This window comes from Variovorax sp. 22077 (assembly GCF_052044195.1).
Taxonomy (GTDB): Bacteria; Pseudomonadota; Gammaproteobacteria; order Burkholderiales; family Burkholderiaceae_C; genus Variovorax; species Variovorax atrisoli.
In genome coordinates, this window is sequence record NZ_JBQEQC010000002.1 from 262,912 (window position 1) to 318,672 (window position 55,761).

Below are 55,761 nucleotides of genomic sequence, written 5' to 3' on the forward strand. Positions count from 1 at the left end.
GACAGCACCGCCGGCCCCGACGCCATCGAGGTGGTGCTGCACCGGCTGCGCCGCAAGCTCGCGGACAGCGACGTTCGCATCGTCACCGTGCGCGGCCTGGGCTACATGCTGGAGAGCATCGCCGATGGAACCTCAGCCCCAGTCCGCAGCGAATTCCCCGGCGCACACGACTGAGCAGCAGCATCGGCAGCAACAGCCGCAGCGCTTCGGCATCCGCGCGCGCCTGCTGGCGCTGCTGCTGCCGGGCCTGGTCGTGCTGCTTGCGCTGGACAGCTGGAACGACTACCGCGCGCTGACCGACTCGCTCGTGGTCGCCTACGACCAGAGCCTGCTGGAGCCGGTGCAGGCCCTGGCCAACGGCATCGTGGTGGCCAGCGACGGCAGCGTGCGCGTGCAGGAACCCTTCTCGATCCAGGCGATGTTCGAGTCCACCCGGCTGCGCTACAAGTACCTGCACGTCGGCGTGCAGCGCATTCCCACGGGCGAGACGCTGGACGTGAACTCGCCCGAGACCACCCTCATGGGCGTGCCCGGCCTGCCGCGCCCGGCGCATCGCCCGCCCGACGGCACTCCCGTGTTCTACGACGCGGTCTACCAGCAGCACCCGGTGCGCGTGGCCGCGCTGCGCCAGACGGTGTACGACAACGTCCATCCCGGCGCCGCCTACAGCGTGCTCATCCAGGCGGCAGAGGGCACCGGCCCGCGCACCGAGGCGCAGGCCGAGACGCTGCGCCAGGAGTTCCTGCGCGACACGCGCATGGTGGTGGTGATGGCGCTGCTGGTGTGGCTGGGCGTGGCCTGGACGCTGCGCCCGCTGGAGCGCCTGCGCCGCTCGCTGCGCGAGCGCCCGCGCGACGACCTTACGCCGCTGGACGCCGGCGGCGTCCCCCACGAGGTGGCGCCGCTGGTCGACGCGGTCAACCACCACATCGCCGGCCACCGGCGCCTGGTGGCGGAGCAGTCGCAGTTCCTCGCCGATGCCTCGCACCAGCTGCGCACGCCGCTGAGCATCCTGTCGATCCAGGCCGGCTACGCGGTGCGCGAGACCGACCCGGCGCGCATGCGCGAATCGCTGCACGCGATCGTCGCGCAGCTCGCACGCACGCGCCGCCTGAGCGAACAGCTGCTGGCGCTGGCCCATGCCACCGCGGGCGACGAAGCCGCGCCAGCCGGCGCCGCGGTAGCCGACCTCAACGCCATCGCGCGCGGCGTGGTGCTGCAGTACCTGCCGCTCGCGCGAGAGAACGACCAGGACCTCGGCTGGGTCGACGCGCGCGGCGACATCGGCACGGAAGAAGCAGACGGCACGGACCGATCAAGCGACGACGACGACGGCGAAGGAGAGGCTCCCGTGCTGCCCGTGGCCGCCAACGCGGCCGAACTGCACGAGGTGCTTTCCAACCTCGTGCACAACGCCATCAAGTACACGCCGCGCGGCGGCAACATCACCGTGACCGTGCGGCGCGATGCCACGCATGCGCTGGCCGAGGTCTGCGACAGCGGACCCGGCATCGCGCCCGAGCGGCGCGAGAGCGTGTTCGAGCGCTTCCATCGCGACAGCTCCACCACCACGGGTCCGGCGCAAGGCGCGGGGCTGGGCCTCGCCATCGCGCGCGGCTACGCGCGGCGCAACGGCGGCGAGATCGAACTATCGAACGCCGACACACCAGAGCGCCCCAACGGCGGCGGACTGCGCGCGACGCTCAGGCTGCCGGTGCTCGCTCCGCGAGACCGCTGAAGGTCTTGCAGAGGCCGTTTCCGCAAGGGTTTCACCCGATACACCGGTACGTGATTACACGTATTTTGAGGCCCGCAAGGCCGTGAAGGCCTCCTCCGAAAGGGGACTGAAAGCCCCGCTTCCTAGACTGCGCTCCTTCCAGATGAAGGAGACATATGCAGCACCAGCTCGGTGAAGAAACGGCCTCGCACGCGCCCCGGCCCGCTTCGAAATTCAAGAAGGACTACTACGGCGGCGCCCTGCTGATCGTCGTCGGGCTGGCAGCCGTCTATGCCGGCGTCGGCTACCGCGTGGGCGAGCTCGCGCACATGGGGCCGGGCTTCTTTCCTGTCGCCCTCGGCGCGCTGCTGGCACTGACCGGCCTGCTGATCGCGGTGTCCGCACGCGGCGACAAGTCCGGCGGCGACGCGAGCGAGGAAGCGGCCTCGCACGGCCACCCGGGCGGCATGCCCGACCTGCGCGGCGGCATCTGCATCATCCTCGGCATCCTCGCCTTCCTGCTCTTCGGCGAATACGGCGGACTGCTGCCTGCGACCTTCGCGATCGTGTTCATCTCGGCGCTCGGCGACCGCGACAACACGCTGACCGAGGCACTGCTGCTTTCGCTTGCGATGTGCTTCATCGCGGTGGTCGTGTTCTGGTGGGCGCTGAAGCTGCAGCTGCCCCTCTTCCAGTGGGGAGGCTGAAGCCATGATCGGTCAATCGCTCCACGACCTCTGGTACGGCTTCGGCGTGGCCTTCCAGGGCTCGAACCTGATGTGGTCCTTCTTCGGCGTGCTGGTGGGCAACCTCATCGGCGTGCTGCCGGGCATGGGCGCGCTGCAGGCCATCTCGATCCTGCTGCCGCTCACCTACGTGATGCATCCGGTGCCGGCCATCCTGATGCTGGCCGGCATCTTCTACGGCTCGCAGTACGGCGGCGCCATCGGCGCCATCCTGATGAACATGCCCTCGCATCCGCCGCACGCGGTGACCTGTCTCGACGGGTATCCGATGACCAAGCAGGGCAAGGGAGGCGTCGCGCTGGGCGTGACGATGATCGCCTCCTTCTTCGCGGCCTCCGTCGGCATCATCGTGATGATCTTCGCCTCGCCGCTGCTGGTGCAGATCGCGTTCAAGTTCGGCCCGACCGAGATCTTCTCGATCATGCTGCTGGGCCTGCTGGCCGGCTCCACCATGTCGCGCGGCTCGCCGCTCAAGGGCGTGGCGATGACGCTCTTCGGCCTGCTGTGCGGCGTGGTCGGCACCGACGTGAACAGCGGCAGCTTCCGCTTCGCCTTCGGCCTGCCGGAGCTGAGCGACGGCCTCGAACTGGTGGCGATCTCAATGGGCCTGTTCGGCGTGGCCGACTTCCTGCTGAACGTGAACCGCATGAAGGCCATCGGCGACACCGGCACGCTCAAGCTCAGCGACATGCGCCCGAGCAAGGAAGAGCTCAAGCGCGCCTTCCCCGCGATGATCCGCGGCACGCTGGTGGGCACTGTGTTCGGCGCGATGCCCGGCACGGGCCCGACCATCACCACCTTCATCGCCTACGCGCTGGAGCGCAAGGTGTCGAAGACGCCCAACAAGTTCGGCACCGGCATGATCGAAGGCGTGGCCGGCCCCGAGGCCTCGGCCCACTCGAAGACGCAGGTCGACTTCATACCGACGATGAGCCTGGGCATTCCCGGCGACGCGGTGATGGCGCTGATCCTCGGTGCGCTGCTGATCCAGGGCATCCAGCCCGGTCCGCAGCTCATCACCGAGCACCCGGATATCTTCTGGGGCCTGATCGCCTCGTTCTGGATCGGCAACGTGATCCTCGTGATCCTGAACGTCCCGATGATCGGCGTGTGGGTGAAGCTCCTGAAGGTGCCCTACAAGTACCTGTTCCCGGCCGCGATGTTCTTCATTGCGACCGGCGTGTACAGCACGCAGAACAGCCTCTTCCAGATCTGGGAGGTGCTGGTGTTCGGCATCGTCGGCGCGGTGCTGATGACGCTGGAGTTCTCGGTCGCGCCGATCCTGCTGGGCTTCGTGCTCGGGCCGATGGTGGAGGAGAACTTCCGCCGCGCGCTGCTGCTGTCGCGCGGCGACATGTCGGTGTTCGTGACGCGGCCGATCAGCGCCACCTTCATCGGCCTGTGCGCGCTGCTGCTGCTGGGCGTGAGCTACTCCGCATGGCGCGGCCGCGGCAGCCGCAAGGCCGTGCTCGAGCTGCCGAAGGCGCCCGAGGGCGCACCGCCTGCAGAGAGCCTGACGATCGGGGGCAAGTAGGCAGCCCGGCAGGAAAGCGAAAGGCCCGCATCGCGGGCCTTTCTTCTTTGGCGGTCAGCTCCGCACGCCAGCCGAGGCTCAGACCGGCGTGGTGCCCGTATCGGGCTCGCGCACGCCGAAGGGCTTGCCGGGCAGCGGGATGAACTCGGTCTCGCCCGGCACATGGCCCATGCGTTGCGCTGCCCAGTCAGCGCCGGCTTCGAGGATGCGCTCGCGGCTGCTGGAGACGAAGTTCCAGGTGATGTAGCGCGGGCCGTCCAGCGGCTCGCCGCCGATCACCACGAGGCGCACGGCGGCGTCGGCAGTGATGGTGCCACCCTGCCCGTGCGGCAGCACGGCCATGGTGTGGACCTCGACCGGCTCGCCGTTCACCGCGAGGTCGGCATCGACCGCGTAGACGGCCAGCTCGGGCGCCAGCGCTGGCAGCTCGAAGCGCCCGCCTGCCGGCAGCGCGATGTCGAGGTACACGGTCTGCGAAAGCGTCTTCACCGGAGAGCGGGCGCCGAAGGCCTCGCCCACCAGAACGCGCACCGCCGCGCCCTGCTGCGTCAGTTCGGGAATCGCGTCGGCCGGGGTGTGCTCGAAGCTGGGCTCGATTTCTTCGTGCGCCTGCGGCAGCGCGGCCCACAGCTGCAGGCCGTGGTTCACGTAGGTGTCGGCCTTCAGGCGCTCTGGCTTGCGCTCGGAGTGCACGATGCCGCGGCCGGCGGTCATCCAGTTGATGGCGCCGGGCAGGATCTCCTGCACGCTGCCGAGGCTGTCGCGATGCATCATCGCGCCCTTGAAGAGATAGGTGACCGTCGAGAGGCCGATGTGCGGGTGCGGACGCACGTCGTGCTCGCTGCCCGGCTGCTCGGTGGCCGGGCCGAAGTGATCGAAGAACACAAAGGGACCGACCGAGCGCTGCTGCGCCGCGGGCAGCAGCCTTCTCACCTTGAAGCCGCCTCCGAGGTCCTTGTCGTGCGGCTTGAGCAGTCGGGTTTCGGGGGTGGCGTCGGTCATCGTGTTTCTCCGTGAGTGATTGATCGGCTTCGTTCGTCGCATTCAGTTCGCGGAACACCGCGCAACCGGCGTTGCCGGGCCGCCGGTGCTGCCCCCTGCGAGGGGGTTGGCGCAGCGGCACGAAGTGCGCGAAGCCCGGGGGCGAGTTCTAGCCCCGCGATCTTGCCACCGTGGCGATGCGCTCGCCGAAGGCGCGGGCGGTGTCGAAGTCGCCCTTGGACATCTCGGCCGGGCTGGCGTCCGAAGGTGCCTGCGTCAGCAGGCCGCCGTAGCCGCCCACGTAGTTCAACGAGTCGCGCGTGGCCGCCTTGTTGTTGCTCGGCAGGATGCCCATGCTGACCCAGATGCCGCTGTGCTGCATCGCCAGCGTCCACAGGTAGTTCAGGGTCGTGACCTTGTCCCCGTTCATGGTGGCGCTGTTGGTGAAGCCGGCGAAGAGCTTGTCCTTCCAGCCCTGCGTGAACCAGACCTTCGACGAGGCATCGGCGAACTTCTTGAACTGCCAGCTCACGCCGCCCATGTAGGTCGGCGAGCCGAAGACGATCGCGTCGGCCGCGGCCAGCAGCTCCCAGCCGCCTTCGGGCAGGTTGCCGTCCGCGTCGATGGCGAGCAGCTGCGCGCCCGCGCCGTCGGCGACGGCCTGCGCCACGCGTTGGGTGTGGCCGTAGCCGGAATGGAAGACGACGACGATGTTTGCCATTTTTGGAACTCCTGAATGAAAAAGGAAGGGAGTCGGTCTCTTCGCGGAACACCGAGGAACCGGCTCTGCCGGGCCTCAGGTGTTGCCCCCGGCGAGGGGGCGGCGAAGCGACACGAGGTGCGCGAAGCCTGGGGGAAAGCTTACTTTTTGTCGATGCTGAAGCGGCCGGGACCGAAGGCGGCAAGCGCGAGCAGGCCGCCGGCGATGGCGATGTTCTTGTTGAAGTTGATCTGCTGCATCATCTTCATCGCATCGGGGGCCGACCAGTACTTGTGGAAGAACAGCGCGGTCGCGATGCTGAAGATCGCCATCACGATCGCGGTCCAGCGGGTCTTGAAGCCCAGCAGCAGCGCGATGCCCAGGCCCAGCTCCACGATGATCGCGATGACCGCGCCCACCTCGGGCAGCGGCAGGCCGACGGACGTGATGTAGCCGACGGTGCCGCTGAAGCCCATGAGCTTGCCGATGCCGGCCGGAATGAACAGGTAGGCGATCAGGATGCGGCCGATGAGGGCCAGCGTGTCCTGCGCGGGGTTGGGTGCTGTGTTTGCGGTTGCCATGGTTGAGAACTCCTCGGTTGTTGACTGGACTGAAAAGACACGGGTGAAAAAAAGCCGGGCGGCCAGCGCCCGGCAAGGGGGAGATCAGGCGGCCAGGTCGAACACCAGCACTTCGGCGTCCTTGCCGCCGGCCAGCGTCACCTGCGATTCACCTTCGAGCATCGCGGCGTCGCCGCCGGAGAGCTTCTGGCCGTTCACTTCGAGCTCGCCGCGCACCAGGTGCACGTAGCTCTTGCGCTTCGGGTCTAGCGAGAGGCTGGCCTTCTCGTCGCCGTCGAAGAGACCGGCGTACAGGCTCGCATCGGCATTCACCTTCACCGAGCCTTCGCTGCCTTCGGGCGATGCCACCAGGCGCAGCTTGCCGCGCTTCTCGTCGTCGCTGAACTTCTTCTGCTCGTAGCCGGGCTCGATGCCGCGCTCCTTCGGCAGGATCCAGATCTGCAGGAAGTGCGTGGTCTGGTCGGCCTTGTGGTTGAACTCGCTGTGCATCACGCCGCGGCCCGCGCTCATGCGCTGGACGTCGCCCGGGGGAATGCTCTCCACGTTGCCAATGCTGTCCTTGTGCGCCAGTTCGCCCGAGAGCACGTAGCTGATGATCTCCATGTCCTTGTGGCCATGGGTGCCGAATCCGGCGCCTGCCGCCACGCGGTCCTCGTTGATCACGCGCAGGTTGCCGAAGCCCATGTGGGCCGGGTCGTAGTAGTTGGCGAACGAAAAGCTGTGGAAGGAGCGCAGCCAGCCATGGTCGGCATAACCGCGTTCCTGTGATTTACGGACTTGCAACATCGTCTGACTCCTTCTGCCCTGCCCCTGTGGGGGTGTGCGGGCCTTCTTCGTATGCCGCGCCGGATGCGCAGCGGATGTGAAGAATTTTGGGTCTCGGCACCCGCTCGAAAGACGCCGCGGTTTGATGGCACCATTCAAATATTTTGATCAATGGAACCACCATGCCCAGCCCCAGAGACGTGCTGACCCCCGACGCCCTTGCCATGCTCCAGGCGGTGGCCGCCACCGGCAGCTTCGCCGCCGCCGCCCGTGCCCTGAACCTCGTGCCCAGCGCACTGAGCTACCGGGTGCGCCAGATCGAGGACGCCCTCGACGTGCTGCTGTTCGACCGCAGCACCCGCCAGGCACGGATGACCGAGGCCGGCGCCGAGCTGCTGCGCGAGGCCGAGCGGCTGCTCGGCGAGATCGACGCGGTGGCCAACCGGGTGAAGCGCGTGGCCACCGGCTGGGAGGCGATGCTGACCATCTCGGTCGACAGCGTGATCGCCCGCGACCCGCTGCTCGACCTGGCCACCGCCTTCTTCGCGCTGGAGCCGCCTACCCGGCTGAAACTGCGCGACGAGACCCTGCTGGGCACCATCGAGGCACTGACCACGGGCGAAGCCGACCTCGCCATCGGCGCGGTGCTCGATGCCGCGAGCCTGGCCTTCAGCGCCACCGGCATCCGCAGCCGACTCATCGGCGAGCTGTGCTTCGTCTATGCGGTGGCGCCGCACCACCCGCTCGCACGCGAAACCCAGCCGCTGACCGATGCCGTGATGCGCCGGCATCGCGCAGTGGCGGCGGCCGATTCGGCGCGCCACGGGCCCAGCATGACGGTGAACCTGGTCGGCGGGCAGGACGTGCTCACCGTGCCGAGCATGCAGGCCAAGATCGCGGCGCAGCTTCACGGGCTGGGCGGTGGATTCCTGCCTGAGCCGATGGCGCGGCCGTACATCGAGGCCGGGCATCTTGTCGAACTGAAGACAGAGCGCAAGCCGCCACTGGGATCGCTGCACTGCGCATGGCGGGTGCCGAGCGCCGGCAAGCCGGGGCGCGCGCTCGAATGGTGGCTCGCGCAGTTCGAGCACGAAGGCACGCGGCGCGCGCTGCTGGAGCGCCATCGGGGCCGATGACGCAGCCGCGCTCCATCGACGGGGCCGACGAGTATTGCCGAGGATCGTGCGGCGCCGCTAAGGGTGTGCCCTCAGGCGGAGCGGCTGCCGGACCGATGTAGAGTGCAGACACATCCATCCGCATTCCATCCAGAAGAAAAGAGCCGTTCATGAGCACTCGCGCAACTGCAAGGAAACCGGCCAAGGCCGCCGCCGACCGTCACCGAACCCCGCCAGCCCCTAAACAGCCCAAACAGCCCGCCCAGCCCCGCCACTTCGCCGTCATAGGCGCCGGCATCGCCGGGGTGGCCTGCGCGCGGACGCTGGTGCAGGCCGGCCACAAGGTCACGCTGTTCGAGCGCAACGACGCCCCCGGGGGGCGCATGGCGAGCGTGGACACCGCCTTCGGCCGCTTCGACAGCGGCGCCCAGTACTTCACCGTGCGCGATCCGCGCTTTGCCCTGGCGCTGGAGAACACCCCCGGCGTGTGCAAGCGCTGGAGCGCCAACCTCGTGCGCGTGCTCGACGCACACGGCCGCGTGGCCGAGGCTGCGCTGCCTTCTCTCGAGCCGCACTGGGTGGCCCAGCCCGGCATGGATTCGCTGGTCGCCCGCTGGGCGGAGCCGCTGGGCGACAGCCTCGTCACCGGCGCGCGCGTCACGCAGATCGAGCCCGATGCGCTCGACGCGAAGCGCTGGCAACTGCGCACCGCCGGTGCCGACGATTCGCAGCACGTCTATTCGGGCTTCGACGCCGTGCTGCTCGCGGTGCCGCCCTCCGCTGCCCGTGCCCTGCTGGGCGACGGCGGCAAGCTCTCGGCCACGCTGGCCCGCAAGATCGCCCCCGTGCGCATCGCGCCCTGCTGGACGCTGATGATCGCCTACCCCCAGGCCAACCAGCCCAACATGTCCCACCTGGGCCCGCAGTGGAACGCGGCCCGCAGCACGCACCACCGCGTCGCCTGGCTGGCGCGCGAATCGTCCAAGCCCGGGCGCGAGCCGGTCGAGCGCTGGACGCTGCAGGCCAGCGCCGCCTGGTCGGAGGAACACCTGCGCGACGCACCCTCGCGCGTGGAAGCCAAGCTGCTGCGCGCCTTCGCCGAGATCACCGGCATCTACGCCACGCCCGCGCATGCGCAGGCCACCCGCTGGGACGAAGCCCAGACCCAGGTGCCCGTGGGCACCACCCACCTGTGGGACGCCAAGGCCCGCATCGGCGTCGCGGGCGACTGGTGCACCGGCCACCGTGTGGAGGAAGCCTTCCTCTCGGGACTGTCGCTCGCGCTCGACGTGATCTGACCGGGCCGCGATGAGGGAGACCGGCCGCTTCGCGCCATCGCCCACCGGGGCGCTGCACGCGGGCTCGCTGGTGGCCGCGCTCGCGAGCTGGCTCGACGTTCGCGCGCGCGGCCCGCAGGCACGCTGGCTGGTGCGCATCGAAGACGCCGACACCGAGCGCTGCCTGCCCGGCATGGGCGAGCACATCCTCCGGCAGCTGGCCGCCTGCGCCCTGCTGCCCGACGAGCCGCCCGTGTGGCAGACCCGGCGCACCGACCGTTACGAGGCCGCCCTGGAGCGGCTGAAGGCGCGCGGCCTCGCCTACCCCTGCGGCTGCTCGCGCAAGGACATCAGCGAAGCGCTCGCCAGGCTGGGCCAGCGGCACGAACGCCACGGCGAACGCGTGTACCCCGGCACCTGCCGCGACGGGCTGCACGGCAAGCCCGCGCGCGCCTGGCGCTTCGCCACCGAGAAATTCGAGGCCGACCTTCCGCCCACGCCCGGCGTACCCTGGGAGGAAGACGCCGGCGATGCGACCGCTGGCGGCGAACTCTGCTTCACCGACCGCCGCCTCGGCCGCCAGTGCCAGAACGTGAGCCGCGAGGTCGGCGACTTCGTGCTGCGCCGCGCCGACGGCCCGTGGGCCTACCAGCTCGCGGTGGTGGTCGACGACGCCGAACAGGGCGTGACCGACGTGGTGCGCGGCGAGGACCTCGTGGACAACACCGCGCGCCAGATCCTTCTGCAGCGCGCGCTAGGCTTTCCCACGCCAAGCTACCTTCATACGCCGCTGGTGCGCGGCGCCGACGGCGACAAGCTCTCCAAGCAGAACGGCGCGATCTCCATCGACACCCGCTCCCCGGCCGCCGCGCTGGCCGCGCTCGACGCCGCGGCGCGCGTGCTGGGCCTGAGCCCTTCCACGGCCACCGACTGCCCTGCGGCGCTGGCCGGCTGGGTGCCCGAATGGCGTGCTCTCTACAATTCGCGCCCGTGATGAATCTTTCCGATACCGTGTCCAACGACCTTCCGCCGGGCCATGACGAGGGTGCCGACGAAGGCGCCGACAAGCCCCATCCGCTGCACCGCCGCCTCAAGAGCTTCGTCAAGCGCGGCGGCCGCACCACCGAGGGCCAGGCGCGCGCCTTCTCCGAGCTGGGGCCGCTGTTCCTCGTGCCCTACAAGCCCGAGCCGATCGACCTGACCGCCACCTTCGGCGGCCGCGCCGGCCCGACGGTGCTGGAGATCGGCTTCGGCATGGGCGAGGCCACCGCGCACATCGCGACAGTGCTGCCCGACACCAATTTCTTCTGCTGCGAAGTGCACGAGCCCGGCGTTGGCGCGCTGCTCAAGCGCATCGGCGAGCAGCAGCTGTCGAACATCCGCATCTGCGCGCACGACGCGGTCGACGTGCTCGACCACATGCTGCAGCCCGGCACCCTGGCCGGCGTGCACGTGTTCTTTCCCGACCCGTGGCACAAGAAGCGCCACAACAAGCGCCGGCTGATCCAGCCCGGGTTCGTGACCAAGCTCGCGCAGCACCTGCGCCCCGGCGGCTACATCCACTGCGCGACCGACTGGCAGCCCTACGCCGAGCAGATGCTCGAGGTGCTCTCGGCCGAGCCGCTGCTGCGCAACACCGCAGAGGGTTACGCGCCCAAGCCCGACTACCGGCCGCTGACCAAGTTCGAGAACCGCGGCATCAAGCTGGGCCACGGCGTGTGGGACCTGGTGTTCGAGCGCAAGGCCTGACGCCCTCGCATCGGCCCGAGCGGGCCTTGCCGGATTGAGCCTGCCGCCGCGGCATGGCACGATCCCGCGGATGACCAGCAACAAGACTGACGCAGAGCAGCTCCATCTGCGCGACCTCGCCCGGCTGCGCCGGGTTCGCGACCGCATCGACCGCGAGTACGCGCAGCCGCTGGACGTCGAGGCCCTCGCCTTCGGCGTGCACATGTCGGCAGGCCACCTCAGCCGCCAGTTCAAGCTCGCGTATGGCGAGGCGCCCTATTCCTACCTGATGACGCGGCGCATCGAGCGCGCGATGGCGCTGCTGCGCCGGGGCGACCTGAGCGTCACCGAGGTCTGCTTCGAGGTCGGGTGCTCGTCGCTGGGCACCTTCAGCACGCGCTTCACCGAGCTGGTGGGCATGTCGCCCAGCGCCTACCGCCGCGAGGCCGCCATGCAGACCGAGGGCATGCCGCCGTGCGTGGCGAAGCAGGTCACGCGACCGATCAGGAATCGAGAAGCGCCGGCCCCGCGGTCGAACCTAGACTGAGCGCTCCTCGACAACAACACACCGGAGCGACCACGATGAACATCAGCATCCACGCGAGTTTTCTGCCGCACAACGACCCCGAGGCCTCGCTCGCCTTCTACCGCGACCTGCTCGGCTTCGAGGTCCGCAATGACGTGGGATACGGCGGCATGCGCTGGATCACCGTCGGCCCCGCGGGCCAACCCGGGGTTTCCATCGTGCTCTCGCCGCCGGCCGCCTACCCCGGCATCACCGACGACGAGCGCCGCACCATCGCCGAGATGATGGCCAAGGGCACCTACGCCGCCATCCTGCTGGCCACGCCCGACCTCGAAGGCACCTTCGCGAAGCTGCAGGCCAGCGACACAGAGATCGTCCAGGAGCCGACCGACCAGCCCTACGGCGTTCGCGACTGCGCGGTGCGCGACCCCGCGGGCAGCCTGATCCGCATCCAGCAGCAGGGCTGAGGCGGAGAGACGGACCGATGAGCACCAAGGCGACGAAGAAGACGACCACGGCCGCAAAGACAGCAACAAAGACGACAGCGAGGGCGGCGGCACCTGCGAAGGCGCAAGACGCCGCCGACAGCCACGACATGATCCGCGTGCACGGCGCGCGCGAGAACAACCTCAAGGACATCAGCATCGAGATCCCGAAGCGCAGGCTGACGGTGTTCACCGGCGTCTCGGGCTCGGGCAAGAGCTCGCTGGTGTTCGGCACCATCGCGGCCGAGTCGCAGCGGCTGATCAACGAGACCTACAGCGCCTTCGTGCAGGGCTTCATGCCCACGCTGGCGCGGCCGGACGTCGACGTGCTCGACGGCCTGACCACCGCGATCATCGTCGACCAGCAGCGCCTGGGCGCCGACCCGCGCTCGACCGTGGGCACGGTCACCGACGCCAACGCGATGCTGCGCATCCTGTTCAGCCGCCTGGGCAAGCCGCACATCGGGCCGCCCGGCGCCTTCGCCTTCAACGTGCCTTCGGTCAGCGCGGCGGGTGCGATCACCGTGGAACGCGGTGCGAAGACGAAGACGGTGAAGGAAAGCTTCAACCGCATCGGCGGCATGTGCCCGCGCTGCGAGGGGCGCGGCGCGGTCACCGACTTCGACCTCGCCGAGCTCTACGACGACGGCAAGTCGCTCAACGAAGGCGCGCTCAAGATCCCCGGCTACAGCATGGAAGGCTGGTACGGGCGCATCTTCCGCGGCTGCGGCTTCTTCGACGCGGACAAGCCGATCCGCAAGTTCACCAGGAACGAGCTGCACGACCTGCTCTACAAGGAGCCGACGAAGATCAAGGTGGACGGCATCAACCTCACCTTCGCGGGGCTGATCCCGACGATCCAGAAATCATTCCTGTCGAAGGACGTGGAAGCGATGCAGCCGCACGTGCGCGCCTTCGTGGAGCGCGTGGTGACGTTCTCCACCTGCCCCGAATGCGAGGGCACGCGGCTCGCGGCGCCGGCGCGCTCGTCGAAGATCAAGGGCGTCAACATCGCCGACGCCTGCGCGATGCAGATCAGCGACCTCGCCGAGTGGGTGCGCGGCCTGAAGGAACCCTCGGTGGCGCCACTGCTGCAGGCGCTGGCTGCGAGCCTCGATTCCTTCGTGGAGATCGGCCTGGGCTACCTCTCGCTGGACCGGCCCTCGGGCACGCTGTCGGGCGGCGAGGCGCAGCGCACGAAGATGATCCGCCATCTCGGCTCCTCGCTCACCGACGTGACCTACGTGTTCGACGAACCCACCACCGGCCTGCATCCGCACGACATCCAGCGCATGAACGAGCTGCTGCTGCGGCTGCGCGACAAGGGCAACACGGTGCTGGTGGTCGAGCACAAGCCGGAGGTCATCGCCATCGCGGACCACGTCGTCGACCTCGGCCCGGGCGCGGGCTCGGCCGGCGGCAGCGTTTGCTTCGAGGGCAGCGTCGAGGGGCTGCGCGGCAGCGGCACGGTCACGGGGCGGCACCTGGACGACCGGGCGACGCTGAAGAAGAAGGTTCGCAAGCCGACCGGCAAGCTCGAGATACGCGGCGCGACGACACACAACCTGCGCAAGGTGAACGTCGACATTCCGCTCGGCGTGCTCGCCGTGGTCACCGGCGTGGCTGGCTCGGGCAAGAGCTCGCTGGTGCACGGCTCCATTCCGGCCGGCGCGGGCGTGGTGAGCATCGACCAGAGCGCCATCCGCGGCTCGCGGCGCAGCAACCCGGCCACCTACACCGGGCTGCTCGACCCGATCCGGAACGCCTTCGCGAAGGCCAACGGCGTGAAGCCGGCTCTCTTCAGCGCCAACTCCGAAGGCGCCTGCCCCACCTGCAACGGCGCGGGCGTGATCTACACCGACCTCGCGATGATGGCCGGCGTGGCAACCCCCTGCGAGGAATGCGGCGGCAAGCGCTTCCAGGCTTCGGTGCTGGAGTACCGCTTCGGCGGGCGCGACATCGCCGAGGTGCTGGCGATGCCGGTGGACGAGGCCCTTGCCTTCTTCGGCGAAGGCGAGGCGCGCACGCCGGCCGCGCACGCCATCCTGCAGCGGCTGGCCGACGTGGGACTGGGCTACCTGCGGCTCGGGCAGCCGCTCACCACGCTGTCGGGCGGCGAGCGCCAGCGGCTCAAGCTGGCCACCCAGATGGCCGAGAAAGGCGACATCTACGTGCTCGACGAGCCCACCGCCGGCCTGCACCTGGCCGACGTGGCGCAGCTGCTGGGCCTGCTCGACCGGCTGGTGGATTCGGGCAAGTCGGTCATCGTGGTCGAGCACCATCAGGCCGTGATGGCGCATGCCGACTGGATCATCGACCTCGGCCCCGGCGCGGGGCACGAGGGCGGGCGCGTCGTCTTCGAGGGAACGCCGGCGGACCTCGTCGCCAAGCGCTCGACGCTCACAGGCAGGCATCTCGCAGGCTACGTGAAGGGAGACTGATCGAAGCCCCTTCAGCGGGCATGCCTGCCTTCCACCCTGGCCCTGAAATTGCTACACTTTTTTACTAATGTGAAAGAAGGTGTCCAATGAACACGTCACGCAGGGAATGGTTGGGCAAGGCAGGCGCGCTGGTGCTCGGAAGCGGCATCGGCATGGCCCACCCCGTCATGGCGCAGACCGCGCGAACGGCGGCGGCGGCGGCCGGCGCAGCACGCGTCGTGCTGCTGGGGCAATCGGTGCCGCTCACTGGCAGCGCCTCCGAGATCGGCAACGCCTTCGCGGCCGGCAGCCGCCTCGCGGTGACTGCGTTCAACGAGCGCAATGCGGCCGGCGGCCTGCAGCTCAAGCTGCTGCAGCTCGACGACGGCTACGACGCGGCCCGCGCCGCCGCCAATGCGCGCACCCTGCTCACCACCGACAAGGCCGACATGCTCTTCGGCTTCGTCGGCACGGCCAGCAGCGAGGCCGGCGCGAACGTCGCCACGCAGCAGGGCAGCCTGCTGTTCGCGCCCTTCGCGGCTTCCGACACGCTGCGCGGGGCCGATCATCCGAACGTGTTCCATGTGCGCCCCGGCATGATCGACGAGGCCCTGAAGATCGTGAGGCAGTGCGCCACCGTGGGGCAGACGCGCGTGGCGCTGGTGGGCGACGACGACGCCATGGGCCGCGCCGGCCTCGCGGCCGTGGAGCAGGCCATCAGCGAGCTCAAGCTCACGCCGCTGGTCGCCAGCGCGCTGGTGCCGGCCAATGGCGACAAGCTGGATGCGGCCCTGAAGGAAGTGCAGAAGCAGTCGCCGCAGGCTATCGTGCTGGTGTCGCTCTCGGGCACCACGGCCAACGCGATCCGCAAGCTGCGCAAGAGCGGCTACTCGGGCAGCTTCATGGCCTTCTCCATCGTCGGCATCGACCCGCTCTACGCCACGCTCGGCAAGGACATCGGCGGCATCGTGATCTCGCAGGTGGTGCCTTCGCCGCGCCCCTCGGCCATTCCGATCGTCAAGGAGTACCTCGCGGCCGTCGACAACTCCGACCAGAACCCCTCGTACGAAGGCCTGGAGGGCTTCATCGCGGCCAAGGCCGCGGGCGAGGCGGTGAAGCGCGCCGGCCGGGGGTTGAACGCCGCGGGCCTCATGCGGGTGATGTCGGGCATGACCGACTACGACGTGGGGGGCTTCCGCATCAACCTGCGTCCGGGCCTGCGCGACAGCGTGCGCAACATCGACCTGATCAGCATCTCGGCCGACGGGCGGGTGCTGAGGTAGGCGGCACCCGCCCTTCTAGCCGGTGCTCACGAGCGCACGCAGCGCGTCGAGCGAGCGCAGCTCGATGCGCCCGTAGCCCAGCGAAAGCACGCCCTCGGCCGCCAGCGCATTGAGCTCCTTCGACAGCGTCTGGCGCGTCACGCCGAGCATCATGGCCAGCGCCTCCTGCGGCAGCTGCAGTTCGTGGCGCAGCTGCACCGACTGCGTGGCGTCGCCGCGCGCCAGCACCAGCAGCCGGTGCGCCACCCGCGCGCGCAGGCTGCGCAGGGTGGCGTCCTCCGCGAGGCCGTAGAGCATGCGCACGCGCGAAGCGAGCATCGCCGCGATGGCGTTGGAGAAAACCACATCGCGCATCAGCTGCACGAAGGCCGCGGGCGGCACCACCAGCAGGTCGAGCGCCTCCAGCGCGGTGGCGTCGTGCGTGCGCGGCGAGCCGTCGATCAGCGTGATCTCGCCGAACCAGTTGCCCGGCTCCAGCACGGCGAGGATGGCCTCGCGGCCGTCCTGGCGCAGCGACGAGACCTTGATGGTGCCCGCCACCAGCCCGTAGAAGCCGCCGTCGGTGGCATGGATGGGGTCGCCCTGGCGGAACACCATCGCGCCGCGGCGTACGTGGTGCAGCTCGGCCGCACCCACCAGTGCCTCGCGCTGAGCGCGCGGCATGCTCATGAACCACGGGTTGCCTTCCAGCGCGGCACGGTGCGCGGCGGAAAGACGCGGCTTCGGAGAGGCGGCCATGAAGTTGGGAATGACGAAGGAATGACGCGGGAACGGGGGTTTACCAGAACCCCGCATTGTCAAATTCTTGACAGTTGATGGTCAAGCGCAGGCATACAGTGGCCAGCTCCCCCACAGGACTCAAAAGAACGGAGACTCCGGCGATGAATGCACGCGCAAGTTTCAAGAGCATGCAGGAAAGCACGCGCGAAGACTGGCAGCTGATCGGTGGCGAATTCATGCAGTTCGCGGGCGGCCTGCCCGCTCGCGTGATCAAGCACCTGCAGATCCTCGAAGGCGACTACGGCGGCTTCCCGGTCGACCGCTACACCCACTCCCTGCAGACCGCCACCCGCGCGCTGCGCGACGGCCGCGACGAGGAATACGTGGTGTGCGCCCTGCTGCACGACATCGGCGACACGCTCGGCAGCTTCAACCACCCCGACATCGCCGCAGCCATCCTCAAGCCCTTCGTGAGCGAGGCCAACCACTGGATGGTGCAGAACCACGGCATCTTCCAGGGCCACTACTTCTTCCACCACATCGGCCTGGACCGCGACATGCGCGACAACTTCAAGGGGCACCCGCACTACGAGCGCACCGCCGAGTTCTGCGCGCTCTACGACAACCCCGCCTTCGACCCCAAGGCCGAGACCCTGCCCATCAGCGAGTTCGAACCCATGCTGCGCCGCGTGATGGCGCAGCCGAAGCAGAGCATCTACAAATCGGCGCTGCAGCCTGCTGTACAGGCCGCCTGAAGTCCGACAGCCGAACGCACAAGGAAGACAAGAGCCACGCAGGAGTCGCAGAGAAGACCGGAAACCATTTCTTGGTCTTCCTCCTGCGACTTCCGCGCAACCTTCGCACCCTCCGCGTCCGGCCGCCCGATTTCGACAACTTCCAAAGGACACCCCACCATGAACGCCTTCGCACAACCCGAAATCCAGAAGCTGGTCTCCGCCGAGGAGTGGCAGCTGCGCGTCGACCTTGCCGCCTGCTATCGCCTCGTGGCGCTGCACGGATGGAGCGACCTGGTCTTCACGCACATCAGCGCGCGCATTCCGGGCCCCGAGCACCACTTCCTGATCAACCCCTACGGCCTGATGTTCGACGAGATCACCGCGTCGAGCCTGGTGAAGGTCGACCAGCAGTGCAACAAGGTCATTGATTCGCCCTACCCGGTGAACCCGGCGGGCTTCGTGATCCACAGCGCGGTGCATGCGGCGCGGGAAGACATCCAGTGCGTGCTGCACACTCACACCCGCGCCGGCATCGCCGTGAGCGCGCAGAAGAACGGCGTGCTGCCCATCAGCCAGCAGTCGACCTTCGTGCTGGCCTCGCTGGCCTATCACGACTACGAGGGCGTGGCCTTCCGCGACGACGAGAAGCCGCGCCTGCAGGCCGACATGGGCAACGCCAACTTCCTCATGCTGCGCAACCACGGCCTGCTGACCTGCGGCAAGACCATCGCGGACGCCTTCCTCTCGATGTACACCTTCGAGGCCACCTGCCAGATCCAGATCGCGGCGCAGTCGGGCGGAAGTGAACTCACGCACGTGGACCCGCGCATCGTGGAAGGCGTGGGCCAGGCCATGAAGGTGCAGACCGGCGGCCTGGGCGGGCAGTTCGTCTGGCCCGCGCTCATCCGCAAGCTCGACCGCATCGACGACAGCTACAAGCAGTAGGCCCTTCGCCGGTCCCGGTTTCCACGGCTGCCAGCGCCTGCGCGACGGGTGCCGGCGGCCATTTTTTTGCCTTCCCGCCGGGGCAGCTGACGGGTACCGGCACCCGTTGCCGGTGCGATGATCGCCCGATGGAACTGAGGCAACTGCGCTACTTCGTCAAGGTCTGCGAGCTTCGCAGCATGGGCCGCGCCGCGGTCGAACTGGGCGTCGTCACCTCGGCGCTGAGCCAGCAGATCAGCCGGCTCGAGGGCGAGCTTTCCACCCGGCTGCTCAAGCGCAGCGCCAGCGGCGTGGTGCCCACCGATGCCGGCGTGGCCTTCCTTCACCAGGCCCAGCTCGTTCTGCGCCATGCCGACGACGCGGTGCTCGCGGCGCAGCAGGCGCGGCTCTCGGGCCACGTGAGCGTGGGCCTGGCGCCCACCACCGCCACGGTGCTCGGCGTGCCGCTCATGCGGGCCATGCGCGAGCGCTACCCCGAGGTGCGGCTGTACCTGGTCGAGTCGCTCTCGGGCCATCTCACGACCATGCTGCAGTCACGGCAGCTCGACCTGGCCGTGCTGTTCCAGACCGACACGCCGCGGCGCTGGAGCGTGACGCCGCTCCTGGCCGAGAAGCTCTTCGTGATCGCCTCTCCCATGCTGGCGCATCGCCCCGCCGGTGCACGCGTGCGGCTCGCGCAGCTGGCGGAGCTGCCCCTCATCCTGCCCAGCGGCAGCCACGGCCTGCGCGCCACGCTGACGGCCGCCTTCACGCGGGCCCGCATCTCGCCGCGCATCGTGGCCGAGGTCGACGGCCTCGCGCTGCTGATGGATGCGGTGCGCGCCGGCCACGGCGCGACCATCCAGCCCGGCGCCGCCACCGCGCGGCATGGCCGCGACGACCTGCAGCTCACCCAGATCGCCGACGCGCACGTGGGCCGGCGCAACCTGCTAGTGAGCCTGTCGGACGACGAACTCTCCCCCGCCGCGCTGGCCACCCGCGTGGTGGTGGCCGACACGGCGCGCGCCCTGGTGCGCGACGGACTCTGGGCCGGCGCCAGCCTTCTCGAAACGTGAACACCCGTTGCCCGAACCGGCCTTTCGCCTGAAGGCCGGCCTGCCTACAGTCTCCCAATCCCAAGGAGACCCACGAGTGAGAGTGATCGACGTACTGGTTGTCGGAGGCGGCAACGCCGCCCTCTGCGCCGCCCTGATGGCGCGCGAGGCTGGCGCCTCGGTGCTGCTGCTCGAAGCCTCGCCCAAGGCATGGCGCGGCGGCAATTCGCAGCACACGCGCAACCTGCGCTGCATGCACGACGCGCCACAGGATGTGCTGGTCGATGCCTATCCCGAAGAGGAGTACTGGCAGGACCTCCTGAAGGTGACCGGCGGCCTCACCGACGAGCGCCTCGCGCGCCTGGTGATCCGCGCCTCGTCCAACTGCCGCGACTGGATGCGCAGCCACGGCGTGCACTTCCAGCCGCCGCTGTCGGGTGCGCTGCACGTCGCGCGCACCAACGCCTTCTTCATGGGCGGCGGCAAGGCGCTGGTGAACGCCTATTTCCGCAGCGCCGAAAGGCTCGGCGTGCAGATCCGGTACGACACGCCCGTGGCCTCGGTCGAGCTCGACGGCGACCGCTTCGTGGCCGTGCGCACCGAGGCCGGCGAACGCATCGAAGCGAGGAGCTGCGTGCTGGCCGCCGGCGGCTTCGAGTCGAACCGCGAATGGCTGCGCGAGGCATGGGGACGGAACGAGCGCGGCGAATGGCCGGCCGACAACTTCCTGATCCGCGGCACGCGCTTCAACCAGGGCGTGCTCTTGAAGCACATGATCGAGGCGGGCGCCGACAGCATCGGCGACCCGTCGCAGGGCCACATGGTGGCCATCGACGCACGCGCACCGCTGTACGACGGCGGCATCTGCACGCGCATCGACTGCGTGTCTCTGGGCGTGGTGGTCAACCGCGAGGCGAAGCGCTTCTACGACGAGGGCGAGGACTTCTGGCCCAAGCGCTATGCGATCTGGGGCCGGCTGGTGGCGCAGCAGCCGGGGCAGATCGCGTGGTCGGTCATCGACCAGAAGGCGGTCGGGCGCTTCATGCCGCCGGTGTTTCCCGGCACGCAGGCCGGCACGCTCGGCGAACTCGCACGCAGGATCGGGCTGGACGAAGCCACCTTCGTGCGCACCGTGGAGGACTACAACGCCGCATGCCGCGTTGGCCGCTTCGATCACACCACGCTGGACGACTGCCGCACAGAGGGCCTCGCACCCGCCAAGACGCACTGGGCACGCCCCATCGACACCGCGCCCTTCCATGCCTATCCGCTGCGGCCCGGCATCACCTTCACCTACCTGGGCCTGAAGGTCGACGAAACGGCGGCCGTGCGATTCGGCGGACGGCCCAGCCCGAACCTCTTCGTGGCCGGCGAGATGATGGCCGGCAACGTGCTGGGCAAGGGCTACACCGCGGGCGTCGGCATGAGCATCGGCACGGCCTTCGGCCGCATCGCAGGCACGCAGGCAGCGAAAGCCGCGCGGGCCTCCACGAAGAACGACAAGGAGGCCGCGCTTGCAGCAGCTCACTGATCTCGTCACGCGCGCACAAGCGGATGCCCATGGCACGCCATCACGGCGCGTGATTCCCATCGCCCCCGCGCTGCCGCTGACTGCCGGCGAAGAGGAAGTCGCGCGCATCCTGCAGATCTGCAACGCCTGCCGCTACTGCGAAGGCTTCTGCGCCGTGTTCCCGGCCATGACGCGCCGGCTGGACTTCGGCAACAAGGCCGACACCCACTACCTCGCCAACCTCTGCCACAACTGCGGCGCCTGCCTGCACGCCTGCCAGTACGCGCCGCCGCACGAGTTCGCGGTGAACGTGCCGCAGGCCATGGCGCGGGTGCGCATGCAGACGTACCACGACTACGCCTGGCCGCCCGCGATGGGGGCGCTGTACCGCAGGGCCGGCCTCACGGTCGCACTGGCACTGGCGGGCGGGCTCGCCCTCTTCCTGGTGTTGGCCGTGGCGATGTCGGGCTCGCTGATGCACGAGCCGATGGCGGGCAACTTCTATGCGATCTTTCCCCACAACCTGCTCGCGCTGGTGTTCGGCGCGGTGTTCCTCTTCGTGATGCTCGCGCTGGCGATGGGCGTGCGCCGCTTCTGGCGCGAGGTGTCTCCGGCGAACGATCCGCAGAACGCGCCAGACCTGCCGGGCGTGCGCGGCGGCGCCAGCGTCGAGGCCGCGCACGACGCGCTGCGCCTGAAGTACCTCGACGGCGGCCACGGCGAAGGCTGCAACAACGAGGACGACCGCTTCACCCTGTGGCGCAGGCGCTTCCACCACTTCACCTTCTACGGCTTCATGCTGTGCTTCGCATCGACCTGCGTGGCGACGCTCTACCACTACCTGCTCGACCTGCATGCTCCCTATGCCTTGACCAGCCTGCCGGTGCTGCTGGGCACTGCCGGCGGCCTCGGGCTGCTGATCGGCCCCGCGGGCCTGCTGTGGCTGAACCTGCGGCGCGACCCGGCGCATGGCGACACGGCACAGCGCCCGATGGACCGCGGCTTCATCGCCCTGCTGCTGCTCACCAGCCTCACCGGCCTCGCGCTGCTGGCGTGGCGCGACACGCGCTTCATGGCGCTGCTGCTGGCGGTGCACCTGGGCGTGGTGATGGCGCTCTTTCTCACGCTGCCCTACGGCAAGTTCGCGCACGGCATCTTCCGCTCGGCGGCACTGCTGAAGTTCGCGATCGAGAAAAGGCTGCCGAGCCGATTGCAGCTGGGCGCGGATTGATCGCTGGACCTCCGGTGGCGCGGAGGCGTCCTGAAATTATTCCCGTCAGAATTTAACTGGCCTGCCAACGCACTTTCTCTGCGAATTTATTCACGCACCGGCTGGCTTTCAGCGACTGGCCACCCTCCTCGAATCGCGCGCTCGAATAATCCGAAAAAACTAATTTCGGTCGAGCGATCGATTATTCAGGGAGGATCCCGTGACCAAGCCCATCCTGGCTGGCCGTCGCGTCACCATTGCCACGCCCGTCGGCGAGGCGCTGCAATTCCATCGGCTGGTCGGCCGTGAGGCGCTGAGCCAGGCCTACGCCTTCGATGTCCACCTGCTCGGCCGCAGCAACGCCATCGAGCCCAAGGCGCTCCTGGGCAAGACGGCAACGGTGTCGCTGCAGACCGAGCACGGCGGTACGCGTCATCTCGCCGGCATCGTCACCCGCTTCGGCCTCGCTCGGGAGGATGCGCGGCAGAGCTTCTACGCGATGAGGCTGCGCCCCTGGCTGTGGCTCGCGACCAGGCGCCACGACTACAGGATCTTCCAGGACCGCAGCGTTCCCGAGATCGTCGCCGAAGTACTCGGCCGCTACGGGCATCCCTTCGAGCAGAAGCTCACGCGCAGCTACCGGGTGTGGAACTACTGCGTGCAGTACGGCGAGAGCGACTTCGACTTCGTCTCGCGTCTGTGCGAGCACGAGGGCATCCATTACTGGTTCCGCCACGAGACCTCGCAGCATGTGCTGGTGTTCGCGGACGACATCGCCATTTCGCACGGCCCGCTGCCCGGCGGCGAGACAGTGCGCTACCACCCGCACGAGCAGTCCGGCATGACCGGCGGCGAAGAACCGGCCGAACGCATCTACGCATGGGAGATGGCCGAAGACCTGCGCTCCGGCCACCACTGCACCGACGACTACGACTTCGAGAGGCCCAAGGCCGACCTGCGGAGCCAGCGCCAGATGCCGCCGGGCCACGATCACGACGACCATGAGGTGTTCGAATGGCCCGGCCACTATCTGCTCAACGGCGACGGCGACACTTACGCGCGCATCCGCAATGAAGAGCAGCTGAGCGCACGTAGTCTTGTCAGCGGCCGCTCCAACCTGCGTTCGCTGGCACCAGGCCACACGCTGCGGCTGGCCGGCCATCCTCGCGACGACCAGAACCGCCAGTACCTCGTGCTGGGCGTGGCCTATCACCTGCAGGAGAACCTGCGCGCCACCGAAGGCACGGCCGCCACGTCGGGCGGCTCCATCCAGCGCTTCGCCTTCGATGCGCAGCCCACCAGCTTCGCCTGGCGACCTCCGCGCACGACGCGCAGGCCCCGCACCGGCGGCCCGCAGACTGCTGTGGTGGTCGGCCCCGCCAGCGAGGAGATCTGGACCGACCAGTACGGCCGTGTCAAGGTGCAATTCCAATGGGACCGCCTGGGCGGCAGAGACGAGAACTCCTCCTGCTGGCTGCGCGTATCTCACGGGTGGGCCGGGGCCCGGTTCGGCACTGCCGCCCTGCCCCGCATCGGCCAGGAAGTGGTCGTCGATTTCCTCAACGGAAACCCCGACCATCCCATCGTCGTCGGGCGCCTCCACAACGCCGACGAGATGCCGGCGTGGAAGCTGCCCGCCCAGACGCACCTGACAGGCATCCGAAGCCGCGAATTCGGAGCCAGCCTGCGCGGAAACCACCTGGCACTCGACGACAGCCCGGGCAAGGTGCAGGCCCAGCTCAAGAGCGACCACCAGTGCAGCAGCCTCAGCCTCGGACACATAGGCCGCATCGAGGACACCACGGGCCGCAAGGACGACCGCGGCCAGGGCTTCGAGCTGCGCACCGATGGGCACGGGGCACTGCGCGCCGCCAGCGGCCTGCTGGTGAGCACCGAACCGCGGCCGAACGCACGGGCGCACATCACCGACATGGGAGAGACCGTTGCGCGGCTCACGCAGGCACGCGAGGTGCACGAAGGCATGTCGCAGCTCGCGCTGAATGCCAAGGCGCACGAAAGCGGTGACCAGAACGAGGTCGCCGCCGAACTCAAGCTGCAGAACGACGCGATCCAGGGCAAGGGCAATCACGCCGCGCAGGGCGAATTCCCCGAGTTCAGCAAGCCGCACCTCACGCTCGCGAGCCCCTGCGGCATCCAGGCCACGGCGCAGGGCTCCAGCCACTTCGCGAGCACGGGACACAACGCACTGACCAGCGGCGGGCACACCAGCGTGGCCACTGCGAAGAGCTTTCTGGTCTCGGCAAAGAACGCCGTGCGCATGTTCGCCTACAAGGCCGGCATGAAGCTGGTGGCGGGCAACGCCGACATCGACATCGCGGCGCTGAAGAACAGCATCAGCGTGCTCGCGAAGATGAACATCCGCCAGGAGGCCAACCGGATCACGATCGCTGCGGCGGAAGAAGTCGTCATCAACGGCGGGGCGAGCTACACCTGCTGGAACGCCTCGGGGATCGTGCATGGCACGCGCGGAGCATGGCGGGCGCACGCGGCGAAGCACAGCTTCATCGGGCCCGACAGCCGCACGCCTGACAAGATGAACCGGGATGTGCAGACGCGGTTCGACCAGGAGGTGCTTTTTCATCACATCGACGAGGAGGACACGCCTGCGGCAAGGCAGCTGTTCGAGCTGATGCGTGACAGCGAAGGCGCGGCAACGCCCGCCCCTTCGGGCAGGACACTTGCGCAGGAAGCACCCGTTGGCGACATCACCAGCAACGACGGCACCACGCGGCAGCAGCGCTCGGACGGCCCTGAGTCGTACAAGATCGCATGGCTCGGGAGGGCCTCCTGATGGCAGCGCAGGGAGAAGAAGAGGACATCTGGCTGGACTTCAGCCTGGGCCTGGACGGCTTCGCGGAGGTCACCGCCGTGACGACGCCGCTCGACGACAGGAGAAAGGTCCGCGTGCGCGTGCCCCCGGGCAAGCTGATCCCGATCGTGTTCCTGCCCGGCATCATGGGCAGCAACCTCCGCCTGTCCCGCGAGCGGCAGGAGCTGCTCAAACGAAGCGACAACCTCGCGTGGTGGCCCGACAAGAAAGGCGATGCGTTCTCGCGGCGCAACGCAAGCGCCGCGGCCCGCCAGATGCGGCTGGACCCCGACGAGGTGGAGGTCGACCGCTACAACGTCACCGACGAGAAGATCGAGGGCAAGAAGCGCCGCCGCTTCGATGCCACGGGCGATACGACCATCAGCTCCGACAAGCGCCACGACAACGTGCCCGATGACCTTGGCGACATCAGCAAGCTGCTCATCACCGATCCCAAGGCCGATCCGACGCACCCGCTGGCGAGCAATCGGCAATGCTTCACCGCTGCCCAGAAGGCCCGTGCACGCGGATGGAGCGAAGTGATGTTCGACGCCTACGGCAGCATCCTGCAGTCGATGGAACGCCTGCTCAACGACATGCTGCGCCGCGAGGAAAACAAGCTCGTCGTGTCGCCGGCATGGGTTGACAAGAGCAATCCCGAAGCGCTCATCGGACGGTCACCATCGAGCTTCGGCGTTCACGACGCGCAGCCGCTGAGCGAGGACGACATCCGCAGGATCGGCAACTGCTGGTATCCGGTGCACGCCTTCGGCTACAACTGGCTCAGGAGCAACGGCGAGGAAGGAAAACAGCTCGCGAAGAAGATCGAGCTGCTGATCGACACCTACAACCACAACGGCTTCGACTGCCCCGGCGTCATCGTCGTCACGCACAGCATGGGCGGCATCCTGGCGCGCGCGATGATGCATGCGGACTACGGCGGCATCAGGCATCGCATTCTGGGCGTGGTGCACGGGGTGATGCCCACCACCGGCGCGGCCGCCGCATACAAGCGCATGCGCGCGGGTTTCGAGGGCAGCAACAAGCCCTGGTGGCATCTGAAGTCCCGGTTGATAGGTGGCATCACGCAGGGCGTCCTGGGCGACAACGGCGAGGAAGTGACGGCCGTGCTGGCCAATGCGCAAGGCGGCCTGGAACTGCTGCCGGCAGCCGCCTACGGCACGCAGTGGCTGCAGGTGCAGGACGACAACGGCAAGTTCCTGGCGAAATGGCCCAGTAGTGACGCAGTGAGCGAGATCTACACGCTCGATCGGGACAAGTGGTGGAGGTTGATCAATCCGGATTGGATTGATCCGGCGGGGCAGGGACAGTTGCCTCCTGATAAAGGGGGAAAGACCGAAGAGCAGATCGGTCCGAAGGCAACGACAGAGCGCATCAAGGAGGCCATGCGCTTTGCCAACACGATCCAGGACACCTTCCATCAGCGCACGTACGCACACTACGGCAGCGATCCGAGCCAACCCGCTTGGAACGACCTGGTGTGGCGCGTGGTAGATGGTGACCCCGCCATCGCCGGAGATCCGCTGGCCTGGACATTGCTGCCCGGAGACCAAGGTGACGACGGCCAGGGCACCTTGCGGGTCAGAGGCGACCGGGGCGAAGTTCTCAAGCTCAAGCTCCAGCGGCCGATGACACCCAGCGACGGCACGGTGCCCGTGGAGCGCAGTGCAGCGAAGGTGCGCGCGAAAGCCAAGTTCGTGCAGGCCGGATACGACCACCAGGGCAGTTACAGCGACGCCAACGCCAGCGCGGCCACGCTCTACGGCATCGTGCGCATCGCGGCCGACTTCGACACCCAATGGTGGTCCGAAAAGAACTGAACTCACCTACCAACCCTGAAGACGAGGACTTTCTGCATGAGCCGACGCATCGAGAAACTGTTCGAGCACACCAAGCTGCTTTGCTTCGGGCGCTATGTGCTAACCGCACCGGTCGATTCGAGACTGGCGTTCGGGCGCGACTTTCCGACGCTCCCCGATCAGGCGAACGATATAGAGAAGGTGATGGAGGCGGAGCGGGCGAAGATTCTTTCCAACAACAAGACAGCCGAGATCACCTACTTCGGGAAAGGCCCCGCACCGGGTACCTGGCTGATCCGATCGTTCAAGAGCGCGTCCGCTAGAGAGGTTGATCTGGAAGGCTTCCGCATCTACTACGTCGTCGGACCACACATCTTCATGAGCGGCCGTGGCACTGACAATGGCGCGACCGCAGATTCAATCCTTCAAGATGCTGTCGACCTCGCCAGCAACCTGCGCGCACGCAAGCCCGACGAGGTCCCCACGGATCAGGGCCTTTGCCATGAATACGGCTTCACCCGTGTTGACGGCACTCAAGGCCCGGCCCTGTCCCAGGCCGGCCTGCACATGGCAGCCCTGCCCGACGTCGTGTTCAGCGTCCAGAGCAACCAGAGCCAGAGCACGAAGGGCAGCAATGGCTACGGCCTGCTCAAGCTCATCAACGACCGCAAGCGGGACGCCGGCAGCAGCTATCCCAGGCTGACGACGCTGCGCGAGGGAAAGAAGAAAGTCCACGGCTGGGACGGCGAAGAGTCGCTGGTTCGCGAAGCCGATGGATCGCACGACTTCGAGTGGATGTTCATCGGTGAAACCGGCAACGTCGCACGTCCGGCCTTGCTGCAAGCGGCGATGTTCACCAAGGTGGCATCAGACCGCGTGGGTGCGGCTGCGGCCTCTTCGCTCGACGACGAGGAAGCCATCGCCCTATGGGACAAGCTGCTCGAAGGCCTCAAGTTCCGAGTGGCTGTGCCCGGCGCCCCTGCCAGTGCGATAGCAATCAAATGAATCGACCCCTGATGACAAAGACACAAGCACCCACCCGCCGCCAGGCTCTGCAGGCCTTGGCATCCGCGCTCGCGCTGCCGCTTGCCAACCTCCCATCGGCACAAGTCGCACGGCTCGCCTCACAGCAGGCCGCGAACCGGCTCTGGCGCCCGATCAATGCCTGATGGCCGCCAGCGTCACATCAGGCAACAGCCAGCGCCAAAACCCACCGTCCTGGGACGACTCCCGATATCTGCAGAATAGGAGCCCATGCACGTCCGACTCCCGCGCCTTCCGGCGCGCTTTCTCGCCCCCACCTGCGCCCTCCTCTCCTTCGCGCTCCTCCTGCCCTCCGCATCGGCCGCCCCCGATGCGACGACGGCTGCGTCCCGGCAACAGCAGGACGCCGACGCCCGCATCGAAGCCCTGATCTCCCGCATGACGGTGCAGGAGAAAGCCGGCCAGCTCAGCCTGTACGGGCCCGCCGACATCGACACGCCCAACAATCCGCAGGCCGGCTGGCGCAACGCCCAGCAGGAGACAGCCGACGTTCGCGCCGGCCGTCTCACGGGCCTTTTCAACAACGCGGGCCTCGAAGGCAAGCGCAGGCTGCAGCAGATCGCGACCAGGGAATCGCGCCTGGGCATTCCGCTGATCTTCGGCGCCGACGTGATCCATGGCTTTCGCACGATGTTCCCTATGCCGCTGGCCGAAGCCTCGAGCTGGGAGCCCGCGCTGGCGGAGCGCACCGCACGCGCCGCGGCAGTGGAAGCCACGGCCGACGGCTTCCGCTGGACCTTCGCGCCAATGGTGGACATCGCACGCGACGCGCGCTGGGGCCGCGGCCTCGAAGGCGTGGGCGAGGACGTCTTCCTCGCGAAGCAGTTCGCGGCCGCGCGAGTCCGCGGCTTCCAGGGCCCGGATCTCTCCCGGCCCGACTCGATGCTGGCCACGCCCAAGCACTTCGCGGCCTACGGGGCGGCCGAGGGCGGGCTGGACTACAACGCGAGCGACATCTCCGAGCGCACGCTGCGCGAGGTGTACCTGCCTCCGTTCCGCGCGGCACTGGACGCGGGCGCGCTGTCGGTGATGAGCGCCTTCAACGAGATCGGCGGCGTGCCCTCCACCGCCAATCCCGCGCTGCTGACAGGCGTGCTGCGCGACGAATGGAAGTTCCGCGGCTTCGTGGTCTCCGACTACACGGCCGACGAGGAACTCGTGGAGCACGGCTACGCGGCCAACCCGCGCGAGGCAGCCAAGCAGGCCTTCATGGCGGGCACCGACGTGAGCATGCAGAGCGGCCTGTACATGCGCTACCTGCCCGATCTCGTCGCCTCGGGCGAAGTGCCGATGTCGCGGCTCGACGAGGCCGTGCGCCGCGTGCTGCGCGTCAAGCAGAAGCTGGGCCTGTTCGACGACCCCATGCGCGGCCTCGACGGCCTGCCCGCCGCACAGCGCCCCGAGAACCCCGAATTCATCTCGCTGGCCCGCGAGAGCGCACGCCGCTCCATCGTGATGCTGAAGAACGAGCGCATGCTGCTGCCGCTGCCCAAGGCCGGCACGAAGATCGCGCTGATCGGACCCTTCGCCGAGGGCACCATCGACCTGATGGGCGCCTGGAGCCTGTTCCCCGGACAGTCGGCGCCGGTGGGCATCGACCAGGGCCTGCGCACGGCGCTGGGGCCCAATTCGTCGGTGAACGTGGTGCGCGGCTCTGGCATCGAATCGGCGCTGCCCGGCGGCATCGAAGCGGCGGTGGCCGCCGCGCGCGATGCCGACGTGGTGCTGCTGGCCATCGGCGAAAGCCAGAAGATGTCGGGCGAGGCACGCTCGCGCAGCGACATCGGCCTGCCGCAGGCGCAGCAGGACCTGGCCGAGGCAGTGGCCGCCACCGGCAAGCCGGTGGTCGTGCTGCTGAGCAACGGCCGCGCGATGGCGCTCAAGGGCGCGGTGCGCAATGCGCGCGCCATCCTCGTGACCTGGTTCCTCGGCGTGCAGACCGGCAACGCGATCGCCGACGTGGTGTTCGGCGACTTCAATCCCTCGGGCCGGCTGCCCGTGAGCTTTCCGCAGACGGCCGGTCAGGTGCCCTACTACTACGGCCACAAGCGCACCGGCCGCCCCTCGCCCGAGAACGTACCCGACATGGCCTTCAAGACCCGCTATGTCGATGCGACGAACGAGGCGCTCTACCCCTTCGGCTTCGGCCTCGGCTATGCACCCGTGCGCTACGACAACGTGGAACTGAGCAGCGAGCGCATGCCGCTGTCGGGCACGCTGCGCGTGCGCGCCACCGTCACCAACACCGGCACCCGGGAGGCCGAGGAAGTGGTGCAGCTCTACATCGGCGAACGCGCCGCGAGCGTCACGCGGCCGGTGCGCGAGCTCAAGGGGTTCCGCAAGCTGAGCATCGCGCCGGGTGCGTCGGAAGTCGTCGAGTTCACGCTCACGGCCGACGACCTGTCGTTCATCGGCCGCGACATGAAGCCCATCGTGGAGCCTGGCGAATTCGACCTGTGGGTGGCGCCTTCGGCCGCGAGCGGCATCCGCAAGCGCTTCGTGCTCACGCGAGACTGAGGCCCGGCCCCGCCGCGTCCTACTCACCCATCGCGTGCTCGACCGGCGAACCCGACGGGTTCGCCGACGCCACGGGCGGCGCCACCTGCGACTCCATCACCTCGGTCGGGTGGATGCCGTTGTTCGCGCGAATCGCCTCGGCCTGCACCTGGGCGCGATCGGCGCCGGACACGCTCGGTGCCGGCTGCGACTCGGCAACCTCGGTCGCATGGACGCCGTTGTTCGCGCGCGCGGCCTCGTCGGCCACCGCATCGCGCGACTGCGTGGAATGCGAGAGCTGCGGGTAGTCCGGATCGGCACGCCCGCCCGCATGCGCGAGCGATGCCAGCACCAGCGCGGGCGCAGCGGCGATGCACAGGGCAATGGTTCGAACTCTCATGGCTGTCTCCTTGAGTTGAGTGATGACGACGGATTCACTCTAGGGCGCGGTACTTATCGGCCGCTGAGGGGCTGCTTAGGTTGGGGTGAGGGTTCGCTTAGGCACGCGTGAGCATGTGCGGCGCAGCGAAGCTCTATATTCGACCGCTTCGCTCTCGGAAATCATCTGTGGACACAACGTACGCCGAAGCCTCGCCGATCGCCATTCGCCGCGCCAGGCCCGGGGATGCCAAGGGCATCGAGAACCTCTATGGCGAGCTTGTAGACAGCGCGAACGTGTGCGTGTTGCCGGAGCGCATCGCAGAACTTGAAGATGACCCAAGAACCTCGTCGCTCGTGATGGAGGACAAGGATGTGCTCCACGCGACGGCGCTCCTGATCTTCTGCGCCGACGTGATGTACGCGACCCAGCCATTCGCGATCGTCGAAAACATCGTCGTGAGCGTGGCATCTCGTGGCAGAGGCCTGGGGACTGCGTTTCTGCGGCACATCGAAGAGGAATGCATCGCGCGTGACTGCACCAAGATCATGTTGCTGAGCGCCGTCGAGCGCGGCAGAGCGCACAACTTCTTCGAACGATGCGGGTTCTCCGGCTCGAAGAAGAAAGGTTTCGTCAAGTACCGGCGAGCTTTCCGCAACGGCGCCGGATCCAGTCCCGTCAGCATTGCACGCAAGACATGAGGATCGATTCAAGATGACACGATTCACGCTGACCGAAGCAACACCTCTGGTTCCCGAGGGCCTGCGCTGCCGCTTCCTTCTGGCTGATCCGGCGCAAACAGACCGGATGACGGTGCTTGTCGTTTCCTTTGAAGGCGAGTATCCGGAGGGTAGCCTCGGCAACGGCCATGCCACCTACATTGCCACAAGCACACTGACGGGCCTCAAGGCATTCGACGCGGACTGCGTGATCCTGGACTTTCGCGCCATGACGTATCGCTGGGGCAATTCGTTGCTCCAGGTGTTCCATGACGTTGCACAGTTTCGTGGCGAGGAAGGAGAGCCCGGCGCGCCACCCTTCCCGGTGCTTGCCGTCACTTCGGAAAGATCCCGAGCGGGATTCCTGTCGCTGGTCACCCCCACCGGCCGTCCAGCGCCAGACTGGCATTTCGAAGACATCGACGAGGCGATCGCCCACGGCGTCCGGAGGGCAAGGGAATGGCTGGATTTCATCTGAAGGATTCAAGAGAAACCCGCATGGCCATCGCCGCCATTCCATTCGATCGGGCGTTGGATCTCGTCTCCGACACCGACGCGGGCACCTATCGGTTCCGCTTGGACGGCAGCGTCGTCGCCACCATCGGCACGAAGAACGGTCCGGTGGCAGCCCCCGTCTTCAGCTATCGCGTCGTGTCTCCCCACAGTCTCGAGATCGTGGGTTCCGACGGTCACGTCGACCGATGGACAGGCATTCGCGTCGACAGCCACCTGCTGCACGCCGAGTACAACGGCCGGGCCCGAACCTTCGCCATCAGGAAGACAACGGTCTCATGAAAGTCAAACGCCTGGTCGCCAACTTCGCCACCCCTGATCCCGCACGCGCCGCCGTCTTCTACAAGGACATCCTCGGCCTCGACCTGCTCATGGACCACGGCTGGATCCAGACCTACGGCTCGCAGGCCGGCATGACGGTGCAGCTGAGCTTCGCGTCCGAAGGCGGCTCAGGCACCGCGGTGCCCGATCTGTCCGTCGAGGTAGATGACGTGGACGAAGCCTTCGAGCGCATGAGGGCCTCGGGCTTCGACATCGAATACGGCCCGGTCGACGAGCCCTGGGGCGTGCGGCGCTTCTACGTGCGCGATCCGTTCGGCAAGCTGGTCAACATCCTCTCCCACACCTGACACGCCTGACGCGCCCGACAGCCGCGGGCCTCAGTCGAGCCCGTGGAAGATGCTGTCGTCCGGCCCGATGTGCGAAGGCGGTGTCCAGGCGGCGTCGCGCATCGAGCGGCTCACCAGCTTGTCCACGCCCAGCAGCGTGGCGAAGATGGCCATGCGCACCGGGATGCCGTTGTCCGTCTGGCGGAAGATGGCCAGGCGCGGATCGTTGTTCAGGTCGACGCTGAGGTCGTGCGAGCCGGGGCGGCTGTCGCGCGGCAGCGGGTGCATCACGACCACCTCGGGCTTGCAGGCCGATTCGATGAGCGCGCGGTTGATCTCGAAGGCGTTGTCGAAGCCTTCCAGCACTTCGTCGTGCGCGAAGCGCTCCTTCTGGATGCGCGTGGCGTAGATGATGTCGGCGCCGGCCAGCCCCTGGGCCGGCGTGGCGGCCGTCTCGACCACGTGGCCGTTGCGGCTGACCGCATCGACGATCTCCGCCGGCATGGCCAGCGAAGGCGGCGAGATCAGCGTGAACTTCAGGCCCTTGTACAGCGCCAGCAGCTTGATGAGCGAGTGCACGGTGCGCCCGTATTTCAGGTCGCCGACCATCGCGATGTGCGCGCCGTCGACCAGCTTGCCCAGACGCGAGAACTCGCGCTGGATGGTGTAGAGATCGAGCAGCGCCTGGCTCGGATGTTCGCCCGGGCCGTCGCCGCCGTTGATGACGGGCACGTTGGTGGCGCGCGCGAATTCCGTCACCGAGCCCTGCTCAGGGTGCCGCACCACGATGGCGTCGACGTAGCCGCTGATCACGCGGCTGGTGTCGTAGATCGACTCGCCCTTGGCCATCGAGGAGAAGGTGAAGCCCGTGGTGTCGCACACCGAGCCCCCCAGCCGGCAGAACGCGGCACCGAAGCTCACGCGCGTGCGGGTGCTGGCCTCGAAGAACAGATTGGCGAGCACCGCCCCTTCGAGCACGCGGCTCACCTTGCGGCGGCGCGCGATGGGCTGCATCACGTCGGCCAGCTGGAACAGCTCGTCGATGGCGTCGCGGTTGAACTGGCTGACCGACAGCAGGTGGTGCGAGCCCTCGACCGCCATGGACCTGCGCAGCGCCCCATCATGTGCGCTTTGCGTATATTCACCGCGCCGACCGTCGGAAGCGAGGATCTCGCTCACGAAGCGCCGCGCAACCTCGGGCATGGCCCTGAATTCATTGGATTCGTCGGGCAGCAGCCAGGCGTCGAGCGCCCTTCTTCGGCTGCCGATGCGCTCCGCGAAGGCGTCGCGCGTCATGTTGAGTTGACGCATCGCGTCGCGGAGGAGCACCTGTTGCGGCATGTTCATGGCCGCGAATATATACTCATTGCGTATATTTTCGAAGCGCTTGGGCAATAAGGTGAATCGGCCGCCCATGAAAAAAGCGGGCCTTTCGGCCCGCTTCGTCCTTTTTCAGGCAACCGCCGCAGCAGCTGCCGGTGTCGCCTGATTACAGGCCAGCCTGGCGCGTGAACGACACGCTGGGCTTCTTGTACGCAGCCGGCACTTCGTCGCGGTAGAACGCGCGGCGGTCGAGGCTGGCGAGCGGGTCGTGCGCCTTGGCGACGGCTTCGGCCTGGACGGTGGCGCGGTTGGCGGTCGACGTGAAGGCCTGGGCGCCAGCGGAGGAGGCTTCGCTGTACTCGTTGCCGACGCGAGCGGCGGCAACGGCTTGCGGAGCGACTTCGGCGCGGCTCACCGAGGAGTTCACGACGTGCACGCCGTCATAGGTTTCTGCTTGGGCGCCAGCAGCAGCCAGGAGCGAGAGGGCGGCAGCGGCGAGGATCTTCGAGGCATTCATTTCAATCTCCTTCAGGGCAAACGGTTGGTTGGTGAGGAGAAGTTTGATCCTGATCGGCATCAAAAAACGCTCGCAAAATGAACCGCGGCGTTCACAGGATTGAAACAATGCAGCCTCTTGAAAAGAAACTGGTCAATAGGGGGTTCATCCCTCCCCTTCCCCCTTTTTCCTTCCTGCTGCCTGGCTCGCGGCACTGTTCTTCAGTGGCTGATCATCCAGGGGCGCCTCGACGGCGCCGCCTTTGCGCCGTTGGGCGCGGTCACCGTCGCTCCTCGCTTGCCCGATCCGCAGCACCCGCAGCCCGCCGGATGGCGAAGCCGCGCATAGTCGCGAGAGCTCACGGGCTCGTGCCGCGCGCGCTCGTTGGTCTCGATGGCGCGGCGCGTGCCCGAGGCCATCAGCGCGAGACGCGGCGCGGCCGACAGCACGCGCGGCGAAGCGCTGCCGCAGTCGGGGCACGCGGCCGGCTCGTCGCGCAGGCCCGAAGGCCGCAGCGCCTCGAAGCCGCCGCAATGCCCGCAGGCGTAGTCGTAGGTGGGCATGGACGCGCGCCTTTCTCTTTCTTCAACGCAGGTCGGGCGAGAGCGGCATGCTCACGCTGCCGTCGATCATCTTCACCGGGCCGGCGGCGCTCGGGTTGATGTCGAAGTCGAAGATGCCCGTGGGAAGCCAGAGCGTGGCGCACGAATTGGGCACGTCGACCACGCCGCTGATGTGCCCCTGCACCGGTGCCGTGCCGAGGATCGAGTAGGCCTGAGCGCCCGAGTAGCCGAACTTCTTCAGGTACTCGATCGCGTTCAGGCAGGCCTGGCGGTAGGCCACGTTCACGTCGAGGTAGTGCTGCTTGCCGCTCTCGTCGACCGAGATGCCTTCGAAGATCAGGTAGTCGTTGTACTGCGGCGTGATGGGGCTGGGCTTGAAGATCGGGTTCTTGATGCCGTACTTGGCCATGCCGCCCTTGATGAGCGAGACCTTCATGTGCACCCAGCCGGCCATCTCGATGGCGCCGCAGAAGGTGATCTCGCCGTCGCCCTGGCTGAAGTGCAGGTCGCCCACGCTCAGGCCCGCGCCATCGACGTACACCGGGAAGAACACCTTGGAGCCGCGCGACAGGTCCTTGATGTCGCAGTTGCCGCCGTGCTCGCGCGGCGGCACGGTGCGCGCGCCTTCCGCGGCGGCCTTCGCCCTCGCCTCGCCGGTCATCTTGCCCATGTGGGCGGTGCCGGCGAAAGGCGGGTTGGCCAGGCCGGGCACGCGGTCCGGGTCGGTGGCGATGAGCGCCTTCTCGCGCTCGTTCCACATGTCGAGCATGGGCTTGTCGGGCAGGCAGCCGATGAGGCCGGGGTGGATGAGGCCCGCGAAGTTCACGCCCGGCACGTGGCGCGAGCTGGTGAACATGCCCTTGAAATCCCAGATCGATTTTTGCGCTTCGGGGAAATGGTCGGTGAGGAAGCCGCCGCCGTTCTTCTTGGAGAAGAAGCCGTTGAAGCCCCAGAGGCTGTCCTGCTTGGCGCCGATGTCCAGCAGGTCGACCACCAGCAGGTCGCCGGGCTCGGCGCCCTTCACGCCCACGGGGCCGGAGAGGTAGTGCACCGTGCTCAGGTCGATGTCGCGCACGTCGTCGGCGCTGTCGTTGTTCTTGATGAAGCCGCCGGTCCAGTCGAAGGTCTCCAGGATGAAGTCGTCCCCCGGGTTGACCCAGCAGGCCATCGGGATGTCCGGATGCCAGCGGTTGTGGATCATCTCGTTCTCGGTGGGCGGCTTGGTCAGGTCGACCTTGATCAGCGTGTCCGTCATTTGCAGTGGCTCCTGGTTGGGTTGTGTTGAACGGAAGAATCAGACAGAGAGATAGGCCTTGATGCGCTCCACGTCGGTCTTGTCGCGCGCCGTCTCGTGCACGAGGCGTCCGCCCTCGATCACGAAGAGCCGGTCGGCCACGTCCATCGCGAAGCTCAGCACCTGCTCGGACACGACGATGGTGATGCCGCGCAGCTTGCGGATCTCGTTGAGTGCCTTGGCGATGTCCTTGATGATCGAAGGCTGGATGCCTTCGGTGGGCTCGTCGAGCAGGAGCACCTTGGGGTCGGTGACGAGCGCACGCGCAATCGCCAGCTGCTGCTGCTGTCCGCCGGAGAGGTTGCCGCCCTTGCGGTTCTTCATGTCCCACAGCACCGGGAACAGCGCGTAGATCTCCTCTGGAATGCGCCGCGTCTTCGAGTTCTCCAGGCCGGTCTGGATGTTCTCCTCCACCGTCAGCGTCGGAAAGATCATGCGGCCCTGGGGCACGTAGGCGATGCCCTTGGCCACGCGGCGGAAGCTCTCGTCGCGCGAGACGTCCTGCCCCGCCACCTCGATGCGCCCGCTCTTGAGCGGCAGCACGCCCATGAGGCTCTTGAACAGCGTGGTCTTGCCCATGCCGTTGCGGCCCATGATGGCGACGGTCTCGTTGGCATGGCCGTCGAACGAGATGCCGTGCAGGGCCTCGCTCTGGCCGTAGGCGACGTGAAGGTCCTCGACCTTGAGGTTGATGTTGCTCATGTCAGTGCCCCAGGTAGACGTCGATGACCTTCGGATCGGCCTGCACCTTCTCCATCGGCCCCTCGGCGAGGATCTTTCCCTGGTGCATCACCGTGACCTTGTGCGCGATCTGCTTCACGAAGGCCATGTCGTGCTCGATGACGATCACGGCGCGGTTCTGGCAGATGCGCTTGAGCAGCTCGGCGGTGAGCTCGCGTTCGCGCGCACTCATGCCGGCGATGGGCTCGTCGAGCATCAGCAGCTCGGGCTCCTGCATCAGCAGCATGCCGATCTCCAGCCACTGCTTCTGGCCGTGGCTCAGCAGGCCGGCCTCGGTGTCGAGCCTGTCGGCAAGGCCGATCTCCTCGGCGACCGCCTGCACCCTGGCCTTGACCTCGTCGTCGCACTTGAAGGCAAGCGCGCCGAACACCGAACGCCCTTTGGGAAACGACACCTCCAGGTTCTGGAAGACGGAAAGGTTCTCGTAGATCGACGGCGTCTGGAACTTGCGGCCGATGCCCAGGCGCACGCGCTTGTGCTCCGCCATCCTGGTGAGCTCGGTGTTCCTGAACTTGATGCTGCCGGCGCTGGCGCGGGTCTTGCCGCAGATCAGGTCGAGCAGCGTGGTCTTGCCGGCGCCGTTGGGGCCGATGATCACGCGCAGCTCGTTGCGGTCGATGTACAGCGTCAGGTCGTCGATGGCCTTGAAGCCGTCGAAGGAGACGGTGAGGTCTTCCACGGCGAGCGCGAAGTCGGTGTTGCTCATGGATGCTGGCTCCGGTCAGGCGCGCTGGCTGCCGACGCCTTCGGGCAGCGTCGGTTCGGTCGGGGTCGATGTGGCGGACGGCGCGGGCACGGCAGCGGAAGCGGCGGGCGGCTTCACAGCGGCTTCGCGCAGCGCCTGGCGGCGCGACTTCCACCAGGGGCGGATCTTCTCTTCCCACACCCCGGCGAGCCCCATCGGGAAGGCCATGGTCACGCCGATGAAGAGCGCCGCCATCAGGAACAGCCACAGGTCGGGGAAGCTCTCCGAGAACAGCGTCTTGCCCGCATTCACCAGCAGCGCGCCGTACACCGCGCCCACCAGGCTCATGCGGCCGCCCACGGCGCAGAAGATCACCATCTCGATGGAGGGCACGATGCCCACGAAGCTCGGCGACATGAAGCCCACCTGCAGCGCGAACATCGCGCCGCCGATGCCCGAGAGCCCCGCCGCCAGGCAGAAGATGAAGACCTTGAAGTTCGAGACGTCGTAGCCGGAGAACCGCACGCGGTCTTCCTTGTCGCGCATCGCCAGCAGCAGCGTGCCCAGCTTGCTGGTCTGGATCCAGCGGCACAGCAGGATGCTGCCCACCAGCAGGCCGACGCAGACGTAGTAGAGGACGTACTTGGCGCTGTCGGTGCGCGTGTCCCAGCCCAGCAGGGTCTTCAGGTCAGTCATGCCGTTCACGCCGCCGGTGTAGCCCTGCTGGCCGATGATGAGCACGGTGCAGATCAGCGCCACCGCCTGCGTGATGATCGCGAAGTACACCCCGCCCACGCGCCGCTTGAACATCGCGAAGCTGATGAGCCAGGCCAGCGCCATCGGCGCGAGCACCACGAGCGCGAGGCTCACCGGCAGGCTCTTGAACGGCAGCCACAGCGTGGGCAGCTCGGTGATCTGGTTCCAGTCCATGAAGTCCGGGATGCCGGGCGTGGTCTGGATCTTGGTCGACACCGGATCGGAAGCCTCGAGCTTGAGGAACATCGCCATCGCATAGCCGCCGATGCCGAAGAACACCCCCTGCCCCAGACTCAGCACGCCGCCGTAGCCCCACACCATGACGAGGCCCACGGCCACGAAGGCGTAGGTGAGGTACTTGCCCACGAGGTTGAGGCGGAAGATGTCGAGCGACAGCGGCAGCACCACCGCGAGCAGCAGCACCAGCAGCAGCAGGCTGCCGAGCTGGTAGCGCTGGATCGAGGCCTTGATGAAATTCATCGATGACTCCAAAGCAGGAAGAGGGAATTGAAGGCGCGCAGGATCCGTAGCGAGCGGTGCGAGATCGGATCGCGCAGCAGGTTCATGCGTGCCTTCAACGGCGGACCTTGACGGCGAAGAGACCCTGCGGGCGCAGCATCAAGATGAAGACGATCAGCGACAGCGTCAGCACCTTGGCCATCGAGCCGGTCATGAAGAACTCCGAGACCGACTGCGTCTGCGCGATGCCGAAGGCCGAGACCACCGTGCCGAACAGGCTGGCCGCGCCGCCGAAGGTGACGACCAGGAAGGCGTCGACGATGTAGAGCGAACCCGAGGTGGGCCCGGTCGAGCCGATGGTGGTGAAGGCCGCGCCCGCCACGCCGGCAATGCCGCAGCCGATGGCGAAGGTGAGGCGGTCGGTCTTCTTCGTGTCGATGCCGGTGGCGTTGGCCATGGTGCGGTTGGCGACGGTGGCGCGCACCCTCAGGCCCCAGCGGCTCTTGTGCAGCGCGACCAGCACGCCGCCCGTGACCAGCGCGGTGAGCGCCAGCACGAACAGGCCGTTGATCGGGATGTCCAGGCCCTCGTGCGGCGTCCACGAGCCCATGAGCCATTCGGGCAGCGTGGGGCTCACCTCCTTAGGCCCGATGAAGGTGCGGAAGATCTGCTGCAGCCCCAGGCTCACGCCCCAGGTGGCCAGCAGCGTGTCGAGCGGACGCTTGTAGAGGTGGCGTATCAGCACCCACTCCACGATCCAGCCGACGATGAAGGCGAAGACGAAGGCCAGCGCGATGGCGATCGGGAAGTAGTACGGCATGAACTCGGGCGCGAGGCTCTCGGTGACGCGCGCGGCCAGGTAGATCGAGTAGGCGCCGATGGTCATGAACTCGCCATGCGCCATGTTGATCACGCCCATCTGGCCGAAGATGATCGCCAGGCCCAGCCCCATCAGCAGCAGCACCGCGAAGAGGCTCAGCCCCGCGAAGCCCTGCATGAGGCCGATGTTCAGCATGTCCGACAAAGTCATGGCAACGGATTCCGATGTTTGGGGTATTGGCTCCTTCCCCCTTTGGGGGAAGGTTGGGATGGGGACAGACGGCGCCTGCGAGCGCAGGGCTTCATCGACGGCCGCCTGCCCCCACCCCTGCCCTCCCCCGGAGGGGGAGGGAGAAAGACACGGTTACTGGTAGCCCTTCGGGAACGGATCCGGCTTGATCAGCTCGGCCGACTCCGCCACCACCTTGAAGGTGCCGTCCGCCTGGCCCTGCCCGATGCGCGCCTTGCTCCACAGGTGGTGGTTGGCGTCGAGCTTCACGTAGCCCTCGGGCGCGGTCTTGAGTTCGATGCCGGGCGATGCGGCCACCACCTTGTCGACGTCGAAGCTGCCGGCCTTCTCCACCGCCGCCTTCCACAGCCAGGGTCCGAGGTAGCCGGCCTGGGTCACGTCGCCGATGACGGCGTCCTTGCCGTACTTGGCCTTGAAGGCTTCGACGAACTTCTTGTTGTTCGCGTTGTCCAGCGTCTGGAAGTACTTCATCGACGAGTAGAAGCCAGCGAAGTTCTCGCCGCCCACGCCGGTCATCTCGTCCTCGGTCACGGCCAGCGTCAGCAGGAACTGCTTGTCGCCGGTGATGCCCGCGGCCTTCAGCTGCTTGTAGAAGGCCACGTTCGAGCCGCCCACCACGGCCGCGAAGATGCAGTCGGGCTTGGCCACCTTGATCTTGTTGATCAGCGAGTTGAAGTTGGTGTGGCCCAGCGGGTAGTACTCCTCGCCCTTGACCGAGCCCTTCTGGAAGTTCTCGATGTGCTTGCGCGCGATCTTCATCGAGGTGCGCGGCCAGATGTAGTCGGAGCCCACCAGGAAGAAGGTCTTGGCCTTCTTCTCCTTCGCGCCCCAGTCCAGGCCCCAGATGATCTGCTGCGTGGCCTCCTGGCCGGTGTAGATCACGTTCTTGCTCTGCTCCAGGCCTTCGTAGAAGGTCGGGTAATACAGCAGGCCGTTCTCCTTCTCGAACACCGGCAGCACCGCCTTGCGCGAGGCGCTGGTCCAGCAGCCGAAGACGGCCGCGACCTTGTCGTTGACCAGCAGCTTCTTCGACTTCTCGGCGAAGGTGGGCCAGTCGGAGGCGCCGTCTTCCTTGATGACCTTGATCTTGCGGCCCAGGATGCCGCCCATGGCGTTGATCTGGTCGATGGCGAGCTGCTCGGCCTGGATGGAGCCGGTCTCCGAGATGGCCATGGTGCCGGTGGACGAGTGCAGCTGGCCCACCGTCACCTCGGTGTCCGTCACGGCGAGCTTCGTCGTGTTGACCTTGGCCGTGGGGAACTGGCCCTGGCCGAAGCTCAGGCCGCTGAGGCCCATCACGGGCAGCGCGGCGGCGCCCTGCAGAAGGCGGCGGCGGCGCAATGCCATGGCATCGAGGGAAAGATCGGAATCACGCGACATCAGGAAACTCCAGGCAGGTTGTTGGAAAGGAAGGCCGCGCACCATCGAAGTGCATCGGACGGTGCCCCGAGCACCATGGCTGGAACTTTAGAAATCACCGGCGCATGCGCGAATACGTCATTCAACGTAGCGGCGAGGGCCCGTCGTGCCTGCAGACTCGCGAGCCAGAAACCGGTGGAAGCACGCAGGGAGCGCTTCTTGCTGTACCCGCGCCATGCCACCGCCGCCGCGAGAACCCGCCATGCAATCCGTCTCCGGACAGAAGATCTTCCGCATCCGCCGCGACTACAACGCCTGGGTCGCGAACGAGACGCTGGAGGACTACGCGCTGCGCTACACGCCGCGCAGCTTCCGCAAGTGGTCGGAGTTCCGCGTCGCCAACGCGGCCTTCGGCGCCACCTCCTTCCTGGCGCTGGAAGCCATCGGCGGGGCGATCGCGCTGAGCTACGGCTTCTCGAACGCGCTGTGGGCCATCCTCGTGGTGGGCCTCATCACCTTCCTCACGGGCCTGCCGATCTCTTACTACGCGGCGCGCCACGGCGTGGACATGGACCTGCTCACGCGCGGCGCGGGCTTCGGCTACCTGGGCTCCACGCTCACCTCGCTGATCTACGCGAGCTTCACCTTCATCTTCTTCGCGCTGGAGGCGGCCATCCTCGCGCTGGCGCTTCAGATGTACCTCGACTGGCCTCTGTGGCTGCTGTACATGGTGTCGTCGATCGTCATCATCCCGCTGGTTGCGCGGGGCATCACGCTCATTTCGGGGCTGCAGCTGTGGACGCAGCCGATCTGGATCGTGCTGTTCATCTGCCCCTTCGTCGCGGTGCTGGTGAAGGAGCCGGAGCTCTACGCCGACTTCACCGGCCTCGTGGGCCGCACCTCCGACAGCAGCGGCTTCGACCCGCTGATGTTCGGCGCCGCCGCCACCGTGGCCTTCTCGCTGGTGGTGCAGATCGGCGAGCAGGTCGACTACCTGCGCTTCCTGCCCGAGAAGACCGCCGCCAACCGCGTGCGCTGGTGGACGGCGGTGCTGGTCGCGGGCCCTGGCTGGATCGTGCCCGGCATGCTGAAGATGATGGGCGGCGCCTTCCTGGCCTTCCTCGCGCTCCAGCACGAGATACCGGCCAACCATGCGGTCGAGCCCACGCAGATGTACCTCACGGGCTTCTCCTACGTGCTGCGCGATCCGGCCTGGGTGCTGGGCATCACGGTGCTGTTTGTGCTAGTGTCGCAGATGAAGATCAACCTCACGAACGCCTATGCGGGTTCGCTGGCATGGTCGAACTTCTTCGCGCGGCTCACGCACAGCCACCCGGGGCGCGTGGTGTGGCTGGTGTTCAACGTGGCCATCGCGATCCTGCTGATGGCGCTGGGCGTGTTCGCGGCGCTGGAGCACGTGCTGGGCTTCTACAGCAATATCGCCATCGCCTGGGTGGGCGCGCTGGTGGCCGACCTGGTCATCAACAAGCCGCTGGGCTGGAGCCCGCGCACCATCGAGTTCAAGCGCGCGCACCTGTACGACATCAACCCGGTGGGCCTGGTGTCGATGCTGGTGGCGGCGGCGCTGGCCATGCTGGCGTACTCCGGCACGCTGGGGCAATGGGCGAAGGCCTTCTCGCCCTTCATCGCGCTGGCCACCGCCATGGCTCTGTCGCCGCTGCTGGCCTGGCGCACGCACGGGCGCTACTACCTGGCGCGCAACGACATCGAGCGCTGGACGCCGGGCCAGGCCGTGAAGTGCTCGGTGTGCGACAACAGCTTCGAGTCGGAGGACATGGCGCACTGCCCGGCCTACAGCGCGCCGATCTGCTCGCTGTGCTGCACGCTCGAGTCGCGCTGCCACGACCGCTGCAAGACCGATTCGCGCGCGGCCGAGCAGATGAGCGGCTGGCTGCAGGCGCTGCTGCCGCCTGCCCTGTCGGCGCGCCTGAACTTCCGCGTGGCGCACTACCTGCTCGTGGCAGCGTCGCTCATCGCGCTGCTGGCCACCGTGGTGGGCGTGGTCTATGCGCAGGAAGCGCTGGCGGGCACCAGCGACCCGGTCATGGCCACGGCCTTCCTGAAGGTGTTCGCGCTGCTTTCCGTGGTGGCAGCCGTGGCCGCGTGGTGGGTGGTGCTGGGCAGCGAGAGCCGGCAGATGGCGCAGGAGGAATCGAACCGCCACAACAACCTGCTGGCGCTGGAGATCGAGGCGCACCGCCGCACCGACGCCGCGCTGCAGGCCGCCAAGGAAGCCGCCGAGGCCGCCAACCAGGCCAAGACCCGCTACGTGGCCGGCATGACGCACGAGCTGCGCACGCCGCTCAACAGCATCCTGGGCTATTCGCAGATCCTGCTGAAGGGCGACTCGGTGAAGCCGCCGCGCGAGGCGGTGCAGACCATCCACCGCAGCGGCGAGCACATGCTGGGCCTGATCGACGGCCTGCTCGACCTCGCGCGCATCGAGGCCGGCCGGCTGCAGCTGGAGCCCGCGCCGCTGGCGCTGCCGGCCTTTCTCGACCAGCTCGTGCACATGGTGCGGCCGCAGGCCGAGAACAAGGGCCTGGCCTTCGTCTACACGCACGCGGGACGGCTGCCGCCTTGGGTGCATGCGGACGCGAAGTGGCTGCGGCAGATCCTCATCAACCTGCTGACGAACGCGGTGCGCTTCACCGACAGCGGCACCGTCACGCTGCACGTTGACGCCCGCCGCGAGGTGCTGCGCTTCGACGTGGCCGACACCGGCATCGGCGTGGCGCCGCAGGACCACCAGCGCATCTTCCTGCCCTTCGAGCGCGGCGCGGCGGGCCGCCGGCGCGGCGAGCCGGGCACGGGGCTGGGCCTGACCATCACCGGCCTGCTCACCTCGCTGATGGGCGGCGAGCTCAAGCTCGCGTCGACCTCCTCGCAGGGCAGCACATTCAGCGTGCGCGTGTATCTGCGCGAGGTGGCCGACCCCGGCCCGCAGGCCGGCAAGGCGGGTGCCGTGCGCCAGCCCGTGTCGGGCTACATCGGCGAGCGCCGCACGCTGCTGGTGGTGGACGACCAGCCGGTGCAGCGCCAGATGCTCGCGGGCATGCTCGCGCCGCTGGGCTTCGAGGTGCGCGAGGCCGCCAGCGGCACCGAGTGCCTCGACAGCCTGCGCGAGGAGCTGCCCTCGGCCATCCTGCTCGACCTGACGATGGACGACATGGACGGCTGGCAGACCGCCGCGTCGGTGCGCGCCTCGGGTTTCGGCGAGATCCCGATCATCATCGTCTCGGCCAACATGTTCGAGAACCAGGCCGAGCGGCTGCGCGCGGCGGGCTGCCAGGCCTTCGTGGGCAAGCCGGTGATCGAGTCGGAGCTCATCGCCACGCTGGAGCGCCACCTCGGCCTCGAATGGCTGGCGGCCGGCGACGCCCTGCCGCCGAACGCCCGCGACGACGATGCGGACACCGCACCGCGCCCCAGGCAGCTCGACCTGCCCGAAGACGACCGCGCCGAGCTCATGCGGCTTGCACAGATGGGCCACGTGCGCGGCCTGCACACCGCGCTCGACCGGCTGGCCGCTTCCTCGCCCTCGGCGGCGGCCACATGCACGTGGCTGCGCGGCATGGTCGCGCGCTTCGAACTCGACAAACTCCGCAACGCACTGTCAGAAGATGCAGACACCCTCGCTCCCTGATTCGCCTTCGGCCGAACGCCCCGTGGTGCTGGTGGTGGACGACGCCCCCAGCAGCCTCGGGATGCTGTGCGACACCCTCGAGGCCAGCGGCTACACCGTGCTGGTGGCGGCCGACGGCGAGGCCGCGCTGCAGCGGCTCGAACTGGTGGTGCCCGACGCGATCCTGCTCGACGGCCTGATGCCGGGCCTCTCGGGCTTCGAGACCTGCAGGCGCATCAAGGCCAACCCGGCGCTCGCGCACATCCCGGTGCTGTTCATGACGGGCCTGTCGGAGACCTCGCACGTGGTCGAGGGCTTCGAGTGCGGCGGCGTCGACTACGTGGTGAAGCCGATCCGCGCGCAGGAAGTGCTGGCGCGGCTGCACACGCACGCGCGCAACGCGCGCATCACCCGAATGGCCCGCGACGCGGTGGACGTGGCGGGCATGGGTGTGGTCTTCGTCGACACGCGCGGGCGCATCGCATGGCGCTCGCCGCAGGCCGCGCTGTGGCTGCATGCGCTGGAGGTGCCGCCGGCGCCGGGCCTGCTGCCGGGCTCGCTGGAAGCGGCGCTGGCGCCGGGTGCGGTCATCGCCGTCGGCACGTCCACCGGCATGCGGCTGTCGGTGCGCAACCTCGGCGCGGCGGCGCTGGGCGAGACGATGCTGCTGTTCGCCGTGCAGCGCGAGGGGCCGGCCGCGCGGCTGGCCGATGCGGCGCTCACGCCGCGAGAGACCGAGGTGCTCTCGTGGCTCGCCAAGGGCAAGACGAACCGCGACATCGGCGAGATCCTGGGCACCAGCCCGCGCACGGTGAACAAGCACCTGGAGCACATCTTCGAGAAGCTGGGCGTGGAGACGCGGGCGGCCGCCGCGGCGTTGGCGAGCGGTATGTAACCCCCATGGGGTAACTGCCCCAACCGCACTGGGCTATAGCGCCTTCGCGCTCCCGTTGCGCCCAGAATGGGCGAGCCAACGGAGAACGAGATGCTCAACAGCCTCCTGCAATTTCCTGCCCGCGAAAGCGCGTACAGGCGCAAGTTCCTCAACAACACCGACGAGAACCTGTTCATGGGCTCGTTCGACAGCTTCGCCGCGGCCGAGGCCGGGGCGCCTTCCAGCAAGGCCGTGGGCTATGCCAACGCCGACGCGGGCGAGCTCTACAGCCCGCAGATCTACTTCTACGACTACCCCGGCCTCTTCTGGCTGGGCCGCTCCATCGACGCGGGCATGACGCGCGTGTTCGACCTCGGCGGACACGTCGGCATCAAGTACTACGCCTTCCGCCGCGTGCTGAGCTATCCCTCCACACTGCGCTGGACAGTGTGCGACGTGCCCGGGGTGGTCGAGAGCGGCCGCGCGATGGCCGTCAAGCGCGAGGCGACCGAGCAGCTGGGCTTCACCACCGACTACCGCGATGCGAGCGGCTGCGACGTGCTGTACGTGTCGGGCAGCCTGCAGTACCTGCCGGTGCGCATGGACGCGATCCTTTCCGAGCTCGCGGTGAAGCCCCGGCGCATCGTGATGAACACCACCGCCGTGCACCCGGAGCGAACGATCTACACGCTCAACAGCATCGGCATCGCGGTGTGCCCCTACCGCATCCAGCACCACGACGAGCTGCTGGCCGACCTCTCGCGCTCCGGCTACCGAAAGCGCGACGTGTGGCGCAACGAGGGCAAGCCCATCGAGGTGCCTTTCGTCGAGGGCGGCGACAAGCCCTACTACGCGGGCTGCTGCTTCGACCTGATCGACTGACTGATCAGGGCGATCAGGGAATGACCGCCGGCAGGTTCTGGTCGGCCGTGTGGCGCTGCTCGGGCGTCATCGACTCGTAGAGCTTCGACAACGCATCGCTCACCGCCTGCATGCGGTGCGCACGATCCTGTGCCTGCATCGCGCGCTGCTGGACGAACTGCACCGCGTTCAGGTCGTCGGACGGCGCGGCGGCCGTCATGCCGGGGCGGCCGGCGAGCTCCCACACCGCGTCGGAGAAACGGTCCCACAGCGGCGACTGCTCGGGCGTGACCATGAGCTGCAGGCGCAGGTCGTAGAGCTTGTCGCGAATCTTCCCTGCGGCTGTTGCCGGCGTGGTGAGGCCTTCGCCGGTGCGCGAAGCGGCGGAGCTGTCGGGCCGCGCGCCGCGCCGGCCGCCGCCCATGCCGGGGCCACCCCCACCAGCACCGAATTGCGCGAACCCCTGGCCGCTCACGGCGACGAGGGCGGCGGCAAGTGCGAGGCGTTGCAGGGAGCGGTTCATGGTCATGGCTGGAGTCCTCGCTGGCCGGCCCTCCGAAGGGCCACCGCGAATTTCAGGGGCGGCGGCTGTCGCCTGCATTGCGAGCCCGTAAAGCGGCGGTAAAGCGCGCCGTCTTTACCTTGGCGCCGGCAGCCGGCGGCGGAAAACCGGCGCGCTTGCCGGGACATCCAAAACATCTTGACTGGCCCCGAAAAGATATTAGAGTGATATCACTTTCAACGGAGGCAGTGATGCAAGAGAAGACCCCCAACACCAATCCGCGACCGGTCCGCATGGAGCGCCCCTACCGGTCGATCAACGGCTATGGCGTTTCCGCCGTGGTGCTGCTGCTGATCGCCATCGGCGTCTGGGCGATCGTGCAGCGCCTCATGCCGCTGCCGATGAGCGTCCTGCTGATCGTGGTCGGCCTCGTGCTGATCCCCGGCCTCTACATGCTGCAGCCCAACGAGGGCATCATCCTCACGCTCTTCGGCCAGTACCAGGGCACCGACCGCTCCGAGGGCCTGCGCTGGACCAACCCGCTGCAAAGCGGCCAGAAGATCTCGCTGCGCGCACGCAACCTCAACACGCCCCCGCTGAAGGTGAACGACAAGCGCGGCAACCCGGTGGAGATCGGCGCGGCGGTGGTCTGGCGGGTGTACGACACGGCGCAGGCCGTCTTCGAGATCGACGACTACAACAAGTTCGTCGCCATCCAGTCCGAGGCCGCCATCCGGCACCTGGCCACCCTCTACGCCTACGACAGCGGCGACGACCTGCCCAGCGAGGAAACCACGCTGCGTGCCGGCCTCGACACCGTGGCCGACGCCTTGCGTGACGACCTGAACCGCCGCTTCGCCAGCGCGGGCGTCGAGGTGCTCGACGCAAAGCTCACACACCTGGCCTACGCCCCCGAGATCGCACAGGTGATGCTGCGCCGCCAGCAGGCGGTGGCCATCGTGAGCGCGCGGCACCAGATCGTGTCGGGCGCGGTCGGCATGGTCGAGGCGGCGCTCAAGGGCCTGTCGGAACGCAACCTCGTCGTGCTCGACGACGAGCGCAAGGCCTCGATGGTGTCGAACCTGCTGGTGGTGCTGTGCTCCGACCGCGAGACGCAGCCCGTGGTGAACACCGGTACGCTCTACACCTGAGGCGCGAACCGTACGCGCCCTCCCGATCCGTACCCATCCGATGGCCAGTCCCGGCAAGAAAGCCTACCCCCTGCGCATCGATCCGGCCCTGTGGGCCGAGATCGAGCGCCTTGCCGCGCAGGAGTTGCGCAGCGCGAACGCGCAGGTCGAGTTCCTGCTGCGCGAGGGGCTGGCCCGGCGCGGGCGGCTGCCGGGCGCGGATGCAGGCAGGAGCACTCCCGACAAGCCCGAGGCACCCGAGGCGCCTCAGTGATAACCCCGACTTCGCTGAAGGCCGAATGACAGCCCCGGCTTCTACGATGACAGCGGCACGCGGCGACCGCGCCGCAATCCTCTTCCTCCTGGAGACATCGTGACGAAGCCCTTCAAGACCCCCTCTTCTTTCCGCTCTTCCTTCCCCTCTTCCTTCGGCACCCTCACCCGCCGCGCCGCGCTACCGCTGGTCGCGGCCCTCGCGCTCGCAGGCTGCGGCAGCCTCGGCACCACCAGCAGCAGCAAGCCCGCGGGCGGCGCCGACATCCACGTCATGACCTCCGGCGGCTTCACCGCCGCCTACAACGACCTGCGCCCCGAGTTCGAGCGCAGCACCGGCCGCAGCGTGAAGACCGCCTACGGCGCCTCGATGGGCAATGCCGAAGACTCCATCCCCAGCCGCCTCGCCCGCAACGAGCCGGCCGACGTGGTGATCCTCGCGCGCCCCGCGCTCGATGCGCTGGTGGCCGAGGGCAAGGTGGTGCCGGGCAGCCAGGTCGACCTGGTGCGCTCGGCCATCGGCTTCGCGGTGCGCAAGGGCGCGCCCAAACCCGACATCAGCACGGTCGACGCGCTCAAGCGCACGCTGATCGCAGCGCCGTCGATCGCCTACTCGGCCAGCGCGAGCGGCACCTACTACGAGACCGAGTTGCTCAAGAAGCTCGGCATCGAGGACCAGGTCAAGCCCAAGAGCAAGCGCATCCTGAGCGAGCGCGTCGGCTCCGTGGTGGCGCGCGGCGACGCGGCGCTGGGCCTGCAGCAGGTCAGCGAGCTGCTGCCCATCGCGGGCATCGACTACATCGGACCGCTGCCTGCCGAAGTGCAGCGCGTGACGGTGTTCTCCGCCGGCATCGCCAGCGCCTCGAAGCAGCCCGACGCGGCGCGGCAGCTCATCCGCTATCTCAATTCGCCCGCAGCGGCTCCCACCATCGCCAAGACCGGCCTGGAGCCGCTGACGGCGCGCTGATCTCCCGCAGCCCCGGCCGGGCGCATACCGACGGTCGGGGCGCTAGCGCTCTTCGATCAACTGCTTCACGCGGCGCGCCAGCACGTCCATCTCGAAGGGCTTGGTCATCACGTGCATGCCGGGGTCGAGGTGGCCATGGCTCAACACGGCGTTTTCGGCATAGCCCGTGATGAAGAGCACCTTGAGGCCCGGCCGGGCCGTGCGCGCGGCGTCGGCCACCTGACGGCCGTTCATGCCGCCGGGCAGCCCCACGTCGCTCACCAGCAGATCGATGCGCTGCCGCGGCGTCTGGAGGATGCGCAGTGCCTCGGCCCCGTCCCCGGCTTCCAGCGTGGCGTAGCCCAGGCCCCGCATCACCTCGACGATGATCATGCGCAGCGCTGGTTCGTCGTCGACCACCAGCACGGTATCGCCCTGGTCGGCGCGCGGCGCGAGCATGGCCACTGCCGGTGCCGCGGACACTTCTTCCTGCATGTCATGGCGCGGCAGGTAGATGCTGACGGAGGTGCCCTTGCCGACCTCCGAGTAGATGCGCACCTGCCCGCCCGACTGCTTCGCGAAGCCGTAGATCATCGACAGGCCCAGTCCGGTGCCCATGCCGATCGGCTTGGTGGTGAAGAACGGATCGAAGGCCCGAGCCACCACTTCCGGCGGCATTCCCACGCCGTTGTCGCTGACGGTGAGCGACACGTACTGCCCCATCGGCAGTTCGCGGTCGCGCGCGGTCCGGGCGTCGATCCAACGATTGGCGGTTTCTATCACCAGGGTGCCGCCTTCGGGCATGGCGTCGCGCGCGTTGATGCACAGGTTGAGCAGCGCGTTCTCGAGCTGGCCCGGATCGGCGTGCACGTTCCACAGCCCGACGGCCGCCACGGTCTCCAGCGAGATGTGCGGGCCCAGCGTGCGGCGCAGCAGCTCTTCCATTTCCGTCACCAGCCGGTTGGCGTTGACTGGCTTGGGCTCCAGCGTCTGGCGCCGCGAGAAGGCCAGCAGCCGGTGGGTGAGCGCGGCCGCGCGCTTGACCGCGCCCTGCGCCACGCCCACGTAGCGCTCCATGTCCGCCGGATTGCCCTGAAGGCCGCGCCGGCGCATCAGTTCGAGGCTGCCGCTGATGGCGGCCAGGAGGTTGTTGAAGTCGTGCGCCAGGCCGCCGGTGAGCTGGCCCACGGCCTCCAGCTTCTGGCTCTGGCGCAGTTGCTCGCGCGCGGCATCGAGTTCGGCGGCGCGCTCCTTCTGCTCGGTGATGTCGCGCGCGGCGGCGTACAGCAGGCCGTTGTCGGGCACGGCGGTCCAGGAGAGCCAGCGGTAGCCGCCGCTCCTTGTGCGGTAGCGGTTCTCGAAACCGGTGGTGCGCTCGCCCTGCAGGAGGCGCTCCAGCTCGGCCTCGGTGTGGATCAGGTCGTCGGCATGCACCAGCGAGCGAAAGGGCATGGCGCAAATCTCTTCGGCGCTCCAGCCCAGCACGGCTTCCCAGGCGGGGTTCACGCTCACGAAGAAGCCCTGAGAGTTGGCCACGCCCAGCAGGTCCTGGCTCAGGGCCCAGGTGCGGTCGCGCTCGTGGGTGCGCGCCTCGACCTGGCGCTCCAGCGACTCGGCCAGGGCCATCAGCTCGATCTGCGCCTCGCGCCGGGCGATGGCCGAGCGCACGCGGTCGCCGACCTCGCGGATGAAGTCCAACTCGTCGCGCGTCCACGGCCGCACCTCGCCGTGGTTGAGATAGAGCAACCCGACCAGCCCGCCGCGCTCGGTGAGCGGCATGTTGACCACCGCGCGCGCAGTGATGGCCTCCAGCGCCTGCGCGTTGTCGCGTGTGCGGGAGTCGAGCCGTGCGTCGGCGAAGGCCACGGTGACGCCCTTGCGCAGGTCGTCGATGTAGGAGCCGTAGTCGCGAAAGTGCAGCAGGCCCGCGAGGCTGGCCACGCCGGGCGCGGTCCAGTCGCGGGCGATGACGATGGTCTCGGCCGCCGTGTCCACCAGGCCGTATCCGGCGCGGTCCACGTCCAGGCTGCGCCCGAGCATTTCGGAGGCCGCATAGGCGATGTCGCCCGGCTCGTCCATGTCGCGGATGCGGTCGCCCAGCTCCATGAGGGCCAGGCGGCGCGCTTCGGCTTCCATGATGGCCGCGTTGGCCGCGTTCAGCCGGCGCTCCGCAAGCCCCTTGGCGCGCCGGTCGGCGGCCTCCTTGAGCGCGCGTTCCAGCACCACGGGCAGCCGCGCGAGACGGCCCTTGCTCACATAGTCGGTGGCCCCGCTCTTGAGCAGCTCGACCGCGTTGTCCTCGCCGATCACGCCCGAGACGAAGATGAACGGCGTCTCCGGCGCCAGGCGGCGCGCCAGCTCGAGCGCATGCGCGCCCGAGAACCCCGGCAGCTCGTAGTCGGACAGGATCAGCGAGAAGCCGCCCTCGTTCAGCGCCTCGACGAAGCCGCGCTCGTCGCGCACGGCGCGGATCGTGGCCAGCGGCAGGGTCTGGGCCAGCGCCTCGGTCAGCAGCTCGACGTCGAAGCGCGAGTCTTCGAGTACCAGGATGCTCGTCGGCTGCATGGTCGCGGCAGGGGCGCCGCCGTCGCTACTCATGTTTGCGCGCAGCCTTCAGGGAGCCCGGCGGCGGTTCGTTGAGCACGGCCCAGAACACACCCAGCTCGGCGATTGCGGAGACGAACCGGTCGAACGCCACCGGCTTGACCACGTAGGCGTTCACGCCCAGTTCGTAGCTGCGCAGCACGTCCGACTCTTCCTGCGACGAGGTGAGCATCACCACCGGAATGCTGCGCAGCGCCGGATTGGCGCGCACCGCCTGCAGCACCTCCAGTCCGGTGACCTTGGGCAGCTTCAGGTCCAGCAGGATCACGGCCGGATTGCCCTCGGCGCGGTCCGCATGCTCGCCCTGGCGGTGCAGGTATTCGAGCGCCTGCGCGCCGTCGCGCAGCACGACGACTTCGTTGGCGAGCTGGCTGCGCTCCAGCGCGATCAGGGTGAGTTCGAGGTCTCGCTTGTCATCCTCGACAAGCAGGATCGGCTTAAGCATGTTCCTCTCCGTTGTCGGGGCCCTGGCGCGGCAGGATGAAGCCGAAGCTCGCCCCCGCGTCGATCTCCCCTTTTGCCCAGACCGTGCCGCCATGGCGCTCCACGATCCGCTTCACATTGGCCAGGCCGATGCCCGTGCCCTCGAAATCCTCGGCCTGGTGCAGCCGCTGGAACACGCCGAACAGCTTGTCGACGTATTTCATCTGGAAGCCCACGCCGTTGTCCTGCACTTCGAGCCCGTCGCCCAGGTCGCTGCGGATGCCGCGCACCGCGATGCGCGACAGGCTGCGGGTGCGCGAGTACTTGACTGCGTTGGCCAGCAGATTGCGCACCGCCACCTGCAGCAGCAGCGGGTCGGCATACAGCGCCGGCAGGTCGGCATCGACCTGCCATTCCACCTTGCGCTGCGGCTCCAGCCGCGTCAGCTCTCGCACCAGGCCCTCGACCAGCGAGGCGCTGTCGACCTGCCGCCGCTTGAGCGCGGAGCGGCCCATGCGGGAGAAGTCGAGCAGCGCGTCGACCATCTGTCCCGCGAAGGCGGCCGCCTCCTTGACGTGCGAAAGATAGCGGCGGCCCCGCTCGCTGAGCTGCTCGCCCTCGGTCTGCCCCACCAGGTCGACGTAGCCGGCGATGTGCCGCATCGGGGCGCGCAGGTCGTGCGACACGGTGTACGAAAACGCCTCCAGCTCCTTGTTGACGCGTCCCAGTTCGGAGGCCACGGAGGCCAGTTCCTCCGCGCGGCGCAGCACGATGCCGATCAGCGCCTGGCGCAGTTCGGCGGCCGCCCCGACCTCGGCCGGCGACCAGGGCTTGGAGCATCCGCGGATGTGCTCCACCCAGCTCGCAAAGCTCAGGCGAGGATGCATGCGGCCGTTGACCAGGCTCTGCGGTTTCTGCGGGTCGCCCGCCCAGCGGACCGTCTGCACGATCTCGGGGCGGAACCAGAGGATCAGGTGCCGGTGCACCTGCGAGATGGAGATGGCGAGCACGCCCGCCGCCACGTCGACGAACTGCGAAGCCGGCGCGAAGTGCGCCGCCAGCGCATTGCTCTCATAGACCTCCACGCCCAGCCCCGCGATCCAGCCCGCAAGCTCCTGCACGTGCGCGCGCGCCGGCACGTCGCCCACGCACCAGACCTCGTCGTCGAGCACCACGGCGGCGCCCGTGGCGCGCATCACGCGCAGCATCAGCGAGACCTCGGACGTGAGGTGCTGCAGGGTGCCGTCGCTGTTGGACAGGTGCGAGACGATCTGCAGCGTGAGCTTGCGCAGCTCGAGCCGCTCGGCCACTTCGCCGTTGCTTTCCTTCGACCGGATCTGCAGCGACAGCAGCTGCCCCAGGTGCTCGCACGCGAGCCGCGTCGCCGTGTCGAGGAAGCGCGGCGCATGGTCGTGGCAGGAGATCAGTCCCCAGAGCCTGCCGTCGATGACGATCGACACCGACATGGACGCCAGCGTGCCCATGTTGCGCATGTACTCGAGGTGGATCGGCGAGACGCTGCGCAGCTGCGCCTGCGAAAGGTCGATGTCGGCGGCCGTGAGCGACGCGTCGTTGGCACGCAGGCGCACCGGCTGGTAGTTGGCGTCGGCGATCAGCCGGAAGTGGTTGACGAGGTACAGCTCGCGCGCCTGGCGCGGAATGTCGGACGCGGGAAAGTGATGGCCGCTGTAGCTGTCGTAGCCGGGCTCGGCGGCCTCTGCCAGCACCTCGCCATGGCCGGCTGCGTCGAAGCGGTAGACGAGGCAGCGGCCGAAACCGGTGAGCCGCTTCATCTCGCGTGCGGCCAGGCAGCACAGTTCGTCCACCGTGGCGGCATCCTGCAGCCGGGGCAGGAAGACGCGGCCCAGAGAATAGATGGGCGCCTCGTTGCCGCCCGGGGGCGAGGCGGCCTCGAACTCGACGATCAGGTGGTTCCCGCCACGGTGCGCGGAAACGTCGAAGAAGTTATGCGCAAGACTCATCGCCCCGAGCGACACCGGGGAGCCGCCCGGCGGCATCGCCGGCAAACGCAACCCGCGCACGGCCTCGAGCGCGGCGGGCAGTTCGGCGTCGGGCCAGTTCTCGCTCCATGCGACAAGCGCCAGCGAGCCGCCGTCGAGCACCAGCATGCGGCCGTGCGGCTGGATCGAGCCCGGAACGCGGATCGGCTCGAGGTCGCAATTGGACAGGTCGACCGGCACGGGCTCGAGGGCCCGCGAGCCGGCCTGCGGCTGAGGCTCGGTGAGGGTCAGGGGCGGCGGCACGTTGGTCAAGTTCGGGCGAGGCGGCGGCGGCCGCACTGGGTTATCTGGAAACAGGTTGACAGGATCATGCCAGCGCGTCTTCGGGGGATTCGTCGGCGGCTTCCTACAATCCGGCCGGCTGCAAACCGAAGCGCGGGATGAGAGTTTCGAAGCCGGCCACCGCGCCGCGCTGAGCCGAATCGACAGCCGCCGGATCGCGCAGCGCCGCAGCCAGTTGCGCGACGAATTCCTTCCACTGCGCGGGCAGGCCGTCGGGTGCGTCGACGGGCTGGAAGTAGCGCATCGGATGCGGCGCCAGCTTCGGCGCCAGGCGCTTGTGCATGGCCAGGCCGCCGAGCTGGGAGCCTTCGAGCACGTAGGCCAGGCCCCAGGCGAACGCAGGTTCGGCGGCGGCCTCCACGAGCCGAGGCGCAAGGCATGCCTGGGCCGTGGCGGCGGCGTGCTCCCCGACCGGCGCTGCACCGGCATCCTCCAGATCGAGCGCCAGGGCGGCCAGGCGCCGGTCGGTGCGCCGCGCCACGCGGTCGAGCCCGGGATCGCCGGGAACGGCCAGCGCCTGCCGCACCGCCTCCAGCCAGGGGCGCAGCGCACGCAGGTGATCCGCGTAGTCGGCCAGCGAGGCATCTTCGCGGGCGATCGGCAGCTGGCTGTCGAGCGCTTCGTGCAGCGCATGCGTGGCATTGCGCAGGGGGCGCAGCACCTCGGCCATCGAGGGTTGGACGGCGGCGCTCATCGCGGGAGGCCCTCCGGCTTGGCGGTCACGTCGATCATGGGGCCGAACACGCGAATGTATAGCTCGCTCTCCGTCGCCGATACCAGGTTGCGGCGGACGGGGACGTTGTCGTCGACAGGAAAGGTGGAAAGCGGCACGGCGGAAACAGCAGGAGTTAAAAAGAAAAGATTACCTTCGAATATGCCCGAGCCTACGGGAGCCGCCGGGCCTCGCCGGTGAGCGCGCTTCCCTACATCCGGTAGGAAATTCCGCAGGCCCGCCCGTAAACTGGCGCGCTCCCCTGCCGACGAACGAACGCCATGACACAGCCTCAGCAGACGACGATCTCCCCCTCCCT

At 68.1% G+C, this 55,761-nt stretch carries 54 protein-coding genes (2 of these 54 cut by a window edge); 33 read left to right on the forward strand and 21 right to left on the reverse strand.

The genetic code is table 11. The features are described from left to right. From ACTJLF_RS03715 to ACTJLF_RS03730, 4 genes are all read left to right on the forward strand, one after another. Nucleotides 1-174 carry the final stretch of a response regulator gene (locus tag ACTJLF_RS03715; protein ID WP_019652185.1) on the forward strand. Its footprint begins 543 nt before the window's first position, so the window shows 174 of its 717 coding nt (coding positions 544-717); the start codon falls outside the window, past its left edge; the stop codon is at nt 172-174. Beyond that, a complete protein-coding gene (locus ACTJLF_RS03720; protein ID WP_440882508.1) occupies nt 125-1,738 on the forward strand; it encodes a sensor histidine kinase in 1,614 nt (537 codons plus the stop codon). The genes ACTJLF_RS03715 and ACTJLF_RS03720 overlap by 50 nt, the downstream gene beginning before the upstream one ends. Nucleotides 1,739-1,893: 155 nt before the next feature. Next, the gene (locus ACTJLF_RS03725) at nt 1,894-2,424 is read left to right on the forward strand and encodes a tripartite tricarboxylate transporter TctB family protein (RefSeq protein WP_019652183.1); all 531 of its coding nucleotides are present in this window, start codon (nt 1,894-1,896) and stop codon (nt 2,422-2,424) included. 4 nt (nt 2,425-2,428) lie between these two features. Continuing rightward, nucleotides 2,429-3,997: a tripartite tricarboxylate transporter permease gene (locus tag ACTJLF_RS03730; protein ID WP_019652182.1), complete on the forward strand. Its 1,569-nt coding sequence runs from the start codon at nt 2,429-2,431 to the stop codon at nt 3,995-3,997. A gap of 78 nt (nt 3,998-4,075) precedes the next feature. Here the strand turns inward: ACTJLF_RS03730 and ACTJLF_RS03735 are convergent, their stop codons facing one another. From ACTJLF_RS03735 to ACTJLF_RS03750, 4 genes are all read right to left on the reverse strand, one after another. Then, complete coding sequence (locus tag ACTJLF_RS03735; protein ID WP_019652181.1) at nt 4,076-4,999, reverse strand: pirin family protein; 924 nt, start codon at nt 4,997-4,999, stop codon at nt 4,076-4,078. A 148-nt stretch (nt 5,000-5,147) separates the two neighbouring features. After that, the gene (locus tag ACTJLF_RS03740) at nt 5,148-5,699 is read right to left on the reverse strand and encodes a flavodoxin family protein (protein ID WP_019652180.1); all 552 of its coding nucleotides are present in this window, start codon (nt 5,697-5,699) and stop codon (nt 5,148-5,150) included. Nucleotides 5,700-5,839: 140 nt separating this feature from the next. Then, nucleotides 5,840-6,325 (reverse strand): DoxX family protein, encoded by a 486-nt coding sequence (locus ACTJLF_RS03745; protein ID WP_354410262.1) that lies wholly within the window; start codon nt 6,323-6,325, stop codon nt 5,840-5,842. 18 nt (nt 6,326-6,343) lie between these two features. Further along, a complete protein-coding gene (locus ACTJLF_RS03750; RefSeq protein ID WP_440882509.1) occupies nt 6,344-7,045 on the reverse strand; it encodes a pirin family protein in 702 nt (233 codons plus the stop codon). A gap of 161 nt (nt 7,046-7,206) precedes the next feature. Between ACTJLF_RS03750 and ACTJLF_RS03755 the strand changes: the two genes are divergently transcribed. The 8 genes from ACTJLF_RS03755 (at nt 7,207) to ACTJLF_RS03790 (ending at nt 15,858) form a co-directional block, all read left to right on the forward strand. After that, entirely contained in the window at nt 7,207-8,160 is a 954-nt protein-coding gene (locus ACTJLF_RS03755) for a LysR substrate-binding domain-containing protein (protein ID WP_019652177.1), read from the forward strand. A gap of 149 nt (nt 8,161-8,309) precedes the next feature. Then, a complete protein-coding gene (locus ACTJLF_RS03760) occupies nt 8,310-9,437 on the forward strand; it encodes an NAD(P)/FAD-dependent oxidoreductase (RefSeq protein ID WP_019652176.1) in 1,128 nt (375 codons plus the stop codon). A 10-nt stretch (nt 9,438-9,447) separates the two neighbouring features. After that, on the forward strand, nt 9,448-10,410 hold the full coding sequence (gene gluQRS, locus ACTJLF_RS03765; protein ID WP_440882510.1) for a tRNA glutamyl-Q(34) synthetase GluQRS: 963 nt from the start codon (nt 9,448-9,450) through the stop codon (nt 10,408-10,410). Next, nucleotides 10,410-11,165, forward strand: coding sequence for a tRNA (guanosine(46)-N7)-methyltransferase TrmB (gene trmB, locus ACTJLF_RS03770; RefSeq protein WP_132751300.1), 756 nt, complete (start codon nt 10,410-10,412; stop codon nt 11,163-11,165). Before gluQRS ends, trmB begins: the two co-directional genes overlap by 1 nt. Nucleotides 11,166-11,235: 70 nt before the next feature. Continuing rightward, on the forward strand, nt 11,236-11,691 hold the full coding sequence (locus tag ACTJLF_RS03775; RefSeq protein ID WP_132798154.1) for a helix-turn-helix transcriptional regulator: 456 nt from the start codon (nt 11,236-11,238) through the stop codon (nt 11,689-11,691). A 35-nt stretch (nt 11,692-11,726) separates the two neighbouring features. After that, on the forward strand, nt 11,727-12,137 hold the full coding sequence (locus tag ACTJLF_RS03780) for a VOC family protein (RefSeq protein WP_132751302.1): 411 nt from the start codon (nt 11,727-11,729) through the stop codon (nt 12,135-12,137). Between the two features lie 17 nt (nt 12,138-12,154). Then, on the forward strand, nt 12,155-14,596 hold the full coding sequence (locus ACTJLF_RS03785) for an ATP-binding cassette domain-containing protein (RefSeq protein WP_440882511.1): 2,442 nt from the start codon (nt 12,155-12,157) through the stop codon (nt 14,594-14,596). Nucleotides 14,597-14,682: 86 nt separating this feature from the next. Then, nucleotides 14,683-15,858, forward strand: a complete 1,176-nt coding sequence (locus ACTJLF_RS03790; RefSeq protein ID WP_440882512.1) for an ABC transporter substrate-binding protein — start codon at nt 14,683-14,685, stop codon at nt 15,856-15,858. A 15-nt stretch (nt 15,859-15,873) separates the two neighbouring features. Here the strand turns inward: ACTJLF_RS03790 and ACTJLF_RS03795 are convergent, their stop codons facing one another. Next, complete coding sequence (locus tag ACTJLF_RS03795; RefSeq protein WP_354409282.1) at nt 15,874-16,596, reverse strand: Crp/Fnr family transcriptional regulator; 723 nt, start codon at nt 16,594-16,596, stop codon at nt 15,874-15,876. Between the two features lie 143 nt (nt 16,597-16,739). Between ACTJLF_RS03795 and ACTJLF_RS03800 the strand changes: the two genes are divergently transcribed. From ACTJLF_RS03800 to ACTJLF_RS03845, 10 genes are all read left to right on the forward strand, one after another. Next, complete coding sequence (locus ACTJLF_RS03800) at nt 16,740-17,333, forward strand: HD domain-containing protein (protein ID WP_440882513.1); 594 nt, start codon at nt 16,740-16,742, stop codon at nt 17,331-17,333. A gap of 159 nt (nt 17,334-17,492) precedes the next feature. Next, a complete protein-coding gene (locus ACTJLF_RS03805) occupies nt 17,493-18,260 on the forward strand; it encodes a class II aldolase/adducin family protein (protein ID WP_019652166.1) in 768 nt (255 codons plus the stop codon). 128 nt (nt 18,261-18,388) lie between these two features. Beyond that, nucleotides 18,389-19,315, forward strand: a complete 927-nt coding sequence (locus ACTJLF_RS03810) for a LysR family transcriptional regulator (protein WP_440882514.1) — start codon at nt 18,389-18,391, stop codon at nt 19,313-19,315. Between the two features lie 82 nt (nt 19,316-19,397). Then, nucleotides 19,398-20,825 (forward strand): FAD-dependent tricarballylate dehydrogenase TcuA, encoded by a 1,428-nt coding sequence (tcuA, locus tag ACTJLF_RS03815; protein WP_019652164.1) that lies wholly within the window; start codon nt 19,398-19,400, stop codon nt 20,823-20,825. Next, nucleotides 20,809-22,035, forward strand: a complete 1,227-nt coding sequence (gene tcuB, locus ACTJLF_RS03820; protein WP_440882515.1) for a tricarballylate utilization 4Fe-4S protein TcuB — start codon at nt 20,809-20,811, stop codon at nt 22,033-22,035. Before tcuA ends, tcuB begins: the two co-directional genes overlap by 17 nt. A 199-nt stretch (nt 22,036-22,234) precedes the next feature. Then, a complete protein-coding gene (locus ACTJLF_RS03825; RefSeq protein WP_440882516.1) occupies nt 22,235-24,826 on the forward strand; it encodes a type VI secretion system Vgr family protein in 2,592 nt (863 codons plus the stop codon). Continuing rightward, a complete protein-coding gene (locus ACTJLF_RS03830; protein WP_440882517.1) occupies nt 24,826-26,685 on the forward strand; it encodes an esterase/lipase family protein in 1,860 nt (619 codons plus the stop codon). Before ACTJLF_RS03825 ends, ACTJLF_RS03830 begins: the two co-directional genes overlap by 1 nt. Before the next feature lie 36 nt (nt 26,686-26,721). Further along, the gene (locus tag ACTJLF_RS03835; RefSeq protein WP_440882518.1) at nt 26,722-27,669 is read left to right on the forward strand and encodes a T6SS immunity protein Tli4 family protein; all 948 of its coding nucleotides are present in this window, start codon (nt 26,722-26,724) and stop codon (nt 27,667-27,669) included. Between the two features lie 11 nt (nt 27,670-27,680). After that, complete coding sequence (locus ACTJLF_RS03840) at nt 27,681-27,833, forward strand: hypothetical protein (RefSeq protein WP_186475723.1); 153 nt, start codon at nt 27,681-27,683, stop codon at nt 27,831-27,833. An 85-nt stretch (nt 27,834-27,918) separates the two neighbouring features. Continuing rightward, a complete protein-coding gene (locus ACTJLF_RS03845; RefSeq protein ID WP_440882519.1) occupies nt 27,919-30,225 on the forward strand; it encodes a glycoside hydrolase family 3 N-terminal domain-containing protein in 2,307 nt (768 codons plus the stop codon). Between the two features lie 19 nt (nt 30,226-30,244). Here the strand turns inward: ACTJLF_RS03845 and ACTJLF_RS03850 are convergent, their stop codons facing one another. Further along, on the reverse strand, nt 30,245-30,604 hold the full coding sequence (locus tag ACTJLF_RS03850) for a hypothetical protein (RefSeq protein ID WP_019652158.1): 360 nt from the start codon (nt 30,602-30,604) through the stop codon (nt 30,245-30,247). A 167-nt stretch (nt 30,605-30,771) separates the two neighbouring features. On the opposite strand from ACTJLF_RS03850, the gene ACTJLF_RS03855 reads away from it, so the two are divergent. From ACTJLF_RS03855 to ACTJLF_RS03870, 4 genes are read left to right on the forward strand one after another with little or no spacing between them, the layout of a single operon-like run. Then, nucleotides 30,772-31,284, forward strand: a complete 513-nt coding sequence (locus ACTJLF_RS03855; RefSeq protein ID WP_440882520.1) for a GNAT family N-acetyltransferase — start codon at nt 30,772-30,774, stop codon at nt 31,282-31,284. Between the two features lie 13 nt (nt 31,285-31,297). Beyond that, nucleotides 31,298-31,780 (forward strand): hypothetical protein, encoded by a 483-nt coding sequence (locus ACTJLF_RS03860; RefSeq protein WP_126182101.1) that lies wholly within the window; start codon nt 31,298-31,300, stop codon nt 31,778-31,780. 20 nt (nt 31,781-31,800) lie between these two features. Further along, entirely contained in the window at nt 31,801-32,097 is a 297-nt protein-coding gene (locus ACTJLF_RS03865; RefSeq protein ID WP_440882521.1) for a hypothetical protein, read from the forward strand. Then, nucleotides 32,094-32,444 (forward strand): VOC family protein, encoded by a 351-nt coding sequence (locus ACTJLF_RS03870; RefSeq protein ID WP_440882522.1) that lies wholly within the window; start codon nt 32,094-32,096, stop codon nt 32,442-32,444. Before ACTJLF_RS03865 ends, ACTJLF_RS03870 begins: the two co-directional genes overlap by 4 nt. Nucleotides 32,445-32,474: 30 nt before the next feature. Here the strand turns inward: ACTJLF_RS03870 and ACTJLF_RS03875 are convergent, their stop codons facing one another. The 9 genes from ACTJLF_RS03875 to urtA all read right to left on the reverse strand — a co-directional run bounded on the left by ACTJLF_RS03875 (nt 32,475) and on the right by urtA (nt 41,189). Then, nucleotides 32,475-33,770 carry an aspartate carbamoyltransferase gene (locus ACTJLF_RS03875; protein ID WP_354323720.1) on the reverse strand — a complete coding sequence of 432 codons (1,296 nt, stop codon included), beginning with the start codon at nt 33,768-33,770 and terminating at the stop codon, nt 32,475-32,477. A gap of 142 nt (nt 33,771-33,912) precedes the next feature. Further along, nucleotides 33,913-34,263: a hypothetical protein gene (locus tag ACTJLF_RS03880; protein WP_020722905.1), complete on the reverse strand. Its 351-nt coding sequence runs from the start codon at nt 34,261-34,263 to the stop codon at nt 33,913-33,915. Between the two features lie 200 nt (nt 34,264-34,463). Then, nucleotides 34,464-34,805, reverse strand: coding sequence for a zinc ribbon domain-containing protein (locus ACTJLF_RS03885; protein WP_132751317.1), 342 nt, complete (start codon nt 34,803-34,805; stop codon nt 34,464-34,466). Between the two features lie 22 nt (nt 34,806-34,827). Beyond that, nucleotides 34,828-36,060 (reverse strand): formamidase, encoded by a 1,233-nt coding sequence (fmdA, locus tag ACTJLF_RS03890; RefSeq protein ID WP_126182110.1) that lies wholly within the window; start codon nt 36,058-36,060, stop codon nt 34,828-34,830. 39 nt (nt 36,061-36,099) lie between these two features. Further along, on the reverse strand, nt 36,100-36,801 hold the full coding sequence (urtE, locus tag ACTJLF_RS03895) for an urea ABC transporter ATP-binding subunit UrtE (RefSeq protein WP_019652152.1): 702 nt from the start codon (nt 36,799-36,801) through the stop codon (nt 36,100-36,102). A gap of 1 nt (nt 36,802) precedes the next feature. Further along, nucleotides 36,803-37,546, reverse strand: coding sequence for an urea ABC transporter ATP-binding protein UrtD (urtD, locus tag ACTJLF_RS03900; protein ID WP_019652151.1), 744 nt, complete (start codon nt 37,544-37,546; stop codon nt 36,803-36,805). Between the two features lie 15 nt (nt 37,547-37,561). Then, nucleotides 37,562-38,761 carry an urea ABC transporter permease subunit UrtC gene (gene urtC / locus ACTJLF_RS03905; RefSeq protein WP_440882523.1) on the reverse strand — a complete coding sequence of 400 codons (1,200 nt, stop codon included), beginning with the start codon at nt 38,759-38,761 and terminating at the stop codon, nt 37,562-37,564. 94 nt (nt 38,762-38,855) lie between these two features. Next, nucleotides 38,856-39,770: an urea ABC transporter permease subunit UrtB gene (gene urtB, locus ACTJLF_RS03910; RefSeq protein WP_019652149.1), complete on the reverse strand. Its 915-nt coding sequence runs from the start codon at nt 39,768-39,770 to the stop codon at nt 38,856-38,858. Nucleotides 39,771-39,923: 153 nt separating this feature from the next. Beyond that, nucleotides 39,924-41,189, reverse strand: a complete 1,266-nt coding sequence (gene urtA / locus ACTJLF_RS03915) for an urea ABC transporter substrate-binding protein (RefSeq protein WP_019652148.1) — start codon at nt 41,187-41,189, stop codon at nt 39,924-39,926. A 241-nt stretch (nt 41,190-41,430) separates the two neighbouring features. Here urtA and ACTJLF_RS03920 point away from each other — a divergent pair, with 241 nt between their 5' ends. The 3 genes from ACTJLF_RS03920 (at nt 41,431) to ACTJLF_RS03930 (ending at nt 46,570) form a co-directional block, all read left to right on the forward strand. Beyond that, complete coding sequence (locus ACTJLF_RS03920) at nt 41,431-44,835, forward strand: hybrid sensor histidine kinase/response regulator (protein ID WP_440882524.1); 3,405 nt, start codon at nt 41,431-41,433, stop codon at nt 44,833-44,835. Further along, nucleotides 44,813-45,709 carry a response regulator transcription factor gene (locus ACTJLF_RS03925; RefSeq protein WP_019652146.1) on the forward strand — a complete coding sequence of 299 codons (897 nt, stop codon included), beginning with the start codon at nt 44,813-44,815 and terminating at the stop codon, nt 45,707-45,709. The genes ACTJLF_RS03920 and ACTJLF_RS03925 overlap by 23 nt, the downstream gene beginning before the upstream one ends. A gap of 90 nt (nt 45,710-45,799) precedes the next feature. Continuing rightward, a complete protein-coding gene (locus tag ACTJLF_RS03930) occupies nt 45,800-46,570 on the forward strand; it encodes a TIGR04325 family methyltransferase (protein WP_026346132.1) in 771 nt (256 codons plus the stop codon). A gap of 13 nt (nt 46,571-46,583) precedes the next feature. Here ACTJLF_RS03930 and ACTJLF_RS03935 read toward each other — a convergent pair whose 3' ends face one another. Continuing rightward, a complete protein-coding gene (locus tag ACTJLF_RS03935; protein ID WP_184603792.1) occupies nt 46,584-47,078 on the reverse strand; it encodes a Spy/CpxP family protein refolding chaperone in 495 nt (164 codons plus the stop codon). A 224-nt stretch (nt 47,079-47,302) separates the two neighbouring features. Between ACTJLF_RS03935 and ACTJLF_RS03940 the strand changes: the two genes are divergently transcribed. From ACTJLF_RS03940 to ACTJLF_RS03950, 3 genes are all read left to right on the forward strand, one after another. Further along, the gene (locus ACTJLF_RS03940) at nt 47,303-48,202 is read left to right on the forward strand and encodes an SPFH domain-containing protein (RefSeq protein WP_132798198.1); all 900 of its coding nucleotides are present in this window, start codon (nt 47,303-47,305) and stop codon (nt 48,200-48,202) included. Between the two features lie 40 nt (nt 48,203-48,242). Then, nucleotides 48,243-48,455 carry a hypothetical protein gene (locus ACTJLF_RS03945; RefSeq protein WP_019652142.1) on the forward strand — a complete coding sequence of 71 codons (213 nt, stop codon included), beginning with the start codon at nt 48,243-48,245 and terminating at the stop codon, nt 48,453-48,455. Nucleotides 48,456-48,554: 99 nt separating this feature from the next. Beyond that, nucleotides 48,555-49,421, forward strand: a complete 867-nt coding sequence (locus ACTJLF_RS03950) for a substrate-binding domain-containing protein (protein WP_019652141.1) — start codon at nt 48,555-48,557, stop codon at nt 49,419-49,421. Nucleotides 49,422-49,463: 42 nt separating this feature from the next. On the opposite strand, the gene ACTJLF_RS03955 is transcribed toward ACTJLF_RS03950, so the two are convergent. The 5 genes from ACTJLF_RS03955 to ACTJLF_RS03975 form a co-directional block, all read right to left on the reverse strand. Next, nucleotides 49,464-51,998, reverse strand: a complete 2,535-nt coding sequence (locus ACTJLF_RS03955; protein WP_157773615.1) for a response regulator — start codon at nt 51,996-51,998, stop codon at nt 49,464-49,466. After that, nucleotides 51,991-52,449, reverse strand: coding sequence for a response regulator (locus tag ACTJLF_RS03960; RefSeq protein WP_019652139.1), 459 nt, complete (start codon nt 52,447-52,449; stop codon nt 51,991-51,993). The genes ACTJLF_RS03955 and ACTJLF_RS03960 overlap by 8 nt, the downstream gene beginning before the upstream one ends. Continuing rightward, complete coding sequence (locus ACTJLF_RS03965) at nt 52,442-54,691, reverse strand: ATP-binding protein (protein ID WP_440882525.1); 2,250 nt, start codon at nt 54,689-54,691, stop codon at nt 52,442-52,444. Before ACTJLF_RS03965 ends, ACTJLF_RS03960 begins: the two co-directional genes overlap by 8 nt. Nucleotides 54,692-54,794: 103 nt before the next feature. Next, the gene (locus ACTJLF_RS03970) at nt 54,795-55,424 is read right to left on the reverse strand and encodes a biliverdin-producing heme oxygenase (RefSeq protein ID WP_440882526.1); all 630 of its coding nucleotides are present in this window, start codon (nt 55,422-55,424) and stop codon (nt 54,795-54,797) included. Continuing rightward, nucleotides 55,421-55,561 (reverse strand): hypothetical protein, encoded by a 141-nt coding sequence (locus ACTJLF_RS03975; protein ID WP_019652136.1) that lies wholly within the window; start codon nt 55,559-55,561, stop codon nt 55,421-55,423. Before ACTJLF_RS03975 ends, ACTJLF_RS03970 begins: the two co-directional genes overlap by 4 nt. Before the next feature lie 162 nt (nt 55,562-55,723). Here ACTJLF_RS03975 and ACTJLF_RS03980 point away from each other — a divergent pair, with 162 nt between their 5' ends. Further along, a protein-coding gene (locus tag ACTJLF_RS03980; protein ID WP_440882527.1) for a transporter substrate-binding domain-containing protein crosses the window boundary here: on the forward strand, nt 55,724-55,761 show its beginning. Its footprint extends 715 nt past the window's final position; only the first 38 of its 753 coding nucleotides appear in the window; its start codon is at nt 55,724-55,726; the stop codon falls past the right edge of the window.

Excerpts from the sequence above, each read along its gene's own strand:
- ACTJLF_RS03720 (WP_440882508.1), top strand. The coding sequence starts at position 125 with ATGGAACCTCAGCCCCAGTCCGCAGCGAATTCCCCGGCGCACACGACT.
- ACTJLF_RS03725 (WP_019652183.1), top strand. The coding sequence starts at position 1,894 with ATGCAGCACCAGCTCGGTGAAGAAACGGCCTCGCACGCGCCCCGGCCC.
- ACTJLF_RS03730 (WP_019652182.1), top strand. The coding sequence starts at position 2,429 with ATGATCGGTCAATCGCTCCACGACCTCTGGTACGGCTTCGGCGTGGCC.
- ACTJLF_RS03735 (WP_019652181.1), bottom strand. The coding sequence starts at position 4,999 with ATGACCGACGCCACCCCCGAAACCCGACTGCTCAAGCCGCACGACAAG.
- ACTJLF_RS03740 (WP_019652180.1), bottom strand. The coding sequence starts at position 5,699 with ATGGCAAACATCGTCGTCGTCTTCCATTCCGGCTACGGCCACACCCAA.
- ACTJLF_RS03750 (WP_440882509.1), bottom strand. The coding sequence starts at position 7,045 with ATGTTGCAAGTCCGTAAATCACAGGAACGCGGTTATGCCGACCATGGC.
- ACTJLF_RS03755 (WP_019652177.1), top strand. The coding sequence starts at position 7,207 with ATGCCCAGCCCCAGAGACGTGCTGACCCCCGACGCCCTTGCCATGCTC.
- ACTJLF_RS03760 (WP_019652176.1), top strand. The coding sequence starts at position 8,310 with ATGAGCACTCGCGCAACTGCAAGGAAACCGGCCAAGGCCGCCGCCGAC.
- gluQRS (WP_440882510.1), top strand. The coding sequence starts at position 9,448 with ATGAGGGAGACCGGCCGCTTCGCGCCATCGCCCACCGGGGCGCTGCAC.
- trmB (WP_132751300.1), top strand. The coding sequence starts at position 10,410 with ATGAATCTTTCCGATACCGTGTCCAACGACCTTCCGCCGGGCCATGAC.
- ACTJLF_RS03775 (WP_132798154.1), top strand. The coding sequence starts at position 11,236 with ATGACCAGCAACAAGACTGACGCAGAGCAGCTCCATCTGCGCGACCTC.
- ACTJLF_RS03780 (WP_132751302.1), top strand. The coding sequence starts at position 11,727 with ATGAACATCAGCATCCACGCGAGTTTTCTGCCGCACAACGACCCCGAG.
- ACTJLF_RS03785 (WP_440882511.1), top strand. The coding sequence starts at position 12,155 with ATGAGCACCAAGGCGACGAAGAAGACGACCACGGCCGCAAAGACAGCA.
- ACTJLF_RS03790 (WP_440882512.1), top strand. The coding sequence starts at position 14,683 with ATGAACACGTCACGCAGGGAATGGTTGGGCAAGGCAGGCGCGCTGGTG.
- ACTJLF_RS03795 (WP_354409282.1), bottom strand. The coding sequence starts at position 16,596 with ATGGCCGCCTCTCCGAAGCCGCGTCTTTCCGCCGCGCACCGTGCCGCG.
- ACTJLF_RS03800 (WP_440882513.1), top strand. The coding sequence starts at position 16,740 with ATGAATGCACGCGCAAGTTTCAAGAGCATGCAGGAAAGCACGCGCGAA.
- ACTJLF_RS03805 (WP_019652166.1), top strand. The coding sequence starts at position 17,493 with ATGAACGCCTTCGCACAACCCGAAATCCAGAAGCTGGTCTCCGCCGAG.
- ACTJLF_RS03810 (WP_440882514.1), top strand. The coding sequence starts at position 18,389 with ATGGAACTGAGGCAACTGCGCTACTTCGTCAAGGTCTGCGAGCTTCGC.
- ACTJLF_RS03830 (WP_440882517.1), top strand. The coding sequence starts at position 24,826 with ATGGCAGCGCAGGGAGAAGAAGAGGACATCTGGCTGGACTTCAGCCTG.
- ACTJLF_RS03835 (WP_440882518.1), top strand. The coding sequence starts at position 26,722 with ATGAGCCGACGCATCGAGAAACTGTTCGAGCACACCAAGCTGCTTTGC.
- ACTJLF_RS03840 (WP_186475723.1), top strand. The coding sequence starts at position 27,681 with ATGACAAAGACACAAGCACCCACCCGCCGCCAGGCTCTGCAGGCCTTG.
- ACTJLF_RS03845 (WP_440882519.1), top strand. The coding sequence starts at position 27,919 with ATGCACGTCCGACTCCCGCGCCTTCCGGCGCGCTTTCTCGCCCCCACC.
- ACTJLF_RS03850 (WP_019652158.1), bottom strand. The coding sequence starts at position 30,604 with ATGAGAGTTCGAACCATTGCCCTGTGCATCGCCGCTGCGCCCGCGCTG.
- ACTJLF_RS03860 (WP_126182101.1), top strand. The coding sequence starts at position 31,298 with ATGACACGATTCACGCTGACCGAAGCAACACCTCTGGTTCCCGAGGGC.
- ACTJLF_RS03865 (WP_440882521.1), top strand. The coding sequence starts at position 31,801 with ATGGCCATCGCCGCCATTCCATTCGATCGGGCGTTGGATCTCGTCTCC.
- ACTJLF_RS03870 (WP_440882522.1), top strand. The coding sequence starts at position 32,094 with ATGAAAGTCAAACGCCTGGTCGCCAACTTCGCCACCCCTGATCCCGCA.
- ACTJLF_RS03875 (WP_354323720.1), bottom strand. The coding sequence starts at position 33,770 with ATGAACATGCCGCAACAGGTGCTCCTCCGCGACGCGATGCGTCAACTC.
- ACTJLF_RS03880 (WP_020722905.1), bottom strand. The coding sequence starts at position 34,263 with ATGAATGCCTCGAAGATCCTCGCCGCTGCCGCCCTCTCGCTCCTGGCT.
- ACTJLF_RS03885 (WP_132751317.1), bottom strand. The coding sequence starts at position 34,805 with ATGCCCACCTACGACTACGCCTGCGGGCATTGCGGCGGCTTCGAGGCG.
- fmdA (WP_126182110.1), bottom strand. The coding sequence starts at position 36,060 with ATGACGGACACGCTGATCAAGGTCGACCTGACCAAGCCGCCCACCGAG.
- urtE (WP_019652152.1), bottom strand. The coding sequence starts at position 36,801 with ATGAGCAACATCAACCTCAAGGTCGAGGACCTTCACGTCGCCTACGGC.
- urtD (WP_019652151.1), bottom strand. The coding sequence starts at position 37,546 with ATGAGCAACACCGACTTCGCGCTCGCCGTGGAAGACCTCACCGTCTCC.
- urtC (WP_440882523.1), bottom strand. The coding sequence starts at position 38,761 with ATGAATTTCATCAAGGCCTCGATCCAGCGCTACCAGCTCGGCAGCCTG.
- urtB (WP_019652149.1), bottom strand. The coding sequence starts at position 39,770 with ATGACTTTGTCGGACATGCTGAACATCGGCCTCATGCAGGGCTTCGCG.
- urtA (WP_019652148.1), bottom strand. The coding sequence starts at position 41,189 with ATGTCGCGTGATTCCGATCTTTCCCTCGATGCCATGGCATTGCGCCGC.
- ACTJLF_RS03920 (WP_440882524.1), top strand. The coding sequence starts at position 41,431 with ATGCAATCCGTCTCCGGACAGAAGATCTTCCGCATCCGCCGCGACTAC.
- ACTJLF_RS03925 (WP_019652146.1), top strand. The coding sequence starts at position 44,813 with ATGCAGACACCCTCGCTCCCTGATTCGCCTTCGGCCGAACGCCCCGTG.
- ACTJLF_RS03930 (WP_026346132.1), top strand. The coding sequence starts at position 45,800 with ATGCTCAACAGCCTCCTGCAATTTCCTGCCCGCGAAAGCGCGTACAGG.
- ACTJLF_RS03935 (WP_184603792.1), bottom strand. The coding sequence starts at position 47,078 with ATGACCATGAACCGCTCCCTGCAACGCCTCGCACTTGCCGCCGCCCTC.
- ACTJLF_RS03940 (WP_132798198.1), top strand. The coding sequence starts at position 47,303 with ATGCAAGAGAAGACCCCCAACACCAATCCGCGACCGGTCCGCATGGAG.
- ACTJLF_RS03945 (WP_019652142.1), top strand. The coding sequence starts at position 48,243 with ATGGCCAGTCCCGGCAAGAAAGCCTACCCCCTGCGCATCGATCCGGCC.
- ACTJLF_RS03955 (WP_157773615.1), bottom strand. The coding sequence starts at position 51,998 with ATGAGTAGCGACGGCGGCGCCCCTGCCGCGACCATGCAGCCGACGAGC.
- ACTJLF_RS03960 (WP_019652139.1), bottom strand. The coding sequence starts at position 52,449 with ATGCTTAAGCCGATCCTGCTTGTCGAGGATGACAAGCGAGACCTCGAA.
- ACTJLF_RS03970 (WP_440882526.1), bottom strand. The coding sequence starts at position 55,424 with ATGAGCGCCGCCGTCCAACCCTCGATGGCCGAGGTGCTGCGCCCCCTG.